Below are 54347 nucleotides of genomic sequence, written 5' to 3' on the forward strand. Positions count from 1 at the left end.
TGGCGTTTTCGGCCAACCAGCTCGTCATGTCTGCGATTTCCGCTTTCTGGGCTTCGATGATCGTTTCGGCCAACGTCCGCAACTGCTCGTCGTCACCATGCTCGAGCATCACTTCGGCCATGTCGATCGCGCCCTGGTGATGTGCGATCATCCCGCACGCGAAGGCGACGTTCGGGTTCTCGTTCATCATCCCTTCGTGCATCGCGGGCATGGTCTGCATCATCTTCTGCATGTTTTCGCGGACATGCTCGGGCATCGCGTCCATATCCATGTTGCCCATGTCCATCATCGCGCCCATCCCGCCTACGGAAGAGCCACCGGACATCTGACCCATTCCGGAATGACCCATCGATGCGCTATCCGCAGCCGAACATTGTTCGGGAAGCTTGAAGGCGTTGCCATCCTCCTGCGCGAGGGCGACGTTCGAGAGCGACACAGCGGCGACCGCGGCCGCAAGAATTGAAGCGAAGTGTTTCATCGGAATTCTCCGTAAATCTGAACTGACTGTTGAAAGGGGTTCAGATTGCGGACCGGGGCGGCGGCAGCTCGAGTTCCGGGAGAATGCCCGTTCCTTCGCGAAGAAGGCCGAAATCATGCACGTATCGCGGCTTCGAACGAGACATGGATACAGGCATCGCCGCCACGCCGGGGTGACAGACGGACATGCTGCAAAGGCGCAGGCCAGTTTCGTCCTGCGACGAATGGTGTTGGTCGCAACCGGAATGTACCGCTGATCCCATGGGTGTTGCTGACCCCGCCATCCCGACGACCGGTACCATAGTGAACGCCAGGACGATGAGGGCGCAAAATACCGCCTGCACGCCGGGAATGTGTCGGATCGCTCGTCTCAAAGGTTCACCATTCGGTCCGAGGTTCTAGAAATGACAACGGAGCCGCCGTTACCTGCGCCCACCCGGCTTGCGTCAACCGACCGCAGGATCGTCCGTTGCATATGGGTAGGGGAGGCCCAGCGACAAGTCCCGCCCGCCATTCGGTGAGGTTCGAAACGGCGCGTTAGGCAATTTCGATTAGTGGACGCAGGATGCTGCCCCGCCGATCCCTCATGCCCCATTTCGACCGATGCATCCCTTGGGCGGCGGTGCTGCTGGCGCTTCTTTCCGTCGCATTTCTGGTCGACTTTCACGCAATTGACCGCTTGCTGCTCATGGAACTCGGCACGCCGGACGGCGCGCGCGATGGGTCCGGCATCTTTTTCTGGCTGGCTTGGATGTTCACGGCTCTCGGGAGTCCGCGTTTCGTTGTCCCCATATCGGCGATGCTCGTCGCCATCCTCCTCGTTCGCAAAGAGCTGTCCCGCGCCTGGTTCGCATTTGTGGCCTTGGCAGGCGGCGCGGCCCTTGCCTACGTCATGAAGGCAGCCTTCGCGATGGCGAAGCCGCACCACCTTCCGGGGTCTGACGAGATGGCGGCCACGAGTTTCCCGAGCGGCCACGCCGTGCTGTCGCTTCTTCTCGCCTCGACGATACTCGTCTTGTGGGAGCCCCGTGACCTGAACCTTCGGCGAGTGATGCTTGCGATCGTCTTGGCCATCGTGCTCGCAATCGGCGTGAGCAGGGTCTTCCTCGGAACGCACTGGCCGTCGGACATTCTCGCGGGATGGCTGTACGCGGTGATCTGGATTTCTGCAGCCTATAGACTGGCATTCGGTTTCGGCAAAGCCGCGTCGCGCGGATAGGCGCTCTTAGCGATGTTCCCAACGCGTTCGGATTTCGATTGGCCAGGTGGAGGCGATCCAGTCGATGACGGCTTCGATCTCGCCGTCATCCAGAACATCGTCGAAGGCAGGCATGGCAGAGCGATAATCTTCGAGGTCGGCCGCTTCAGCGACGCCGTATTTCGTTATCGCCACAAGAAGCTCCCGATCATGATGCCAGGTATGGCCGTCTTCATCGTGCGGCGGGGCGGGCAGCAGGCCATCCGCGCTCCGGACCTGCCAGTTCGGTTGGCCTTCCAGATTGGTTCCGTGACAGGATGCGCAATGAGCCGCGTAGACCTCACGGCCCGTCTGGAGGTGTCGCCGTTCCAGAAGAAGCGGACCGAGGACGAGCGACGATCCGGTGGCGAAAGCCGCCATTGCCAGGATAGCGACCCGACAAAGGGCCGGGTTCACCGCTTGCCGACACTCATGTAGATGGACGTACGTCCGTCGTTATCGACCGCAACGACGTCATAGGCCGCTTCCGGATCATCGCCCATACCGAGGGAGCCGGACGGCATCCCCGGCACGGCCAATCCGCGGATGGCGGGGCGTTCCTCGAGAAGCTTCGCGACCGCTTCGAGCGGCACGTGACCTTCCACAAAGTATCCTTCGATTTCGGCCGTGTGGCAGCCCTGGAGCTCTTCGGCAACGCCCGCTTCTTCACGAACGTCGGTCAGGTCTTCCATGTCCGTCAATTGAACGTCGTAGCCGGCGGCGCGAAACGCCTCAGCCCAGGCGGTGCAGCAACCGCACCACGGCGTCTTATAGACCTCCAGGACGGCCGCCATCGCGGGGGTTCCGGCCAGCACCGCGCCGGCGGCCGCGAGGGTTAGCATGAGTTTGCGAATTGCCATGATTGTCTCCGTCTCTCTATGGGCAAGGATACGTGGGCCCGTATGGAACGCACCCCGCCCAAGGGCACTCCATTCAGGAGTGCGGCAGTCCGCCCATGAGGTCAATCCCGCTCCACCTTACATATTTGTAAGGCAGGCTCGGAGCGATGGACAGCATCGTCGCCTTGGGCTAGCGTCGTCAAATGCGCAACTGGACCAGATCCCTGCTCCTGTTTCTCGTCGTCGCGTTCGCGGCGGCGGCCTCCGTGCAGCCTGGAGCCGCAGCATCGATGTCCGTCGACATGGGCACATCGTCCATGATGGCGATGGACATGGCGGCATGCGACGACTGCAACGATGTCGCCGGAATGTCCGAACCGTCCTGCATGACGGCGTGCGCTTCGGCCTGTGCGGCCATCCTTTTCCAAGCCGCCGAAGCCGATCCCTCGCCGCGCGTTTCGCACGATCTCACCCCTGCCCCGATTTCGTTCGGCATCGCCCGTACGCCCGACCCGTTCCCTCCCCGTCGCTCTGCCTGATGGTCTGAATCGCCGAAAGTTTCCTTCGACGAAATCGCTGTTCCTTCGGGTCCGGGTTTCGCGGTTGGCATCATCCGGTTGATCGAGTGAGTTCCCTGACGCGCCGAGCCGAACGCTCGCGTCGGTGGACAAAAGCTGGGATTTGGCGCGCCGAGTGCGGCTGCGCTCCGCAAGGAACATTCACATGATGGACATGAACGGAATGGATGGCGGCATGGGCATGATGATGTGGGGAATGAGCGCCTTCTGGCTTCTCGCCTTCATCGTCCTCGTCCTCGTTGCCGCAGCACTGGTCAAGTATCTGCGCGACGGAACACGGCGCTAGACGCGCTCTCGGGAAAGAGACCCATGAAAATGATCGAATATCACCGGCCCGCGCCTGCCGCAGGCGGCCACGGTTCGCTGCGCCTGCGCCCACGGTGGCCTATGGTCGCGGGAGTTGTCGCCACCGCAACGGGCGTCGCCCTTAACTGGAATTGGCTCGCGGCCGCCGGTCTTGCCCCATTCTTGTTGGGTGCCCTGCCCTGCGCGGCGTTGTGCGCGCTGGGGCTGTGCATGAAGGTCCAGTCTCCACCGCAAACGAGCGTCGGCGAGGACACGCGATGAAAAAACCGCTCGCCCTCCTGGCTGCAAGCGCGGGCTTTGCCGGGGCAACATTCCCGATCCCGTCGCTCCTCGCCGCTGCCAGCGACTACACGTTCGAAATCGTCGAGGCCACCGCGATGGTGGGCGACACGCCGGTGACGCTGAGACTCGTCGATGCCGACGGAGAACCGGTCGAAGCTGCGGTCGTCTACGCTCTCCGGCTGGACATGGCTCCCGACGGAATGGCGGCGATGACCGCCACCCTGCAGCCGGTCGAGGAACTTGGCGACGGGCGCTACCGCTTTCGCGCCGACTTCATGATGGAAGGCAACTGGCGTCTCCCGCCTTGGATGGTGGATCCGAGGTCTGGGTCGATGGAGACCAGATGCCGGCAGAAGATCTCGATAGCCGACGGATATCCATGGATAAACCTGACCTGGCGTCGTCTGATTTCGGCAGCCATCACAGCGACATGGTCCCGTTCGAGCGGGTAAACCGCCAGCCGCAGCTCCGCCAAGGCCTTGTCCCACAAGAAAGCACGGCCTCCCTTCAAGGTGAACCCGCTCAGGACCGCCCGCGCGTCGCCCGGTCGGAAGCCTGCCTTTGACCATGCCGACGTGACGAATGCGTATTCGCGGACGCTGCGATCGGCGTCCACGAAGAACTCGAAAGGCGGCTCTCCGTTGGAACCGCTGGTCGTCGCCCTGACGAGACCGCGTCCTCCGTCAACGCAAGCGGCCCCACCGGCGGCCGAAAGCGTGTCCTTCGTCGTGATGGGAAGGTCCGCCAGGTCATCGAGGGTGAAGGCCTGAACGTTCCGATCTGTGATAACGTCCTGCCAGTAGGGGCTTCCACGCTGCGCCTTGACCAGGAGGTTGCGCAGTTGTCGCTCTGTCCGCTCGACGGCGAATGCAGGATCCTGCCAGGATCGCCGGATGTCGTCGGACCAATCGCTAAATGTCTTTCCATATTTGAGCTTGTGCGGCACGCGTGCGGCGATCGGAGCCAGCGCCCTTCGCAATCCCTCCGGGGAACCCCGATAAGCGCTTCGCGCGCGATCCCAAACACCCATGACAAACCTCTGAACTGGTAGATCGCATTCATCTCCGGCCACCGAACCGCTCTCGTCAATTTCGTCGGTAGATGCCCCCGGGGGACTAACGCAAGATCACCAGACGCCGCGCTTGAAGCCGCCCTTCAGGTATTGCGCGGGAGACGGCTGATAGCGGTGCGCTCCGGGAGGCTGGATGTCCGGGCATCTGGGGACACGGCGCTCGACGACATCCTTGACTGCCAAAACGGCCAAAGGGGCGGCGAGAAGCGCCAGTCGGGCGTGGTAGGTCAGTATGGTGTCACCCGGCAGGGGGCGTCCGCGAACCTGCCGGACGATCGTGCCCGTGTCGGCCCCGGTGTCGACGAAGTGCACTGTGCATCCGAAATTGCCGCCGTCCCCCGAGGCGAGGGCCCAGTAGCCGCCATGGTGCCCACGGTATTGCGGCAAGATCGCCGGGTGAAGGTTGAGCAAGGGCGCGGCGATCTGATCGATCGTGGACCGCGACATCAAGCGGCATCCCATGCACAGAATCACATGCGGCGAGAGCTGGGTTATCGCCGAGGTCGTTTCTAGGCTGTTTACCGTCTCGACGTCGATCACGGCGTACTCCGGGCGACGTCGGATATCCGCGCCGCCCCGCGCGAAAACCTCCGATATGCGTGGGGCAACCAAAATACGCGCGGCCGATAGCGCGCACATCGCGATGAATTGGCCCGCCGCCGCCCGCGGTCCGCACAAGCGGAGCCGCCGCCGGAGCATCAAGCGCTTCGGCTCCCTTTTTTCGACGATTACGGATACCGCCGCGCCATGATCCGCGAGGTGGTTTATGACCGACCAGGCCTCCGAACCTCCGCCGGTGACGACGCAAATGCGGATCGAGCCGAGTTCTGCCGCTGCCATGACGAGTCACCCGATCCGGACGACCGTATCCGAGATGAACTCGAACGGGGGAATGGCGAGGTTCTCGGGGGCCGGCCCCGTCCGTATGCGCCCGGCGGTGTCGTAATGCGATCCATGGCAGGGACAGAACCAGCCGCCAAAGTCCCCAGCCTGGCCGAGCGGGATACACCCTAGATGGGTGCACACCCCGATCATGATGATCCAACCGTCCCGTCCTTCCCCGGCCGACCGGGCAGCGTCCGTGGCGGGCGCATCTTCACCGAGATTGGCGTTGCGGGCCAAAGGATCCTTTAGCGAGTCGATCGGTGTCTCCAGGGACGCCTCAATTTCCGCAGACGTCCTGTTTCTGACAAAAACCGGACGCCCGCGCCATTTCGCCGTGACCGACATGCCTTGTTCGATGCCGCTGATGTCGATGTCGATCGTGGCAACGGCAAGCGTGGATGCGTCGGGACGCATTTGGTCGATGAACGGCCATGAAGCCAACGCCGCTCCGACTGCCGCCGTCATGCCTGTAGCGATGTAAAGGAAATCCCGCCGACCGGACTGCTCATCTTTTACCATGCGTCACCTTCCTTTCCGCTAACAAATCAGCCGGATCCGGCAGACGCCTCAGCGAACAGTGCCACATTCATATCGCCACTGCATGGCGACGATTCCAAGGCGGGCGGGCCGACCGCCCGCCTTGGCAGGCGCTAGAAGTAACGCTGGACGCGAAGGAAGCCGGACGTCGTCCCGCCGAGGCCATCGATCTTGCTGTAAGCGATTTCGTTGGTGATCGCGAAATTTGTCACCGGTGTCCATACGGTCGAAATCTCGGTCACGAAGGCGTCGAGATCGGTCGTGAGCAGGCCGTCGTGCAGGTTGCGGTAGTAGTGACCGCCAACGGACACCGAGAGATCCTCGGTGAACTGGTGCCTATAGGATGCAAGGGCCGACCATTCGGCGCTAATCGCGTCGAACTGCCCGGTAGCGTAGATGTTCGCGTTGTTGGAGTACGATCCCACGAGGCGGAGCGACGAGCCGGGGCTGTTCGGCATGTTCAGTTGCATGCCGAGCTTGGCGGCATATCCGTCCGTCCCCTGGAAGTGCTCGTCATAGCCGAACTGGCCCCATACGCCGCCCCAGCCTTGATTGACGCCAATCTTGGCAACCACATCGGGGGTGTAACCGCCGCCAGCCAAGGCATCGTCTTCAAGCGACAAAGTCGCAAAGTATCCAGGGCCGAACGTATGCGTGTAAGAAATCAGCGGCCGCTGCTGGTAGCCGTAGCCGAGTCCACCCCACGAATGGGTGCCGGGGAAGTTGGATACGCCGCCGGACTGGGTGGCAGTCCAGGCGGACTCCGTATAGCCCGCGCGAAAGCCGCCGAGTTCCAGGAAAGCCTGATCCATAAAGGCGGGACCATCGCTGCCGCCACCGATTCCATTGGTGCCGTTCCAGTTGGCTTCGACACGGACGTAGCCGCGGAGCGTGCCCCATTCGGTGTCGGAACGTGCGTCGAAATTGACGCGGGTGCGCACGCTCTTGTACCAGCCTTCCGTGGTGGCGCTGCCGGGGTGGAAAGTGAGGGGCGGCGTGTCACCCACGTCTCGGCTCTCGGCACCGACCTGGTACCAGACGTAGCCCCCGATCGAGAGGCAGGTTTCGGTTCCGGGGATATAGAAGAAGCCGGCACCATACATGTCGCAGACACGCACATATTCGACGGGTTCGGGCTCTGCATAGACGACCGCGTCAGCGGCTTGCGCCTGGGAGACGCCGACAAGCGCGGCAGCTGTGCCGAGCAGGAGTTTGGTATTCATGGTCCCACCTCCAGATAGGGGTTGAAAATCACGACGCAGATCGAAAAAGAACCGCGTCAAGTGGGACTTGGCCGTGTGCACTTGTCACCCGCCTTGCAGCGAATTTACATCAGTGTAAGGAACTGCCCACAGGTGCGCTGCGATCCGGGGGTGTTGCCATTCCGCAACGCACGATCAACGGTTTTGGCGTGAAATGGCGCGATATCGACCACCGTAAGGTGACGCGCGCTGAAGACACGCTAGATTTGCTTTGTTTCCAGAAATGTAAGGTTGGCGTCAAACGCCGTCAAATTCCGGCATGCAATCTGCTTTTCAACGCCGGGCGATCCGGCGTCCCAGGCGCATCCTCCCTCCGCGCCAGGCATCAAAGAAAGGCAAAAACAATGTACCGTCTCACGATCATCGCTATCGCCCTGAGCCTCAGCGCCTCGGGCATCGCCACCGCTCAGGAAGCCCCTGTCTACGGGCTCGATTACAACCCACCGGTCGTCCGCACCGGCCACGATTCCAAGCCCAAGCACTACGGCGCTCCCGGACGCCAGGTCCGCGGCGACCATGCCGGCAGCCATGCCGATATCAGCGGTGCGATCGATACCCGCACGACGGCTTCGATCGATACCGGGGTCAACAGCAATCACCAGCCGCACCGTCCGTACGGAAACTACGGTCCTCAGGTGACCGAGTGGGACCTTCGCAGCGGCCGATAGCGTCGTGGGGTGCTTCCTGCCGCGAATCCAGCTTCTGGAGAGGCCAGGCCGGGAACGCCCCCGAAACCCTTTGAAAACTGGATGTCCGCCCTCAACGGGATGAGCGCTTGCGGGATGCCGTTATCGACATTCGCATGACCAGCAACTGAGCGCTGGCGATGATCTTCCGGGCATCCTGCCGCGCAATCAATCCGCCACTCAACGGAGATAGTACCGATGAAGACAGCATATGCGACGGCAGCGATCCTGTTGCTTTCCGCCAGCCTTGCCGCCGCGTCCCCCGGACACTCCGGCGGTCATAACGACATGGCCGTCGGCGAACCTGGCGACGAGGCGAAAGTCACACGGACGATTGACGTCACGATGTTCGAGAACGACGACGGCGAGATGCTCTTCCAGCCTAACACGTTGGAGGTCGAGCAAGGGCAGACGATCCGCTTCAATATCGTGAATGACGGGGAGATCAAGCATGAGTTCGTCCTCGACGAGAAAGAGAAGAATGTCGAACACCGTGAACTCATGTTGCGGTTTCCGGAAATGGAGCATGACGACCCCAACGCCCTTCAGTTGGACGCGGGAGAAAGCGGCAGTATTGTCTGGACGTTCACCAATGCGGGTACGTTCGAGTTCGCGTGCCTGATCCCCGGCCATTACGAGTCGGGAATGTATGGAACTGTCGAAGTCTCCGCAGCGCCTGCCGTGGTCGCTGTGACGCAGGAATACACCAAGGGGACGGTCAAGGAGGTGAAGACCGGGCAGGAAAAAGTCACTGTCATCCACGAGGAACTCAAGAACCTCGACATGCCAGCTATGACCATGGTCTTCAACGTTGCCGATCCGGCAATGCTTGACACTATGAAAGAGGGCGATGTCATCGAATTCATCGCCGACCGCGTGCGCGGGAGACTGACGATCACCGACCTGAAATAGCCCACTTCTCCGTCGAAAAACGCCACCTCCGGCAACCGGAGGTGGCGCACCCCATGCCTCATCGGAACCCTATTCGAGCGCACCCTCCATGAATCAACGGCGTTTGGCGGAAGCGTACAACTTTTTCAGATCATGGCTCCGTGATCCTTTGCTCGTCGCCGCTGTCGTTCCATCGGGACGTGCACTAGCCGAGCTTATCACCTCCGAGATTTCGCCCGCCACCGGACCGGTGATAGAGCTGGGACCGGGAACTGGTGTATTCACACGCGCGTTGACTGGTCGCGGCGTCAGGCAGCAAGATCTCGCGCTCATCGAGCTCGAACCCCATTTCGCCATCGCCCTTCAAAGCGACTATCCGAATGCCCACACCTTCCAGATCGACGCCGCCCGCCTATCGAGGGTTGACCTCTTCGATGGAAGACCGGCCGGCGCTGTCATCAGTGGGCTCCCGCTTTTGACTATACCATCTCCGCAAGTTCTGGCGATCCTCATCAGCGCGTTCGGCAAAATGCGGGCGGACGGGGCCTTCTATCAGTTCACATACGGCCCGGGGTGCCCGGTTTCACCGCTGATACTGGACCGCCTCGGGCTAAGGGCGGAACGTATCGGCGGCACATTTGCCAACTTTCCTCCTGCAGCGGTCTATCGGCTTCGCCGACGGGCTGAAACGAGCCATTCGCTTCGGGGCAACTTGTAGCTGTTTCCAACGGAGAGGACAGAGCTCTTCATGTTGGAAACTCACAACACCCCTTCGCGCGGCGCGCCGTGAAGCGAGTGGAGAGCGATTCAGTTTGGTCCCGAGAACATGCAGTTTCGTCGCTTACATATTTGTAAGTTTGCCGACAAACAGCCACAAGAAATTGCCTGCATAGTTCACCTGTATCCACGTTGACGTAGCATCCCTGCCTCGTCGACCTTACTGCCCGCCTGTGTGACTGACCTCCACAGGCGGGCTTTTTTTGCCGCGGTTTTCGAGAGTTGGCGATCACGTCGAAGTACGAAAGACCAATTGCTAAACTTGTTGGCACTTCGGAAACACCACCCGAACAGCCAGACCCGGCGATCGTTCCGTCAGAACGATGTGCGCGCCGTGCAGGTCGGCCACGGCCTTAACGAGGCTAAGACCAAGGCCCGTTCCTTCAGTTGTTCTGCTTTTTTCCAAACGGTAGAATCGCTTGAAAACCTTGGCTCGTTCCGCTTCCGGAATTCCCGGGCCGTTGTCGGCGACGATGATGAACGGCCAACCTTGTTCGTGACCGCACGTGAGTCCAATTTTCGCGCCTTGCTGCGTGTGGCGGATGGCATTGGCGATCAAGTTCGCACACATCTGCCGCAAGAGGTCCTGGTCGCCGAGAATTTCGATCCGGGGGACGCCCCGTCTGGGGAGCAAGCTCAGTTGCTTGCCCGCTTCCTCGGCAATCGGTTGGTGGATTTCCAACATTTCCTCCAAAAGCTGGTCGAGGCGCACAGGGCCAAAACATCCGCGGCGCGCACCAGCCTCGATCTGAGAAATTCTCAACATGGCTTCGAAGGTGGAGGAGATTTGCAGAACTTCGCCAAGCGCGGTCTCAAGTCGCGTCTTCGCCTCAGCATCCGTCCCTGCCTGATCGATGGCTTCTTCAAGCGTTATGTAAAGTCGGCTGATCGGTGTCTTCAGATCGTGCGCAATGTCCGTCGTCACCTGCTTCATGGCGGCAACGCTCGTTTCCAACTGTTCGAGAGCCACGTTGACCTCGACGGCCAGAACGTCGAGGTCATCTTCCCGTGCCGAGACCGGTAGCCTGGTCTGCAATTGCCCAGCGCCAACGAGTTTCATTGTTTCTGAGAGAATCGCAATGCGCCTCCGGGTGCGGAACGCCAACAGGGCCCCACCTCCGAGTCCGGTGCCCAGAACGATAGCGGTTGCCCATCCGAAACTCACCAACGCGATGCGTCTCAGACGATTTGTGTCGTCGTAGCTGACGCCAACCACAAGCTGCTCTTCCCCGAGCGTCCCGCGGTAGAGCCTGTAGTTCGTGCTAGATCCGCCCTCATTCTCGCCGGTAAAGGTGGAAAACCCCGGTGGGACGGACGGTACTCTGAAGTTTCCTGCAAGGAATTCCCCCTCGATTCCGCGGAGGAGGTAAAGCGTCTCCTGACCGTTGATGGCTGGACCGTGACTGCCGATCATCGCGGCAGCGCCTTCCACTCCGCGCGCTTCATAAGCGGACTGAATCTCTCGGTAACGCTCCATAACGTGCGTGTCCAACCGCTCGTAGAGATATGTCGCCACCATGTTGTAGGCGACAATGTTGCCCCCGGACAAGGAGACGAGAAACAGTGCCACGTATAGGGCCGCCAAGCGAAAGGGCGTGCTTCGCGCCAGCTTACCGAGGCGCATGCAAGCTATATCCCGTGCTTCGAATCGTATTGATCAACTGTGTCTCGAAAGGCTTATCGATCTTGGCTCGTAGCCGGCTGACATGAGTTTCGACGACCGTGCTCTGCGGATCGAAGTTGAAATTCCAGATTCGTTCCAAGAGCATCGTCTTTGTCAGCACGCGGCCTTCGTTGCGCATGAGAAACTCCAAGAGCGCAAATTCGCGCGGCAGCAACTCCACGACTTGACCGGACCTCTTTGCAACCCGACGTGCCAGATCGAGTTCCAGATCCGCTACGCGTAGAACCGTCTTCTCCTGCGCTATAGGGGGCCGTCGGCCAAGCGCGTTCAGGCGCGCGAGCAACTCGCTGAATGCGAATGGCTTGGCGAGATAGTCGTCGGCTCCGGCGTCGAGACCTTCCACACGGTCATCGACGCCACCCATCGCGGTAAGGAGTATGATGGGCAGTTTGCCACCTGCGGCCCGAAGGCTGCGCACCAACGACAAGCCGTCCAGTCCGGGGATCATGCGGTCGACGATGGCTATGTCGTAAGGCTCACGCAGTCCCGCAGCCAACGCGTCCCTGCCGTCCGGCAGCACGTCGATGACGTGACCAGAAGATGCAAGACCGTTGGAAATGTAATCGCTTGTTCGTTTGTCATCCTCGACCAGCAATACCCTCATCATTAAACGCCCTGTTGCGGAGAAACCTTCCGCGGTGATGACCTCATGCGATTCCCAAGCCGATTACCGAGTGCTCGGGCGGGCGTATCCATCGGAAATTTTGTGATTTTTTTGGCGGCATCGCCGCATTGAATCGATTAGCGCCGCCCCGGCACGCGGAGGCGGCGCTGTTGTCTGGAACCGAAGCTACTTCACGTCGGTGATCGTCAGCTTTCCGCGCACGCGGTCGGCCACGAACTCGATCGTCGCGCCTTCCGTCATGTCGTCGAGCATTGCCGCGTCTGCCACGTTGAACACCATGGTCATGGCGGGCATGTCGAGGTTCTTCAGCTCTTCGTGGATCACGATGACCTTTTCCTGGTCCGCCTTGATCTCCTTCACGGTCCCCTTGGTGTACTCCTGCGCGACCGCGGGCGCGGCCGAAACCAGAGCGGCCATGGCCGCGGCGATGATGAGTTTGGTTTTCATGTCGGTACTCCTTCGGTTCGGGTTACTTGGCAGACACTTCGACAGCGCCGTGCATGCCGGACTCGTAGTGGCCTGGGATCAGGCACGCGAACTCGAACGTGCCCGTATTCGAAAACGTCCAGACGATGTTGCCGCGCTTGCCTGCTTCAAGACGGATCGCGTTGGGATCGTCATGCTCCATCTCTGGGAACTTCATCATCAGCTCCCGATGCTCGGCATTCTTCTCTTTTTCGTCGAGCACGAACTCGTGGTCTATCTCGCCCTTGTTCAGGATGCTGAAGCGGATCGTCTGTCCCTTCTTCACCTCGAACGCGTTCGGCTGGAAAAGCATTTTTCCGTCGTCGCTTTCGAACATCGTGACATTGATCGTCCGAGTCGCCTTGGCGGCATCGCCAGGTTCGCCGACGGCCATGTCGTGGTGGCCACCGGAATGCCCGGGAGCGGCGGCCGCGAGGCCAGCGGAAAGCAGCAGGATCGCTGCCGTCGTGTATGCTGTCTTCATCAGTACAGTCTCCGTTTGGTTGAATTTCATGAAGTGATCGACCTTCATCAGCCGTGCCCGCCGTGGCCGTTCGCCCCAGCCGGTTTGGCCGGTGCCTGCGTTCCCGTACCCGGCGCGGAAGCCGCGTCGGGCAGTTCGCCCGTCCACTCGTAAGCGACCGTGCCCGCGGGATGCTCGTAATCGCCCGGATCCGAGTAATCGTCGGACGCGATGCCTTCGCGGATCTTCACCACCGAGAACATCCCGCCCATCTCGATCGGACCGAACTGGCCCCATCCGGTCATCATCGGGATTGTGTTGTCGGGTATGGGCATAGACATCTTTCCCATCTCGCCCATGCCCGTTGTTCCCATGGGCATGTATTCGGGCTGGAGGCGGCGGATCATCGGGGTGACACGCGATTTGTCAGCGCCGATGAAGGTTGGAATGTCGTGTCCCATGGCGTTCATCGTATGGTGCGACTTGTGGCAGTGGATGGCCCAGTCGCCCTCATAGACGGCGTCGAACTCGTAGGCGCGCATCGCGCCGACCGGAATGTCGATCGAGACTTCCGGCCAGCGCGCTTCTGGCCGCACCCAGCCACCGTCCGTGCACGTGACCTCGAAATCATAGCCGTGCATATGGACCGGATGATTGGTCATGGTGAGGTTGCCGACGCGCACCCGGACCCGGTCGTTTTTCGACACGACCAGCGGATCGGTATCCGGGAAGACGCGACTGTTGAAGCACCACAGGTTGAAGTCGGTCATCTCCATCACGCGCGGAACGTAAGAGCCGGGCTCGATGTCGAACGCGTTGAGCAGAAAGACGAAGTCGCGGTCGACCCGCATAAACTGCGGGTCCTTCGGATGAATGACGAAGAAGCCCATCATGCCCATCGCCATCTGGACCATTTCGTCCCCGTGCGGGTGGTACATGAAGGTGCCGCTCTTCACGAGATCGAACTCGTAGACGAAGGTCTTTCCCGTAGGGATGCCTGGCTGCGTCAGTCCCGTCACGCCGTCCATACCGCAGGGAAGGATCATCCCGTGCCAGTGGATGGTGGTCTCCTCGGGCAGTTTGTTGGTCACGAAAATACGGACCCGGTCGCCCTCGACTGCCTCGATCGTCGGTCCTGGCGACTGGCCGTTGTAGCCCCAGAGATAGGCGGTCATGCCTTCACCGATTTCGCGCTCCACAGGTTCGGCTACGAGGTGGAACTCCTTGACGCCATTGTTCATCCGGTGCGGCAGAGTCCAGCCGTTGAGGGTAACAACGGGCTGATAGTCAGGGCCGCTCGTCGGATAGAGGGGCGGTTGCATTGTCGCGCTTTCCATGGACGGCGCGTCGGGCAGGCCCATGGCGGAGGTTTTCGTCCAGGCAGCGGCCCCGACGATGGTCGCGCCGGCACCGAGCAATTGTCTTCTATTGAGCATTGTCGTGTCCTTTCTCAATGACCGGCTGCTTCGCCTGCGTCGGCGATCGCGGCCCCACCTCCACCCCCTGACCCGCCGCCGGAGCGGCCTCCGTAAATGGTCGGCGCGAGATTGGCTTCTGCGAGCCAGAAGTCGCGCTTTGCATCGACCGACAGGAGCACGGAATTGATCCTTGCGCGTGTGTCGGCCAGCAGCTCGAAAGTGCTGGTGATCATGGCGTTATAGGTCAGCAGGGCTTCTTCATCGATCGTCGTGCGAAGCGGGAGGACGTTGTTCCGATAGTGGCGGGCAATGTCGTAGCTGGACTTATAGGTGTCGTATGCGGAGCGTGCCTCGGACCGGACGTTGACCGCCTGCTCGGCCAGCCGGTTGGCTGCCGCCATGTATTCGAGTTCTGCGCGCCGCATTCGGGCACGACCGCTGTCGAAGATCGGAATGGCGAACTCGACCTCGAGATCCACCTTCGGCGACACGGAAACGTCCCGCTTCCCATCTTCGATCTCGCCTTCGACTTCCAGGCCCGCTACCAACGCGATGTCGGTCGCGTATTTGGTGGCTTCGGTCAGGCCGTACTGTTTCGCCAGCGCCTCGAGATCCAAGGCAGCCGCCTTCAGATCGGCTCGGTGGCCCAAGGCGTCGGTTTCGATGGTCTCAACCCGGGCGAGCGATTTCGGCAGCGAGGGCAACTGGTTCGGCACCTCGTATTCGATGTCCGATCCCCAAAGCCCCATCAGGCGGGTGAGTTCGGCCTTGGCGGTTCGGGCGGCAAGTCTCGCCCGCGCCGTTTCGCCCGCCAGTTCCGCATAAAAGACGTGCTCGCGCGCCTGTCCGGATTTGTTGAGCGCACCAGTTTCGCCGAGCCTGGCCGCGAGTTCCGACGAAGCATCGGCAGCGGCCTTAGCCTGATTGAGGTAAGCGACGCGCTCCCACGCTGAGGCAGCCTCGATCCAGGCCCGCCTCGTCTCTGCGGCCAGCGACAAGGTAGCTACGGCGGCGTCGAGTTGTGCCTTCCGGAAGCGCGTGTCGGCGATGTCGATGCGCCGGTCCCGCGTCACGAGCGCGAAGATGTTGTTGACGATCATCCCTTCGAGCGCGCGGAAGGCACCGAGCTCCGGCGCGCCGATGCCGAGCACCCCGATCGAAGCCGTCGGGTTGACGAACATCGTCTCCTGCCAGGCATCGGTTGCCGACAGCCCGAGTTCCGCATAGGCGGCCTGCAGGCCCCTATTGTTCAGCAGGGCGACCTGGACCGCCGTATCAGCGCCGACGGTCTTGCCCTGCACCATGCCCCGGACCTGCGACGTCGTCCTGTCAGCGGTCTGCCTGTCCTGTATCCAGACGGCGTTCTTCCCGGTCGCCGTCCGGGTAGCAGCTTGCACCGTTCCGAAACCCGCAAGCGAATCGCCGTAAAGGGCCTCCTGCGCGGTTGCCGCACACCCGCCGATGAAGAGCGGCAAGGCAACGATCGACGCCGTTCGCGCAACGCGGTTCATTGGCCGCCTCCCGGCCCTTGGGCATCGTTCTGCTGCCGCCACGGGCGCGGCTCGACCGGGACGCGGTGCGTGTAGGCACCGATCGGGTTGTGATGATGGAGGCGGCTCGCCTCATAGGGCAGTGCGGGCGAACGCGTCGGCGTGACGTCGGCCGGCAATGTCGCCGCGCAGCCGCCCACGAATAGCGGCAGCGCGACCATCGAAACGGTCTTCTTCATATGAATTACCTGATCTTTGAATTCGACGAGCGCCGACCGCTGGCGGATTCCCGGCGGTCACGGCCTCAGGAGGCGGAATTCAGATCAGGCGTTCGGAGGACGATGCGGCAGAACCCACTCGCCGGGCGCGACGTCGGCGTCGAGCACGTCATGCGAGACACTCACCGGCTCCCGCGATGCCAATGCGTAGGTAGGAACGATGCAAGCGACGCCCATGCAGAACAGGTCACAGCACTTGTCGGCCAACTTGACCGGACCGGATCCTGCCTCTGAGTCGGTTGCGGCTTCGGCTTCGGGATGATGCTCGTGCGCGGCCGCCTCGTGGCCGCCGGCGTCCATAGACATGGCGGCATGGTGGTCTGGACTTGCGGACGGGCCGCCCGCTGATGCGGCCTGGGCGTACGGACCGACCAGAAGCACGAACGCGACCAGCAACTTCGTTGCAAGTCGCAGCACGCGTGTCGATATCCGGCGCGATTCATCCATGTTCTGATGCTATGCGCGAACCCCCGTTGATGGTCAAGTGCACGGTTCTTTACAATTTTGTAAGCTGAATGACTGCGACGGGGCCGCCGCCTCTCGCCTGCGGCAAACCAGGCCGTTGCCGCAGGGGGCTCAGTTCATGCGCCGTCTTGATCAAGCCGCCATGCGGCGGCACGATTCCGCGCAACGGCGGCAGGCTTCTACGCATTCCGCCATGTCGCCGACCCGCTCGCAATCATCCGCGCATTGGGTGCAGATTTCCGCGCATTCGGCACAAACATGTTTGTGATGCTCCGAACCGATCAACATGAAGTGGGCGGCGGTCCGGCAGATTTCGGCGCACGCCATCATGAGCGTGAAGTGCTTCTTGGCGGTGTGCTCGCCGCCCATCTCCAGGCAGTGCCCAATCGCGTTCGACAGGCAGACGCCGTAGCAGTCCAGGCACTCCTCGATGCAACGTTTCATTTCGGGGTCCATGTGATGCATGCGGTTTCTCCTTTGGATCGGTGATGGACGGGACATGCCTTCGAAGCTTGGCCCACCCGCTATCCAATAGATGGAGATACGGGTTGTTCCCCCGATCGAAGACGCAGCCGTCTTGCTCGCAAGCAGGAGACCCTCCCCGCCGTCCTGTTCGATGCCCAAACGAGAACCGCTCCAGCCACGGATGAACACCGCGCGCGGGAACATGGAGTTTATCACCGACAACCAGCCTTCCTCGCCTGGAATCGGCGTGAACCGCACGCCACGGTCTGTGGCGCGGTTCACGCTGGTTGTCCTACGTCGCCTCCCAAGTCCCAAAGGCTCAGCAGCGATCTCCCGCCGTCGGCGGGAGATCGTTCGCGTACAACCTTCGGGATTGAGATAAAGCGTCTTCTGCGCCGCCTCGCTGCTGGATGCGACCAAGACTGGTCTATGGCTGGCGGTCCAGCCGCGCAGCGATGCGATCCATCTGGTCGATCTCGGAACGTTGCGCCTCGATGATCTCCGCGCACAAATCCACCAGTTCTTGGTCGGCCAAGGCCGCTTCGCGGCACATCAGGATGGCCCCCGAATGATGGGGGATCATCGACGCGATGAATTGCCGGTCGTCGATCAGCGCCTGAGCGCGCGTCGCCCAGAACGATCCGATGGTCAGGGCAACGAACGCCCCGTACATGACCAGGTTCAGGGCTTTGCGGCGGTACATGCCGCCCATGGTGGCGAGCATGAAGACGCCCATCGGAGCCCACATCGTCACGGCCATGTAGGCCATGTTCAGGTTGTTCCGAAAGTCAGCCGGACCGTCGATCATCGTGAACATCACGACGTACATGACGACCAGGCTGAGCGCCATGTTGACCCAGAGCATCAGATAGGGCCGCGCGTGGCCGGAATGGCCCTTGGAATGCGCATGGTTGTCCATGTTTCCTGTTCTCCTTCTGTCAGTGGCCAAGGCCCATGCCCATTGGCTTCAAAAGCATCCAGACTGCCATGGCGACCATCATCAGGTTCTCCGTCAGGGAGACGAAGCCGAGCGGAACGTTGCTGTCGCCGCCGACGCAGGCGCACTTCAATTCGCGCTTGTCGACATAGACGGCCTTGAACACGGAAACCGCGCCGATCGTGCCGATAAACAAGGCGACTGGGATCGAAAGCCACATCAGGACACCGGCGATCATCAACACGCCCGCCAACCCCTCGGCGAACGGATAGACATAGGCGTAGCGGACCCAGCGTTGCGCCAGGAGGTCGTAATTAAGGAACATCGTCGCGAAGCCGTCGATGTCCTTGAGCTTCTGCAGCGCGAGAAGACACATGGCGATGGCGATGAACCACTCGCCCGCAGCGATGGTGAATGCACTCCCGAACGCCGCCCAGCTCGCCGCAAAGGCCATCAGGGCGGCCATCGCGAACAGGGCGATGACGGGCGTATAGGTGACCGCGTCCTTGTCCTTCGTCTCCTTGCCGAAATAGGCCCGCAGGTCGTCATATCCGCCGACCCGCGCGCCCTCGATGAAGGTTTGCGGCGTCGTCTCGACCCCATGCTTGGCCTTGAAGGCGTCGATCTCGTCGCGGGAGGTCAATTGATGATCCTCGACCTCGTAACCTTCGCGCTTCAGGAGGTCGAGCGCCTTCAGACCCCAAGGACAGGTGTGTTCCGGCGTGACCATCCGGTAGAGGTCAGCACTTTTGTTTCTTCTGACATCCATTGCCATTCCCTTCCCTGTGTGAAGTTGCCCGACGCTGCGACTGGCCGAAATCGGACGTCGCCGATCCCGGCCGGTATTTCGCGCCGACTGCGCCCATCATTCCGTGTCGACTGGATTGCCGGGTTGGGCGCTGCCGTGATCGTCATGTCCAGGCGCAGCGTCGGTCGCCGTAGTCGCGCCGATCTGGCTCTGGGCGTAGGCGAGGCCTGCGGCCGCAACGAGGGAGGCCGCGATGAAGATGGGGGTCAACTTGTCCATCGCGCCCTCCGTCAAAATGGTTGGGCCGGGTAACCGGCGTCGGCCAATGCGCGTTCGACCGCGGGGGCGCTGGCCGTGGTCTCGATCTTTACGGTCCTGGCCACCGTGTCGGCCTCCACCTTAGCTGCCGGATCCATCGCCGTGACGGTTGCCGTCACAGTCTTCACGCACCCGCCGCAGGCCATTTTCTCGATCTTGAACTGCATGTCGGTCTCCTTTTTTCCTCGACTAAGGAGGGCTTATGCGGCTTCCCGCCGCTGGAAGGTCAACAGACGTCCGGCAAGAAAAGTCGCCATTTGTGATGATAAGCGAATCGGCCGGAATGAAAGCTTGACCTTCCAGCGACCGGAAGCGCCATCGTCGCCCAAGATTGAACGCCCACAGAAGGAGAAGCGGCTGTGAACGCTCCGTTCCGCAACAACCAATCCTCGTCGACGACATCGCTGGCTGTGGAAGGCATGAGCTGCGCGTCCTGCGTGGGCAGGGTCGAGCACGCCTTATCGAAAGTCCCGGGCGTCGAGAATGTTTCGGTCAATCTCGCGACCGAGAAAGCAACCATCCGCGGAACGAACCTCGACCGGAACGCGCTGGCAAAGGCCGTCGAGGCCGCCGGCTACGCTGTGGCGGCCGAACATTCGGTATCCATGGCCATCGACGGCATGAGCTGTGCCTCGTGCGTCGGAGCCGTCGAGAGAGCACTGCGGCAGGTTCCGGGCGTCACGGACGCATCGGTCAATCTCGCGACGGAACGGGCGACGATCGCCGGTTCGGCGGACATGCGGGACCTGGCGGCAGCGGTCGCGGCTGCCGGCTACGAAGCGCGGGCCATCGACGATGCCGGAACGGCGGCTGAAACCGTCGACGAGAGAAAGGACGAGGAGCGCCGCGAATTACGGCGCGATCTCATGCTCGCCGCCTTGCTCACGCTGCCCGTCTTCATTCTTGAGATGGGCTCGCATCTCGTACCGGCGATCCATGAACTGATCGCCAATACGATCGGTATTCGGGGGAGCTGGTACATCCAGTATGCGCTCACCACCCTCGTCCTGTTCGTGCCGGGCATCCGCTTCTACCGGAAGGGCTTTCCCGCCCTGCTGCGCGCGACACCCGACATGAATTCGCTCGTCGCCGTGGGGACGATCGCCGCCTATGGCTATTCGCTTGTAGCCACCTTCGCGCCCGCCTTGCTGCCCGAAGGCACCGTCAACGTCTATTACGAGGCGGCCACGGTGATCGTGACGTTGATCCTTCTCGGCCGCTATCTCGAAGCGCGGGCAAAAGGCCGGACGTCGGAGGCGATCAAGAGGCTCGTCGGATTGCAGGCCAAGACCGCGCGCGTGCGCCGCGGGGAAGCGACGGTCGAACTGCCGATTGCGGAAGTGGCCACGGGAGACGTCATCGACGTTCGTCCCGGCGAGCGTATCCCGGTCGACGGCGAACTCGTCGAGGGAGAGAGCTATGTCGACGAATCCATGATCACGGGCGAACCGGTTCCGGTATCCAAGTCGCCCGGCAGCGGCGTCGTGGGCGGCACCGTCAACCAGAAGGGCGCGTTCGCTTTCCAGGCGACCGCCGTCGGCAGCCAAACCGTGCTGGCGCAGATCATCCGCATGGTCGAGGAGGCGCAGGGTTCGAAACTGCCGATCCAGGCCCTGGTTGACAGGATCACGATGTGGTTTGTTCCGGCCGTGATGGCCGTCGCGGTCCTGACCTTCGCGGTCTGGCTAGTCTTCGGTCCGTCACCCGCGCTGACCTTCGCCCTCGTCAACGCCGTCGCCGTCCTCATCATCGCCTGCCCCTGCGCCATGGGGCTTGCAACGCCGACATCGATCATGGTCGGCACCGGCCGCGGCGCGGAAATGGGCGTGCTTTTCCGCAAGGGCGAGGCCCTGCAGTCTTTGAAAGACGCCCGGGTCGTCGCTTTCGACAAGACCGGGACGTTGACCGAGGGCAAGCCGACGCTCACTGATTTTGAGACGGCGGATGGATTCGACCGCTCCATGGTTCTGGCACTGGTCGCCGCGGTGGAGTCGAAGTCGGAACATCCGATCGCGGGTGCGATCGTCGACGCGGCGCAGGCGGAGGGCATCGCGCTTCCCGAAATCGAGTCTTTCGAATCGGTGACGGGCCTGGGCGTCCGCGGTGTGTCCGACAGCGTGCGGATCGAGGTCGGTGCGGACAGGTTCATGGCAAAAATCGGCGTCGACGTTTCCCGCTTCCGCGTCAAGGCGGACCAGCTCGCCGTCGAGGGCAAGACGCCACTCTATGCCGCGGTCGGCGGCAGACCGGCTGCCGTCATCGCGGTTGCTGATCCGATCAAGCCCGCGACGCCCCACGCGATTGCCGCGCTTCACCGCCTCGGCCTCAAGGTGGCGATGATCACCGGCGACAATGCGCGTACGGCGCAGGCGATTGCCGACCGTATCGGCATCGACGACGTCGTCTCGGAAGTGCTCCCCGACGGCAAGGTCGAGGCGATCCGCCGCCTCAAGTGCGAGCATGGCGCGGTGGCGTTCGTCGGTGACGGGATCAACGACGCTCCGGCGCTCGCCGAAGCCGACGTGGGTCTGGCCATCGGAACGGGAACGGATATCGCGATCGAGGCGGCCGATGTGGTCCTGATGTCCGGAAGCCTGCAGGTAATCCCGAACGCCATCGCCCTGTCGAAAGCGACGATCGGCAACATCCGGCAGAACCTGTTCTGGGCCTTCGCCTACAACACGGCGCTGATCCCGGTCGCGGCGGGCATCCTGTACCCCGCGTTCGGAATCCTCCTGTCGCCTGTCCTCGCGGCCGGAGCGATGGCCCTCTCGAGCGTGTTCGTTCTCGCAAACGCGTTGCGCCTGAGGCGATTCACCTCAAATGTCGCTCTGGAGATCGACGATGCCTTGTACGAGCGTCATGGATAACCGTCACCGCGAGCATCATGCCCGAGTGCCCATCACGAACGCGCCTGCGGCCACGAGCCGTGAAGATCGTCGATTACGAAGACGTGGGCGTGGCGATGGCCGTTCGGCCGTCCTTCATTCCAATGCGGGTGCGACGCAGGAAGGCCATCATGCGCATGTTCTACGATTTCGGCATCGCCTGCCGGCCACACGCGTAGCGCAACAAAAACGCCCGCCGCGGCAATCACCGCCAGCAACACGGACGTGGCGGGCAGCCCCAAGCTCGCGCCTGCCCATCCCGCAAGCGGATAGGTGACCAGCCAGCAGGCGTGCGACAGGGCGAACTGGGCGGCGAACAGCGCTGGACGGTCTTCGGCATGGGACGAGCGACGCAACAGCCGTCCGGAAGGCGTCTGCGCGAGGGAATAGCCAACACCGACGACGAACCAGACGAGAAGCAGCAGCCCGTAGGAGTCGATGGCGGCCGCAGCCAGGGTTGCGACGGCCAAAATGCCCGCCCCCGCGAGCATCACCGGGCGGTCGGGCAGGCTGTCGAGGAGCCGGGGCAGCGCCAGTGCGACGACCATCGAGCCGCCACCGAAGGCAGCCAACGCTAGCGCCATCTCGCTCTGGCCAAGGCCGAAGACGGTCTGTACGTAGACGACCGTGTTGACGATGACGACCGCGCCCGCGGCGGCGACGGCCATGTTGATCGCCAGCAACCCGCGCAGGCGCGGCGTCGCGAGATAGATGCGGATGCCGCGCGTCGTGCGGTCGTAAATGCCGCGCGGGGCGCTCGGTTTCGGGTTCGGCAGGACGACCGTCAGCACCAGCGCGGCCGAAACGAGGAAGCCGACGACCGTTCCGGCGAACAGGCTATGGAAGCTGATGACCGTCAGAAGCGCGGCCGCGATGATCGGGCTGACGAGGCTCTCGAGGTCGTAGGCGAGCCGCGAAAGCGACAGCGCCCGCGTGTACTCCTTCTCGTCCGGCAGCACGTCCGGGATCGTCGCCTGGAAGGTCGGCGTGAACGCGGCCGAGGCCGATTGCAGCGCGAAGATCAGGACGTATACCTGCCAGATTTCGGTGACGAACGGCAAAAGCACCGCCACGGCCGCCCGGACGAGATCGAGCGCCACGAGCGTCGCACGCCGCGGCAGCCGCTCGGCGAAGGCCGCGGCGACCGGCGCGACGCCGACATAGGCTACCATCTTGATGGCGAGCGCCGTCCCGAGCACCGCCCCGGCGTTCTCGCCCGCCAGCTCGAACGCTAGCAGGCCGAGCGCAACCGTCGCCAGCCCGGTCCCCAGCAGCGCGATGATCTGCGCCAGGAACAGGTGACGGTAGGTGCGGTTCGCAAGGACGTTCAGCATGTCGGACCTTTGACGGATGTTTGCCGAAGCATCGTGGACAATATCGTGGCCATTCTGCGGGGCAACGGCCTTCATCTCGCCCCAGAATCACGCGAAAGGTTTCGTTAACCACCGAGGGGTATCGCTGGCATCATGATCGGCCGTCTGCAAAGCGTCGCGTTGCGCGTCGTCATCGCCTGCGCGATGGCGGTGTCGCTTTTGCTCGCGCCGACTGGCGGCTCCTCCTCGCATGACCCGCACGCGCTCGCCCAGATCGAAGCCGAGCGCCATCTGGAGCTCGCCGCCGAGATCGCCGAGCACGGTCACTCGCATGACGATGGCTGGGACAGCGAAAGCAAGCCCGGCCATCTGCATGGTCATAACGCCGCCGATCACCTGCACGACACGCCAACCTATCCGCCGTCCGTGGCCACGCTCTTCGTCCGGACAAGCGACGCCTGGCGCATTAGCGCCTTTCCCGAATCCTTGCCCGTCCGAATCTTCGAACTGGACCGTCCGCCGCGAGCGTGAGCGATCGCTGCCCCCCGATCGGGGCGACGTTCCTCTCAACACGGACACCATATTCATGAGACAACCACCATCTGTGGTGGGCAGCCGGACGCTTGTCGCGTTCGCTTCTCATCTGACGTCTGGGCTCCTCGCGCTCGGCATGATCCTCGCTTTCGCATCTTCCGCCTTCGCCCATGCGGTGACGGCGGGCGATCAGGGCTACATCCAGGAAATCAGCGGGGTGAACATCATTCCGTTCATCTATCTGGGGGCCAAGCACATGGTCACCGGATACGACCACATCCTGTTCCTGCTGGGCGTGATCTTCTTTCTCTACCGGATGCAGCACATCGCCATCTACGTGACGCTGTTCGCCATCGGTCACTCCACGACCATGCTGCTCGGCGTCTATTTCAACATCGGGATCAACAGCTACATCATCGACGCCATCATCGGCCTGTCCGTCGTCTACAAGGCGCTCGACAATATGGGGGCCTACCAGCGCTGGTTCGGCTTCCAGCCCAACACCAAGGCTGCGACCCTCATCTTCGGGCTGTTTCACGGCTTTGGCCTGTCGACCAAGATCCTCGAATACGACATCGCGCCGGACGGCCTCGTGCCGAACCTGCTGGCCTTCAATGTCGGCGTCGAAATCGGCCAGCTATTGGCCCTCGGTGCGATCCTGATCGTCATGGGCTTCTGGCGGAAAAGCTCAAGCTTCTTCCGTCATGCCTACACGGCCAACGTGGCCATGATGACCGCAGGCTTCCTCCTCTTCGGCTACCAGATGGCCGGATATCTCGTTTCCTGAATTTCCCGAAAGGACCTCACATGTACAACACCGACATGCCAACCCGCGCTGAACTTCCTTCAACCGCCAAGCTGCTGCGCTCGACCGGGATCGCGATCGTGACCGCAGGCGCTCTGCTCGTCGCCGTCGTTCTCCCGTCCGAGTACGGCGTCGATCCGACAGGCATTGGGTCGGCTCTGAACCTGACGGAGATGGGCGAGATCAAGACGCAACTCGCCGAGGAGGCCGCAGCCGACGCGGCCATGGACGCCGCCGCCAGCGCAAACCCGGCCGCGACGTCCACCAGCACGACGTCCGCGCCCGCGGCGTCCGGCACACCGGCACCGATGGTCGCTCCTGTCGCGCCGCCCACTCCTCCGGCACCGCCGGCACCCGAGCGCCAATCCAGCATATGGGGCACGATCGGCGCACTGATCGTCTCGCCCGCCGCCGCCCAGGAGCAGCGCCAGGACGAGATGACGATCACGCTTGCGCCCGGCGAGGGAGCCGAAATCAAGCTGACAATGGTCGAAGGCGAGATCGCGGCCTTCGCCTGGGCCGTCTCGGAGGGTGGTGCCGTCAACTATGACACCCACGGCGACGGTGGCGGTCAGAACATCAGCTATGAGAAGGGCCGCGGCATCTCATCCGACGAAGGCCAGTTGCAGGCTGCGTTCACCGGGCGTCACGGCTGGTTTTGGCGCAACCGCGGCGATGCACCAGTCTCGCTGACGATCCGGACAAGCGGGACATACACGGCGATCGAACGTCTGGTGTAGTTGCCACAGGCGGGGTGGCGCAAGGCGCGCCATCCTGCCTCCAACGTCCGGTTTCGAGAGAGGCTGAGGAGCCCGTCTACGTAGGCAATGGGGTCGACAGCCGACCGACGGTTCAGGGGTGGTTTCCTGCCCGACCGCTTCTGAGCGCCGGAATAGAAAAAGCGGCCATTCGAATGGCCGCCGTACTTCGACCGCTACGCGCCTCATCATTTCAGACGTTGTGACCATTGTCATGAACATCCAAAAGCGGCCGGTCGGCTATCCGCCCCAACACGCGCATCCACCGAATGTCAAAATGCAGGCGCACATGGGTTTGCGAAAGGGTCGACGGTATCGGTGATCACCCTATGATCGATAAAGATAAACGATGATGTCGTCCGAAAAAATCGCCTTTCCTACCGAAGAAATGATGTCCCTTTTCTCCAACCATTGCACTAGATCACTGTTTTCATTTGTGCTCTTTAGCGTCGGACGCGCATATCCTGTTTGAATTCTCGAGTATGGGTAAGGAAGTTGTCCCAGAACCTCACGAACCTCATTCTTGTCGAGCATTTCTTGGAGTAGATTGAGCAGCTTGATCTGCGCGTTTAAGGGGTCAGCGTTCCCAATGACTGCTTTGACGATTTCTGACGTGAGTGAAGGCAGCGCGCCATTTGTCCGCAAAAGGATCGGCCCAATAATGCCAGCCCGCTCGGGAAGGCTGGGTAGACCGTTCAAGTCCATCAAGCCGATGATCGCACGCTTCTCGTCGTCCGAGATATCGGTGGCAAGCAATCGCTCGCGGAAATCGTCGTCGATCGAGAAAGGGCTGGGGTCACGCAGATAGGAGGCGATGTTCTGGGCGACGAATACGGTTTGAAGCTCGACCTCGCCGTCGAGTGCGCCCAAATTCCCGGCATCGAACGTGACGCGCCGCTCGTCGATAAGTACCCGGCGTTTACGGGCACCTATAGATTCCGGAAATTTCTTGAATTCCTTGGGTAGGGCTCGGACATATGCACGGTATGCCTCATCTTCGAGATCTTCCGCTTCGACCAGGAACTGACGGAGAGGAAACGCTTCCTTGGTTTCCGGAATTGGCGTTCTCAGAAGAGCGTCGCGGACATCGGTATCGTGAAGGAAGGCAATGAGAGCGCCACTCTCGAAAGACTTCGAGCGAATGAAAGCGAAACAATTGGACCAAGTGGGTGCGATCTGGGCTCCACGGACCGTCATGGCCTGATAGCGCTCGGGCACTTCTTCGAGTGTCGGCAAAAGCTTCGTTTGGCGTAGAACGAAGGTTGCTATCTCTTCGGCGTCGAGCTCATCATGTGACATCACAGCTAGTATGGCGTCGATATCCTCCTCATCGTCATCGTCCGCATCCAGCAGAACGTTCGCGAAGTACGTTCCGAAATCGCTTTCCACCCGATCGAGGAGGGCTTCAGCTCCAGAGCTTCGAACCCTTGAGTAACGCCGCTTACGCAGCTCTGGACCGATTTCTTTACCGAGGATAGAGCCGAAGATATAGTCGAAGTTCGCATCGTTTAGGCGATAATGGCCAAGTTCGTACAGTTTGCGAGCGACGTTCGGATATCTATCAATCGCAGCGAGGTCCTTCGTCTCGATCCGTAACTCTTCGAGCTTGACCGGATCCACCCCCTCCAAGAGGTCAAGAATGTCGCAGAGATTGTCGGCAGCAAACGCCCGCAATCCGGGGTGCTCCTCGCGCTCGCGAGCCAGCACGGACGGCGGAAGATGTTCGATGAGGCGCGCGATATGCAAGGCTGCCGAGGAGCCTTTAATGGCCGACGGTACAAAACTGCGCCAAGCATCCAAGAGTTGTCTCAAGAACTCGCCGACGTTCGATCCCGCCGTGTAGTAGGCTTCGAAGAATTCTTGCTGGTTCGGAAATTCATTTGAGAGGTATGCGAAGAGCTTCCCGAGGCGCTCCCTATGTTCCTCGCCCTCCAGGAGCGCGTCGACAAGCCGCACGTTCAGCGCATAATCGAGGCCGAAATCGTCCTCTCTCATTCCCACGATGACTTCGCGCGGGTTGTCGATCGGGAAAAGGGGTTCGGGTGTATGGAAAGCCCTGATCTGTATCAGGAACTTGTTGTCGCTCGGTGAAAGCCGTCCCGAGTGAAACAAGGAGGTATACTGGTAGTAGCTATCATCGAGGTAGCCTTCCAAGACCAAGAACCGGGCAAGTTCACCGCCATTGCCGAGGGCATCAAAGAGGCTTTCGACCTCCTGCGTACTGGACCGCAGCAAGACATTGAACTTGCTCGTCCGGATGGCTTTAATCTCACTTCTTAGTCGGGCGATCCTCCGATGCGCAGCCTTTTTATGCGCATCCGCTTTCTGTTCTATGCTTCGAACCCTATCGGCATAGGCCGCGTTGGAGTCTACAATGCCTTGCAGAGCAGAATTGTTGTGCTGAGAGCGATAATTATGGACATCACGACAGTATAGAAGCGGTGCAGATATAAGTTCTTCGAAATGCGAATTTTCAGATAAGTTTCTGAGCGCAATGTTCTCCTGGGAGGTTCTACCCACGCTAATGACATTGGCCGGCAATGTCTCAAGAAGGGCCATCGCGTAAATGCGTCTGAGCTCGCGCACATCCTTAGGGATTTGCTGTTCGGCGGTTTCAATATCGCGTTCGATTTCGGCGATCTCTGATCGGTAGCCTCGTTCACGTGCAGAGACGAGATCGTCTTTACGCCCTAAAATTCTAGCGAGATGCCCTTCGCCGCGGTGGAGCTGTTCGAAGTCCCTGGGATAGACGTTCTTGTAGATCAGGACGGCAAGAAGCTTCGTAGCGTCGAGGACGTTCTCGCCATCGGTTTCCAGATTGGCAACGTAGATCGCGTACTCGTTGAAGATATTATGAATCAGCCGGAGATCGCCGAGGTAGCGGGACACTTCGCGCAGGAACTGCTGGTCAAGCCTCCCGTCCAGCTCTAGCCGCTTGCCCTGCGCGAGCACCATGTCAATCGAGTTCGAGCTGTTGATGATAGGAATGACGGGGATGATGAATTCGAAGAACTTGGTCCGGTCGGTGTTGACGAACATGTCGTCGCGCAGCGCGTAGAGGAACCTGACCCGCCGTTTCACGCCCACGTTGCCGTTAACGAGACTATTAATTTCGCGAAGGGTGACAAAGATGTCGGAATCCTCAAAACGATCGAGATCCTCCACGACCACGAGGTCGTAACGTGTCGACTGGAAGAAGTAGACAATCTCGTCCAGATGACGGTTAAGAATCGAATCTTGATCTTCCGAAAACGGCCGTATCTCGATGTCTTTCAGCGAAATACTTTTTAGTGAAACGCCGAAGCTGGCGACGTAAAAGTGATGGATCGCAGACCAAACAAAAATCAGCGCAAAAGCAGCTGCGGACATATTGAGCCAATTCGAGAGATCGTAAGGTTCAAAGTACGACCCCTCGAAAATTGCTGCACGTTTATGGAACACATGCCAGAGAGCAAGCAGTCCAATAAGGATGTATAGTGATCGTAGGATTGACCAGAATCCTGGCGATTGGATACGCTTGAAACGTGATAGTGGCAGTTTGTCCGCATCCGCGCCATACAGCAGTTGCTGGAGGATACTCCGCTCAATCTCCTGCTTGGTCACCGTGCGCCGCTCATCGCCAGCTTCCGGCAAGAACGCCGAGAGAGAGATTTGCAGAGCCTGCCGGGGATACGACTTCAGGAACGATCGGATGATACTGCTCTTGCCAGAGCCATAAGGCCCGGTGAGCGCGATGTTAGAAACGACCGCACTGTCGGTCGCGAACTTCAACGCGGCCGCATAAACCCCGGCTTGATCTGCCTCGTCGGTTGGGGCGAGATCGACGAATCTAGATGGCCCGCCGGTTGAAGCGGTACGTAGGCGCAGCCCTTCCAACATATCGGTGAACTTGTAGGCAATCCAATGGCCGGCCGCAGTAATTTTAATTTTCATCGAGCGATGTCTACTACCTTCAAATCTCTATCATAATGCACGGAGAAGCTTGTTGACCATGAGGTTTAAAAAGCGGTAGGTCCGCTCTCTTGTGTGTGTGTGCTGGCCTTAAGCGGACAGCCTGCTTTCGGCCCCGTATTCGCCATGCGGAAGCGCACCAGCAGATTCCGAGCGACTGTGCTGGGGAAGCTGCCATTCAAGGGATTTCTGTGCGTCTCTGCCTCACGTCTGCCACGGCATCATTCCTCGTAGCCCCAGTCGGGATCGATCGAGCCAAAATCTATCACCACACGGACGGGAGTGATTTCGATACGCTCAATGACGGGTTCCTCCTCAATTTCGCGCTGCATGGAAATCGTCAGTGGAATCGTGATGGTTTCCTCGGTTTCACGAGTGTCTGAACCAAGGCTTATGTAGTCCCGATCCACGCTGTCGTGCACGGAGTAGGAGAATGTCCCCTCGAAACTGACGGTCGCCGTTACGGAGAGGGTGAAAACAATGGTCTCCGGGGAGACATACAGAATCCTGGGATCGACTTCGGCATTCACAGCCCAGTGCTGCAGGGACGGATCGATGTTGTCGATCTCGTATTCCAAAGATGAATACGCTTCGACCTCCGGGTCGAACTGCTCGAGAAACAGCTCGATGGCTCTCTCGATTCCGTCATGCATATCAGCCGCATCGGCCTTCCGCAGCATTCCGAGAGCGCGACCGACTGTTTTCCGAAGCTCGTTGCTCACATTGAAATGGTCGAGGGCGGAACCAAGCTCCGAGACAACCACGAGACTATCCGATTGCTCCGCGAATATTCGCCAGTCTCCATCAGCACTGACCAACAGAACCAACGTCTTGTGCGCGGCTGCCCATGCCTCAAGCGACAGCAGCGCGAGAGCATCCGGGAACTCGCTCTTCTTAGCCTCCTTCTTCGAGAAGGGCGGCTCTGTGGCGAAGTAGCGCCTGATCACCTCGGCGTGGGAGACGAGGCCCTCAACGTCGACGATCTCAGGTTCGGTTTCGCCGGCAAAATCGTCGAAGAAGGCTTCCGCAAACGCCTCTGGCGACTTCTGAAGGTCAAGCAGTTCGTCAACTGCCCCTATGTCGGGGTCGCATCGCCAACCTTTTCGGACCTTGTTCAGCGCGATCCTGAGCTCGGCATGGGATTGGGTGGCCATCGCCGTTATGTGCGACTTCACCTCATTTACGACGATCTCGGACAGCAGGAACCTGGTGCCGGTGCCCTTGAATTGTGACAGGCCCCGCAATGCACGAACGTTCAGATTGCATTGGTAACGGTCGAAGGCGGTGGTATCGAGTGATATCGCACCAATCTTGCCGGAAAGCACGAGTTGGCCAAGCTGGCCTTCTTCGATCGAAGGCATTCAGGTCTCCACATCCTTGGTCAAATTCGGCTTTCTGAGCTCCCACGTCGAAACCAGAAATGTCGCCATCGTTCCTGACAGATTGACGGCGAGCTGAGCATGTCGGGCCGCAGGCTTCACCTTTCTTGGCCCCGGGCTGTGGGCGTCACCGATCTTGTTGCGCAGCGAGCCCAAGGATTCGACTACCGATTGGCAGCTTCCAAGAATCTGCTTGAACACGGGTTCCGTGTGGCCGTCCGGAGCTAGATTCAGAATCTTCGCGAGTTTCCGATAGAGGACTGGCAGGTCATCCTTCTCCTCATACGTTTCTCCGTATTCGATGATGATCCACTTGCACACGTCCTCGAGCAGCGTTCTGGCCAGTGTGATCGCTCCTGCGGGATCGGTATCTCGACGGTCTAGTGCCTGAGTCCATCTGGCATGCACCGTGTCCGGATCGAAGTCGGCGAGCGCCTGCGAGATTGCGTCATCCGCAGGACTGCCGAGGGCAGCTGGCCGCACCTCGTAAACAGGACTGCCTGAGAGCCGCCGCACAATGATCAGCCGATAGCCATCATGACGCAGGTGCTCATTGATTGCCGCCGCGAGGTCGGTTTGTACCTCGGTCGATTGCGTGAGAGGGCTGGTGACTACCTCCAGAAAGCGGAAAAGCTGTCTCTGGGAGCATGTCAGATATCCGACGGCTTCCAACGTCTCACGATTGTCCCAGTCGTTGTTCCGGACGATGGCGTTGAAGAGATCGTCATCCAACGTCGCTTCAGAAGGCGTGTTGGAGAATGAGACGAAGACCGAGGGCATTTTAGTTGTCGGCCAAACGCGGCGAATGAAGTCGATAGCTTCGAACTCGGTGCTGTACGACCGCTTATCGAAAAGCGCCATGATGCGGCGACGAGTGAGTTCGGAGACGGAGGCCTGCCCCGTTTCCTGCAGCTTGGCCAAGGCCTCGGCCAGGTCATAGGAGTCGGCTTCCTCAAGAAGGCGCTGAGCGATCGGGATCAACTCCGCTGCCGATTTCTCGATCAGTCGCCGTTCTGCATACTTGAATTTGCTCTTGAATGACTCCTCGCGATTCCCGTCTCGCAGTTGGAGACGGCTGCAGAGGGACGGCACCTCGTTGGCGCTGAAATCGGATATGGCCCCAGCCAATGCATTTCTAAGCTGCTTAACTGCCGCCGTCGGATACTGCTGCGCTGCTTGCTGTTTCAAGCTCCGATTCCTTTCTCCCTGAATTTACACGCATGCTTGGCGGTCGTGCCAGAGGCTCGCTCCAAATCCTCTACTTCTTTGTTCTATTTCCGTTCTACGCCTGACTTCGAACCGGGTCTCGTCTGCGAGCATGCCCAAGCCGATGCGGATGTCCGCAATTCAGTGACGGCCACTGACGCCCGTCTGGCTGCGGCCCCGCGCAGCAAAGGCAGCTTTCAGGAAATCGCCAGTGATCTAGAACGTCCACAATGGGGTCGAAAGCCGACGCGCAAACGAATGCGTTCACAGCATCCTTTTTCCGGCACACAATCCCGGTTGTTCAGACCACTAGTCATTATCGTGGTCTTAAACACGCACTTGGGGTACGAGGCGGAACCCTTCCCCTCTATCGCCCGTCGCGGGGAGCCATTCGATGCCTTGGAGCTCCAGCGCCGCCACGACTTTGACGTAAAGCGGGCGGCGCACCGATGACGCGTCTGCTTCCAACTTTTGCACGGTGTCCTTGGAAACACCGGCTAGGGTAGCCAAATCGTCTTGCTTCAAACCAAGAGCGACCCGGGCAGCTTTCAGTAGCTTAGCATCGTGGATAACAACCATGGCAGCCACCGGTGGGACCAGCCCTTGGTGGTGTCAAGAATCCAAGGATAAAAACCCTTGCATACCCGTTTCATGCGGGTTATTGCCTGCTTCCAGAAGGTTTTAATCCTTGCCATACGACCGCAGCCCGTCTCTTGGATAGGTGCCGAGTTCGTGGAGCCCACGCAGGCATGTGGAGTGCGATGGCCATAGTTGCTTGAGGTCGAAACATGACTACTGACTGGCGAAAAGTGGGTACTGGACGGTTCAAAGGATCCGAACGCCTGGCCGGATCAAGGAAGTGGAACCTACGAGAGCTGTTGGTCAATCTGGAGGAGGCAATCCATGAGCTTGAAGCCGAACGGATCGAATGGGCCGAACCTTCGATCGAAAAATTTCGACGCGCCAGGCAGGCAGTCTCGAACCTGATTTCGGTTGATGGCCGTATCGGTTCACTGCTGCATGAGGGGGATCAACCCCCACGACTATCCGACTGGTCTATTTTCGAGGACGAGTACGACAATCCGCGTTTGAAGGGATTGGTCTCCGGCCATCCGTTGCTCACTGGAACAGGGCGGCCGATCTATACTTCGCTACTGCTCTACGTCGATCTTGAACAAGGCTTCGCACGAACTCTTTCGCGCTTCTACATGCTTGGCGGACAATCGGGGAAAAGGCACGATGCTTGAGGCTGTCGATGTTGACCGTTGGACCTTGATCAGTTTCCGCTCAGCAAGCGAAACGCCATTTTTTGTCGTTATAGGCCTGGACTTCCAGGGCACCGGGTTGTGCTCGGAAAGGTTGGAAATGCTTACATTGCCGGTTGACGGCGAAGTTGGCCAGCAATTGGACGCCGAGCACCCTGTGCACCATGGTTCGTGCCTCACGGTCACGGACTCCCTACATGCGCGATACAGGCTTCTTGGGCGGGCCCCGAAAGGTGAGATTTCATGGCCAGCCCTCGAGGCGCTCCTGAATTGGTGTAGTGACAGGTACGGGGTTGGGGATTTCGGGATCGGGACTCTTTCGGGGTTGAAAGATGCGATCTCGCGGTCAGGAAAACTTCGCCCGGCGGATCATGCGAACCCCGTTTCACCCGGTATCGCTACCAGGCTGTTGGCCCAGCAGCACAAGCGCGGAAGCGATCGATCACTGCAAGAGGATGCAGGGCCTAATGAGATCACCTGTCTTGACTGCGGATGGATCTCCTACGCAGTAACGCGCGCCGAAGCGGAGAGGATGATCGAGTCCTTCAACAGGTATTTCGATCGCCTCCCATCTAAGGATCAACAACGCTTTTATGCTGGAAGGCGCGCCGACCTGTCATCCTACCGGTGCATAAACTGCGGGAACGGTGATGACTTACGCTTCCGTCCTGCAAGAGCATCCGACAGTCCGTATGGGGTCACGGTGAACCCTGTCGTATGTGACCGCCTCGCTGCACCGAACGCCGAATAGATGCCACAGGCTCTAATCGAAATTCCACCAGTCAAACGCCCGCACCCGCGAACTTGAGTACACGTTCCCCCAAGCTCCTCAGGACGAGGCATCACGGAGAGGCCGGCTCATGCGACTGTGGATTTGGAGTGACCTGCACTGCGAAATGCAATCCGTGCAATATCCGCTCCACGCTCCAGCAGGGGCAGACGCTATCGTCATAGCGGGCGACCTGACCCACGCCGAAAGAGTAGGGGCTGAACTGCGGTTGATTGTTGATCGCTACGGCCTGCCAGTGGTCTTCGTGCCGGGCAATCACGAGTATTATGTTCACCCTCATCGCTCAGGCTACCGCCGTGGAATCCTGAATGATCGCCTGACTATGAGCCGACTCTCCCACGACCTCCGTGACGCGGGCCAGCTCGTGTACGTTCTCGATGATAGCGAAATTGTTCTCGGAGATGTCCGATTTCTTGGTGCGACGCTTTGGACAGATTACGCTCGCCACAACAATGGAAGTGGCATTAGGAACTGTCCGAGGAGAACCATTGCTGCAAACATGAAGGACGCCGAAGAATCGATTCCGGACTATGGACGAATACCCGGTTTGGACGCGCAAGCGGTTCTCACCATGCATCGAGAATCCAAAGCGTTCCTGCGGTCATCCCTTTACGGGCAACATGCCGGAAAAACGGTGGTGGTTAGCCATCATGTTCCACATCCGGCAGGTGAGCCGCCATTCTACCGGAATTCTCGGCTGAGTTGTTGCTTTACGAGTTCGGCAGATGCATTCGGTGACATCCTGTCAGATGGACGTGGTCCCGAACTTTGGGTGTATGGTCACACACATCGAGCGCACAGTCAGACAGTTGGCCGGACATGCCTCGTTTGCAATCCCTACGGGTACAGGCATCGCTCGGACGAGCAGGACAACGGATTCTCGTGGCATATCACAATTGATCTGTAATCCGGCGAATTGGCAAAGAAACCTATGCAGAATTGATCAGCGGGCCGACGTGAAATCGAACCGAAGTATTCGTGATGGTGAGGGCCCCGGGCAAAGGTGGTCGGCGATCCGCGCGGTCGTTGCTCGGGGTCCTTCACATGTCACTGCATTCTAGTTGAGGCTGGTGCCGATCTACATGCCAAGTGCGGCCTTGTAGAGTTCCAGAATTGCCTCGGCCTCCTGGCGATCCGAAGGGTCCTGCTTTCTCAATCGGACGAGCTGACGGATGGCCGAAACTTCGAACCCGGTGCCTTTGGCCTCCGCGTAAACCTCCTTGATGTCGTCGGCCAAAGCCTTCTTCTCTTCTTCGAGACGTTCGATCCGCTCAATGAACGCGCGGAGTTGGCCGGCCGCTACCTCATGCGTGCTGTCAGAAACTTCATCTACCACTTGTCTGTGTCCATTTAAACGTCTTGGAGGACCTAAGGTCCTGATTGCTCGTAACTACAATAGCGCTGCGTACAACAGCTACATGTAGCGTGTTAAGCGCCTGAAACTAAACACGTGCTACAGATTTGGGGAGGGATCAGTAGCCGCGGCCCTTGGCCTCGGCCATCACTTCCTTGATGTCGTCCTGAAGGGCGGTCTTTTCCTCTTCGAGGCGCTCGACGCGCTCGATCAACTGGCGCAGTTCTGCCGCTGCGACCGTATCCTGCGTTGCTGTTACGTCATCCATTGTCGACCTCGTCTGCGCTGCGGCGCATCGCCCGCGCCTTTGAATGGGAACTCGCCTCGCCGGACCTGTCGAGTCGCGGGGCGAGGGATCGGGCGCTTGGTTGCCTCAGTGCCGCCAACGGGTCAATGGTCTTTCGGGCGGTTGGTCTCGAATGCGGCCAATTGTGATCCGCTCGCCTCTTTCTGGTGCTTCGCCTGCCACTCGCCATAGGGCATGCCGTAGACGATCTCGCGCGACTGTTCCTTGGAAAGCGCGACGCCGTCGGCCTCGGCCGCGTCGCGATACCAGTTGGAGAGGCAGTTGCGGCAGAAGCCGGCAAGGTTCATCAAATCGATGTTCTGGACGTCGCTGCGCTCGCGCAGATGGGAAAGCAGCCGGCGGAAGGCCGCCGCCTCGTAGGCTTCGCGTTGCTTGTCGGAAAGGTCCGTCATCGCTTTGCTCCTTCGAATACCGGTCCGGTGCGAGAACCGAACTGCTGCGCGACATGAATGTCGGGATCGGCATTGATCGCGTCAAGGATCGGCGCCAGCCGGTCGGACCACGCATCGGCCCCGGCCTGGTCCGCGATCAGGTCCTGCCGAATCTCGATCAGGAGATGGGCGTAGCCCTCGACAATGGCGTGCTTGAACATCGTATCGCCGCGCAGCGCGCCGTCATAGGGCTCGTTGTCGCCGACCGTCAGCGCCGGGTCGGCGCGAAGCGCGGCCAGCATCGGTTCGACCGCGCGCGGGTCCGAATCCCACAGAATGCCGATCTCCCACGGGCGGCGCCTGCCCTGCATGTGCGGCGTGAAGGAATGGATGGAGACGATGAAGGGCGCGGCGCCGCTCGCATGGGCGACGGAGGAAACCAGCGCGCCGACCGCATCGTGATAGGGCCGGTAGTAGCGCTCCAGCCGGCGCTCGCGCTCGGCCCCGCTCATCGGATAATTCGCCGGGACGATGGTGCCGTCATAAAGCTGGCGGATCAGCGTCGGATCGTCCTCGCCGCGATTGGGGTCGATGAGGAGGCGCGAATAGGCGGCCATAGCCGCAGGGGCGCGAAGCCGTGCGGCAAGCCCGCGCGTGACCATCTCGACGCCGATGTCGTAGGCGATGTGACGGGAAAATTCGCTCGCGGGCAGGCCGAGATCGCCATATTCGTCAGGCAGCGCGTTGCGCGCATGATCGGCCAGCAGGACGAGCCCGCGCGTGCGATCCTCCTCGACGAGTTCGACGGGATTGAAAAGGGCGTCGCGCGTCATGGAAGGGCGGGTCCTCGTGGGTCTGGGGCAGGCGTCGTGCCTGTCATGGACGAAAGACCGTGTGCGGCGCAAGGCTGGTGCAATGTCATCCATGCGACAAGATCATGGCTGACGATCGGCCTAAATCGATTTGTGCTTCGCCCTTCGCGCGTTGACAAGGTCCGGCCGATTGCCGAAAAGGTTGAAACCATGCTGATTTCACGCTTCCTGCGCGCCCCACGATCCATCGTCCGATGGTGTCGCGGCCGCGTGCCGCTTCTGGCGATCGCCGCGGGGCTCGGCCTTGGCGCGGGCGCCACCCCCGCCCTCGCCGATTTCCGCGTCTGCAACGCGACGCAAAGCCTCGTCGGCGTCGCCATCGGCTACCGCGCGCAGGTGGGCTGGGTGACCGAGGGCTGGTGGCACATCGAGGCTTCGAGCTGCAAGACGCTGATCGAGGGCGCCCTCGCCTCTCGCTACTATTATCTCTACGCCGAGGACGCCCAGCGCGGCGGGCGCTGGGAGGGCGAGGTCAACATGTGCGTGGCCGAGCGCGAGTTCAAGATTTCCGGCCCCGGCGACTGCTTCGCCCGCGGCTTCCAGCGCGCCGGCTTCCAGGAATACGACACGCGCGAGCAGTCGAGCTGGATGGTGCAATTGACCGACGAGCCTGCCGGCGACGGCATACCCTCCGTCACCGGAGGCACCCCGCCACGCAATGGCGCGACACCGAACGGCGCAACGCCGAGTGCGGCCCCCAACGGCGCAACGCCGGGTGAGACACAATGAGACGCAGCCGCAAGGTCAAGATACTCGCGACGCTCGGGCCGGCATCGTCCGACGAGCCGATGATCCGCAAGCTCTTCGATGCGGGGGCCGACGTCTTCCGCATCAATATGAGCCATTCGAGCCACGAACTGATGCGCACGCTGGTCGCAAGGCTGCGCAAGGTCGAATCCGAGGTCGGCCGCCCCATCGGCATTCTCGCCGACCTGCAGGGACCGAAGCTGCGCGTCGGCAAGTTCGCCAACGGAGCGGAGACGCTGGAAATCGGCCAGAGCTTTACGCTCGACGACGATCCCGCGCCGGGAACGAACCGCCGCGTCCAGCTCCCTCACCCCGAAATCCTGTCCTCGGTCGAGCCTGGCCACCGGCTGCTGATCGACGATGGCCGCCTGGCGCTGCGCGTCGAGAAGACGGACGGCAAGAAGGTGCGCTGCATCGTGCTTTCCGGCACGAAGATTTCCGACCGCAAGGGCGTGTCGCTGCCCGACACCGAACTGCCAGTCGGCGCGCTGACCGAAAAGGACCGCAAGGACCTCGACGCCGTTCTGGCGACCGGCGTCGACTGGGTGGCGCTGTCCTTCGTCCAGAGGCCCGAGGACATCGCCGAAGTGCGAAAGATCGCACGCGGCCGCGCATCGATCATGTCCAAGATCGAGAAGCCGCAGGCCGTCGCCCGGCTCGCGGAAATCATCGAATTGTCGGACGCGCTGATGGTCGCGCGCGGCGATCTCGGCGTCGAAATGCCGCTCGAGGCGGTGCCGGGCATTCAGAAGCAGATCACGCGCGCCGCGCGCCGCGCCGGCAAGCCCGTCGTCGTCGCGACCCAGATGCTGGAATCGATGATCTCAGCCCCGGTGCCGACGCGCGCGGAAGTCTCGGACGTGTCGATCGCCGTCTTCGAGGGCGCCGATGCCGTCATGCTCTCGGCCGAATCGGCCGCCGGCCAATATCCGGTCGAGGCCGTCTCGACGATGAACGCGATCGCCGTCCAGGTCGAACGCGATCCGCTTTATCCGGGCATCATCAATGCCCAGCGCACCGAACCCGACGCGACGGGACCGGATGCCATCGCGCTCGCCGCGCGCCAGATCGCCGACACGCTGAACCTGGCCGCCATCGTCTGCTACACCGGATCGGGCACGACCGGCCTGCGCGTCGCGCGCGAGCGCCCGCAGGTGCCGATCATCGCCCTGTCGCCGGTGATCGAGACGGCGCGGCGGCTGTCGCTCCTGTGGGGCACGCACTGCGTGGTGACGGAGGATGCGAGCGACCTCGACGACGTCGTCGACCGCGCCTGTCGCATCGCCCACCGCGAGGAATTCGGCGGACCGGGCGACCGGATCATCATCACCGCCGGCGTGCCGCTCCGCACCCCCGGCGCAACCAACATGCTGCGGATCGCCTATATAGGCTCGGACGGCAAAGGCGGGTTGTAGGCCCGCTTACCGCGACAGCGCCGCGACGCCCGGCAATTCCTTGCCTTCCATCCATTCCAGGAACGCGCCGCCGGCCGTCGATACGTAGGAAAAATCGTCGGCCGCGCCGGCAAGGTTGAGGGCGGAGACGGTGTCGCCGCCACCGGCGACGGAGACGAGATTGCCGGACTTCGTCTCGGCGGCCGCGAAGCGTGCGGCTTCCATCGTCGCCTTGTCGAAGGGCGCGATCTCGAACGCGCCGAGCGGGCCGTTCCACACGAGCGTCGCGGCCCGGCCGATCCATTCCTTGATGCGGATGACGGATTGCGGTCCGGCGTCGAGGATCATCGCATCGTCCGGCACGTCCTCGACGGGAACCGTCTCGCTCGCGGCTCCCGCCTTGAACTCGCGCGCGACGACGGCGTCGACCGGCAGGATGATGGCGCAGCCGGCCTGGGCGGCTTCCGTCATGATGGTCTTGGCAGTGGCGGCCAGATCGTGCTCGCACAGCGACTTGCCGACATCGGTGCCGCGCGCGGCGAGGAACGTGTTGGCCATGCCGCCGCCGATCACGAGCGCATCGACCTTGGTGACGAGGTTCATCAACAGGTCGATCTTGGTCGAGACCTTGGCGCCGCCGACGATCGCGACGACGGGCTTTTGCGGCCTGCCGAGGCCCTTCTCCAACGCCTCCAGCTCCTCCTGCATGGTGCGGCCGGCGAAGGAGGGGAGCAACTTTGCCAGCCCCTCGGTCGAGGCGTGGGCGCGGTGGGCGGCGGAAAACGCGTCATTGATGTAAAGATCGCCATTGGCGGCGAGCGCCTTGGCGAATTCCGGGTCGTTCTGTTCCTCGCCCTTGTGGAAACGCGTGTTCTCCAGAAGCAGGATGTCGCCATCGTCCATCTGCGCGATCGCATCGGCCGCCGTCGCACCGATGCAGTCCGGCGCGAAATGGACGGCGCGGTCGAGCACGGTTTCCGTCGCGCGCGCGATCGGCTCGAGCGACATTGCCGGATCGGCTGCGCCCTTCGGACGGCCGAAATGGGCGAGCAGGATGACCTTGGCGCCCTTGTCTGAAAGCTCGATGATCGTGGGTGCGACGCGCTCGATGCGCGTGGCGTCCGACACCGTGCCGTCCTCGTTCATCGGCACGTTGAGGTCGACACGCACGAGCACGCGCTTGCCGTGGGCGTCGATGTCGTCGAGCGTGCGGAAACCGGCCATGTTTGGTCCTTCGATGGGATGGATTTGCGCGGGACAATACCGTCTGTCGCCGCTGGCGCAAGCCTTCAGGCGCCGGCGTCCCTGTCTGCGCCTGGAGGCGGTGCCGGGCGCAGCCACGCCCTGACGAGCAGGAACATCTCGCGCAGCGACAGGAAGGCGGGGATCTGCGGCTCTCGCTGCTCAGGCTCCAGCGAGACGCCGACCGAGATGATGTCGCCGTCCTGGTCGGTGTCGCGCACGATCAGTTCGACCGGGCCGAGCGTCACCCTGTCGGCATATTCGGCACGCCCGCCGAGGCGGGCGACCATCAGTTCCCCGATCGACATCTCCTCCTCGCCCTCGCGCAGCGCAGGGCCATAGGCAGCCTCGAGATCGCGCGCGGGTCGCTTCGGATCGATCGCGAAGGCGCCGAAGAACTCGGCGTCGTCGCCATCGACGGGCGCCGGGCTGGCGAACAGGCGGTCGAGCAGACGCGGATAGCGCGAGGAGATGAAGAGATAGACGTAGTCGCCGGCACGCAGCCGGCCGGCATACTGGTAGCGCATCGACTGGCCCTCACGGATGACCAGCGAGGGACGCGCCCAGCGCGGCACCCGCTCGCCCTTGGCGACCGGCGAATTGCCGACGACGCGATAGACCAGCAATTCGTGATTGGCGGTGCCGGGCAGTTCCAGCTCGACCTTGTCGACCGGGCCGATGCGCGCCGGCACGACGAGGCCGAGCCGCTTGGCGAGCGGGTTGATGGTCCAGCCCTGGACGAGCAGCGAGACGAGCACGATGATGAAGGCGTAGTTGAAGAACATCGTGCCAGAGTCGAGCTCGCCGAGAAGTGGCACGAGCGCGAGCAGGATCGACACCGCGCCGCGCAGGCCGACCCACGAGATGAACGCGGTTTCCGCGCGCGGGAAATTGAACGGCAGGAGCGACAGCCAGACGGCGAGCGGACGCGCAATGAAGATCAGAACCAGCGCGAGCGCGACGGCGGAAACGGCGATCGTCGGAAAATCGCTCGGCGTCGCCAAAAGCCCGAGCATCAGGAACATGATGATCTGCGCCAACCAGGACATGCCGTCCTGGAAGCGCTTGAGCGTCGGCGCAGAGCGGATGTTGCGGTTGCCGGCGTAAAGCCCTGCGACATAGACGGCGAGGAAGCCCGAACCGCCAATGGCGCCGGTGACGGAGAAGACGAGCAGCGACAAGGCGAGCACGAAGATCGGCGACAGGCCACGCTCCATCTTCAGCCTGTTGACCAGGAAAACGATCATCGCGCCGCCCGCAAGTCCCGCCACGAGGCCGATACCCATCTGGGTGACGAACAGGATCAGGATCTCGACCCCGATCGCCTCCAGTCCCGCGCCCTGGGCGATCAGTTCGACGAGGGCGATGGTCAGGAAGATCGCCATCGGATCGTTCGAGCCGGATTCGACTTCGAGCGCCGAACGCACCCGGTCGCGAATCTGGATGCCGCCGATGCGCAACAGGAAGAACACCGCCGCCGCGTCCGTCGACCCGACGATGGCGCCGAGCAGCAGCGATTCGAGCAGCGGCAGGCCGATGACGTAATGCGCGAAAAGGCCGAAGAATCCGGCCGTCAGGACGACGCCGAGCGTGGCGAGCGTGATCGCCGGGCCGGCGGCCTGCCGGAACGACTGGATCGACGTGCCGAAGCCGGAGTCGAACAGGATTACGGCCAGCGCCAGGGAGCCAATGAAATAGGCGACGCCCGCATTGTCGAAGCTGATACCGAGCCCGTCGACGCCGGCTCCAAGCCCGATGCCGAGGAAAAGGAGAAGCAGGGGAGCGCCGAAGCGAAAGGCGAGCAGGCTCGAAAACGCGGCGACCAGCACGAGCAGCGTGCCGACCAGCGTGATGAGGTAAATCCCCTCGAGCATGCGCCTCTCTTTCCCCTCTGCCGATCGCCCCTGCGGGCCTGAACCGTGCTGTGCTCCCTCGCCGAATACGACCCGAACCGCACATTTCCTCCGCCCTGTCGTCACGATGCGACAAGCCGGTCATCGCCCTGGAGCTGGAAAAGCGCGAAACGCGATTGCGTCTTTTATCTAGGAAAGAAAACGCCCGGTTTTGAGGCCGGGCGTCGGTATTCGTCGAAAAAAGTCGATCGGGGTCAGATCAGCTTGCCGAAGGCGACGGCGGTGTCGCTCATCCGGTTGGAGAAGCCCCATTCATTGTCGTACCAGGTGAGAATGCGCACCATCGTGCCGTCCATCACCTTGGTCTGATCCATGTGGAAGATCGAGGAATGCGGATCGTGGTTGAAGTCGATCGAGACGAGCGACTCGTCCGTGTAGCCGAGGATGCCCTTGAGGCGGCCGTCGGCGGCAGTGCGAATGGCGTTGTTGATCTCCTCGACACTGGTCTCGCGCTTGGCGATGAAGGTCAGGTCGACCACCGAGACGTTCGGCGTGGGAACGCGGATCGCGACGCCGTCGAGCTTGCCCTTGAGTTCCGGCAGGACGAGGCCGACGGCCTTGGCCGCACCCGTCGAGGTCGGGATCATGGACAGGGCCGCAGCACGTGCCCGGTAGAGGTCTTTGTGCATAGTGTCGAGCGTCGGCTGGTCGCCCGTATAGGAGTGGATCGTCGTCATGAAGCCCTTCTCGATGCCGATGGCTTCGTTGAGGACCTGCGCGACCGGGGCGAGGCAGTTGGTGGTGCAGGACGCGTTCGAAATGACCATGTGGTCCTTCGACAGCTTGTCGTGGTTGACGCCGTAGACGACGGTCAGGTCGGCATTGTCGGCGGGCGCGGAGACGATGACGCGCTTGGCGCCGGCTTCCAGATGCGCCGAGGCCCTTTCCTTGGAGGTGAAGATGCCGGTGCATTCGAGCGCGATGTCGACGCCCTCGGCCTTCCACGGCAGCTCGGCCGGGTTGCGCACGGCATGGACCTTGATCGGGCCGCGGCCGGCGTCGATGGCGTCGCCCTTGACGGTGACTTCGCCGGGGAAGCGGCCATGCACGCTGTCATAGCGCATCAGGTGAGCGTTGGTCTCGACCGGGCCAAGATCGTTGATCGCGACGACCTCGATGTCGGTGCGGCCGGATTCGTAGATCGCGCGCAGCACGTTGCGGCCGATGCGGCCAAAACCGTTGATGGCAACTTTCACAGTCATTCGCTGTCTCCCGGGAGAAGGTAAGGCGTGGATGCGCCGTCTTTAGCGGCGCAATGTGGAGGAATCCAGCGCCAGACACGAGAAAAGGGCGGGTGCAGACCCGCCCTTCTCGACTAAATCGTTTTTATTTTCCGAGGCTTGGCATTGCCCCGCGTCGGATCGGTCCGAAAACCGGTTCCCACTTTTCGGTCCGACGCGTCAACCGCCGTTGGCGATGCGCTCCTCGACCGCCTTGACGGCCGCTTCCGCGGTGATGCCGAAATGCTTGTAGAGCTCTTCGGCGGGGCCCGACGCGCCGAAGCCCGTCATGCCGACGAAGATGCCGTTCGAGCCGATCAGGCGCTCCCAACCCATGCGGATGCCGGCCTCGATGCCGACCTTGATCGACGCGTCGCCGACGATCGCGTGGCGGTATTCGTAGCTCTGTTCGCCGAAGAGTTCGAAGCACGGCACGGAGACGACGCGCGTCGGGTGGCCCTTGGCCTCGAGGATTTCGCGCGCCTTGACCGCGATCTCGACTTCCGAGCCCGAGGCGAAGATCGTGACCTTGGCCTCATCGCTGGCGGTCTCGAGTTCGTAGGCGCCGTAGGAGGACAGGTTGTCCTCGTCATGCTCGACGCGCAGCGTCGGCAGGTTCTGGCGCGTGAGCGCGAGCGTCGAGGGCGTCGTCTCGGATTCGAGCGCGATCTGCCAGCATTCGGCCGTTTCCACCGCATCCGCCGGACGGAAGACGTAGTGGTTGGGGATCGCACGCAGCGCCGCCAGGTGCTCGACGGGCTGGTGGGTCGGGCCATCTTCGCCGAGACCGATCGAATCATGCGTCATGACGAAGATCGAGCGAATGCCCATCAGCGAGGCGAGGCGCATCGAAGGCCGCGCATAGTCGGAGAAGACGAGGAACGTGCCGCCATAGGGAATGATGCCGCCATGCAGCGCCATGCCGTTCATGGCCGCCGCCATGCCGTGCTCGCGAATGCCGAAATAGACATAGCGGCCGGAATAGTCGGACGGCGTGATCGGCTTGGTCTGCGACGTCTTGGTGTTGTTGGAGCCAGTGAGGTCGGCCGAGCCGCCGATCGTGTCGGGCAGGATGGCGTTGATGACCTCGAGCGCCATCTCCGACGATTTGCGGGTCGCGACCTTCGGCTTGTCGGCCGAAAGCTTCTTCTTGTAGTCGACGATCGCCGCATCGAGCCCTTCGGGCAGTTCGCCGCGCATGCGGCGCTCGAACTCGGCGCGCTTTTCGCCATCCGTCCCGGCAAGGCGGCCTTCCCAGGCCTTGCGCTCCTTGGCCGAGCGCAGGCCGGCGAGGCGCCAGGCATCGAGAATGTCGGAGGGAACGGCGAAGGCTTCGGCGTCCCACTTCAGCGCCTTGCGCGTGCCGGCGATCTCGTCCGCGCCGAGCGGCGAGCCATGCGCCTTGTTGGTGCCGGCGCGGGTCGGCGCGCCATAGCCGATCGTGGTCTTGAAGGCGATCATGGTCGGCCGGTCGGACTGGCGCGCGGTCTCGATCGCGTGGGCGATGGCTTCGGGATCGTGGCCGTCGGCGCGCAGAGTGTTCCAGCCCGACGCGGCAAAGCGCGCGACCTGGTCGGTGGAATCCGACAGCGAGACGGGACCGTCGATCGAGATGTTGTTGTCGTCCCACATCACGATCAGCTTGGAGAGCTTCAGGTGGCCGGCAAGCGAGATCGCCTCCTGGCTGATCCCCTCCATCAGGCAACCGTCGCCGGCGAGCGCATAGGTGTAGTGGTCGACCAGCCCGTCACCATAATGCGCGTTCAGAATGCGCTCGGCGAGCGCCATGCCGACGGCGTTGCCGAGGCCCTGGCCGAGCGGGCCGGTGGTCGTCTCGATGCCGGCCGCATGGCCGTATTCGGGATGGCCGGCGGTCTTGGAGCCGACCTGGCGGAAATTCTTGATCTCGTCGAGCGTGATGTCCTCGTAGCCCGACAGATAGAGGAGCGAATAGAGCAGCATCGAGCCGTGGCCGGCCGACAGGACGAAGCGGTCACGATCTGCCCAGTGCGGATGCTTGGGATCATGCTTCATGAAGCGGGTGTAGAGCACGGTCGCGATGTCGGCCGCGCCCATCGGCAGGCCGGGATGGCCCGAATTCGCCTTTTCGACCGCATCCATGGAAAGGAAGCGGATCGCATTGGCCATCCGGTCGTGCTTGTCGCGTGTCGTCATGATCGCTCTGGTCCTGCGAAGAATTGGAAAATTGGGAGGCGCGCTCGGCCCTTTCGGCAGGCGACACATAGCCGTTCGGGGCGGGGAGTCAACGCCGCGCGGGCGTGGCTCGCGGCCGAATGCCGGGGATAGTCGGCACGTTCGGTTGACGCCAGATTCGCCCGCCGCTTAATGTTTTCCGATTAAGACGTTCTCATGTAACAATGATTCGCGTCGGGGGCCTGAGCTGGAGCCATGACAGGGGAAACGACACTCAGGGAAGTCATCGGTCGCCTCGGTGCCGCGGTCGAAGCGCTGGAAAGCGCCGTCGCAGCACGTCTGGAAAACGACCAGGACTATCAGGAAGCCGATGCCGAGGCGCAGCGCATGAACGCCGACCGCTCGCGCCTCGCCCAGGAACTCGACGCGTCGGAAGCACGCGCCGAGCGCCTCGAAGATGCCAACAAGGAAGTCTCGCGCCGGCTCGTGACCGCAATGGAGACGATCCGCGCCGTGCTCGACAGGTAGGGGACGATGGCACAGGTTACCGTGACGATCGACGGCAAGGCCTACCGGATGGCCTGCGACGAAGGCCAGGAAGAGCACCTGATCTCGCTCGCCAGCCGGTTCGACCGCTATGTGATGCACCTGAAGGACTCGTTCGGCGAGATCGGCGACCAGCGCCTGACCGTGATGGCGGGCATCATGGTCATGGACGAACTCGCCGAACTGCAAAAGCGCACCAAGGGTTTCGAGACCGAGATCGGCACGCTGCGCAAGACGCGCGACGACGCGCTGACCAAGGCCGATAAGAACGACGCCGCGCTGACCGGCGCTCTGGCCGATTTCGCCGAGCGGATCGAAGTGGTTGCAAGCCGCCTGAGCGGGCGGCCGCGGCAGGTGTGATTCAGTATCCCTGAAACAGCATGTCGAGCGCCGCGACGATTTCGTCGTGGTGCTGGGCAAGGTTGGCAACTCGAGCCGCGACCAGCGTATCGGGCACAGCCGAGATCAGATGCGTGGCCAGAACGTGCGGCTCGCCATCGACTTCGAAGACGGGATGCAGCCGCGCGATCGAGCGCGGCGTCGACGACGCCGGCAGGAGCGGGATCACCACACGCGAGCCGACAATATCGAGAAGCGGCGACTGGACGTTGAGCAGAAGCGCATCGTCGGGCGCGCGATAGACGTCATACCGCGCCATCAGAACATGCGATATTTGGCGAGGGGCAGGCCGTTTTCGTCGACCCAGGCCTTCCAGCTTTCGAGCGCCTCGCGGTTTTCCTCAAGCCAGAGCCGTTCCTTTTCAGCGCGGACGGCTTCGGCGATGCCGGTTTCGGCGGCGCGGGAGACGTTGACGGACAGTTCCTTCGCTTCGGCCAACAACGCGGCGTCGAGCGTTAGGTTGGTCGGTTTGCGGGCGGCGGGTTTTTCGTGGCGCATGGTTCGGGCCTCGTTTCTGCGCATAGAATATGCGCATATGGAACGTGCTGCAAGGCAGGCGCCGTCCGATCGATTGACAGCCATTGATTGCAGGCGGATCATCCAATTGAGTAGCGATGTCGCTGCATGGAGCGGGCGTGGGCCGGATGAGCCATGATCATGTCGCACGCGGTGCTGCCGCGGCCGGGCGGCGCGGTCTTCCTGACCGATGGCGGCCTCGAGACCTCGCTGATCTTCCATGACGGCGTCGACCTGCCGCTTTTCGCTGCCTTTCCGCTTCTTCTCAACGCCGATGGCCGCCAGCAACTGACGGACTATTTCGCGCCATTCGTCGAGATGGCGCTTGCCCGCCATGCCGGCTTCATCATCGACACGCCGACCTGGCGGGCCAATCGCGACTGGGGCGAGAAGCTCGGCTTCGATGCGAGCGCCTTGGCCGAGATCAACCGCGAGGCGGTAGGCTGGGCGAAGTCGCTGCGCCGGGAACTCGGCGACGGCAGCGACAAGATCGTCGTCAACGGCGTGGTCGGCCCGCGCGGCGACGGCTACCGTCCGACGTCCCTGATGGACCGCGACGGCGCTGAGCACTACCACCATGCGCAGATCGAGGCATTCCACGCCACCGGCGCCGACATGGTGAGCGGCATGACGATGAACTATGTCGAGGAAGCCTGCGGCATCGCGCGGGCAGCAGCGGCCTACGGCCTGCCCTGCGTCATCTCCTTCACCGTCGAGACGGATGGCAACCTCGCCTCAGGCGCAAGCCTGCGCGCGGCGATCGAGACGGTCGACGAGGACCCGGAGGGCGCGCCGATCTACTACATGATCAACTGCGCCCACCCGACCCATTTTTCCACGTCACTCGGCAATGGCGAGGCGTGGATGCAAAGACTGGGCGGCGTCCGTGCCAATGCCTCGGCGAAGAGCCATGCTGAACTCGACGAGGCGAGCGAACTCGATCCCGGCGATCCGGACGATCTCGGCCGGCGCTATGGCGAGATGAGACGGCAGTTCGGGCAGATTTCGGTGCTGGGAGGGTGCTGCGGAACGGATCGCCGGCACATCGCGGCGATTTGCGAGGCGTGTTTGTGAGGGGGGTGGTGAAGTAGGGATTTTGCGAAGGGGACCCCCACCCTTTATCCCTCCCCACAAGGGGGAGGGAAGCCGCGAGCGTCGCATTAAACCACCAACCCGAGCACCACGTTTGAAGGTAAGAGAGGCGTGGATGGCTTCCCTCCCCCTTGTGGGAGGGATAAAGGGTGGGGGTATTGAAGCGCGGAAACGCCACTCGCTGCTTCCTACCCTTCGATCTCCTCGCGCAGCATCTCCAATTCCAGCCACTCCTCCTCCATCCGCGCAAGGTCGGCGCGCAATCCATCGAGCGTGGACGCCGACTTCGCGAACCCGGCCGGATCGCGGACGTAGGATTGCGGGTCGGCCATTTTCGTTTCCAGCGTCGCCATCTTCGCGGAGGTCGCTTCCATCTCGCCCGGCAGCTTCTCCAGAGCGAATTTCTGCTTGAAAGAGAGTTTTTTCGATGAGTTGGCGTTGCCGGCCGGCCGGGGCGCAGCGGGCTTCTCGCGCGACTCTGTCTTCGCCGGCTTCTGCGTGAACGCCTTGGTTCCGCGCTGGGTCAACATGTCGGCATAGCCGCCGGCATATTCGATCCAGCGTCCATCGCTTTCGGGTGCGATCGTGCTCGTCACCGTGCGGTCGAGGAAGTCGCGATCGTGGCTGACGAGGATGACCGTGCCGGGAAAGCCCGCGACCAGCTCCTGCAGAAGATCGAGCGTTTCCATGTCGAGGTCGTTGGTCGGCTCGTCGAGCACCAGCAGATTGGCCGGGCGCGCGAGAAGCCGCGCCAGCACGAGGCGCGCGCGCTCGCCGCCGGAGAGTTCCCGGATCGGCGTGCGCGCCTGTTCCGGCTTGAACAGAAAGTCCTTCATGTAGGAGACGACGTGGCGCTGCTCGCCATTGACGACGACGCTGTCGCCGCGCCCATCGGTCAGGTAGTGCGAAAGCGTCTCGTCGAGGTCGAGATCGCGCTTCTGGTCGAGCGTGGCGATTTCGAGGTTGACGCCGAGCCGGACCGAGCCGGCATCGGGGGCAAGTTCTCCGGTCAGCATTTTCAGGAGCGTCGTCTTGCCGGCGCCGTTGGGGCCGACGAAACCGATCCGGTCGCCGCGCTGGATGCGGGTGGAAAAATCGCGGACGATCTGCCGCTCGCCGAAGCTCTTGGCAATGCCCTTCGCCTCGATGACCAGCTTGCCGGTTTCGTTGGCGTCGCTCGCCTGCAACGTCGCCTTGCCTTCGGCGCCCTGATGCGTGCGGAATTTCTGGCGCATGGAATGGAGCTCGCCGAGCCTGCGCATGTTGCGCTTGCGCCGCGCGGTGACGCCGTAGCGCAGCCAATGCTCCTCGCGCACGATCTGGCGGCCAAGCTTGTGCTGGTCCCGCTCCTCTTCCTCCAGCACCTGGTCGCGCCATTCCTCGAAATGGGCAAAACCCTTGTCGAGGCGGCGCGTCTGGCCGCGGTCGAGCCAGACGGTCGCCTTGGAGACGCGTTCGAGAAAGCGTCGGTCGTGCGAGATGACGACGATGGCGGAGGTGGACCGGACGAGTTCGCCTTCGAGCCATTCGATGGTTGCGAGGTCGAGATGGTTGGTCGGCTCGTCGAGAAGCAGGATGTCGGGCTGCGGCGCGAGAACGCGGGCAAGCGCAGCACGGCGCGCCTCGCCGCCGGAGAGGTTTTCCGGCGCGGCCGAACCGTCGAGGCCGAGACTTTCGATGAGATAGGTCGCGCGGTGCTGGTCGTCGCTCGGCCCAAGGCCCGCCTCGACATAGGCGAGGACGGTGGAAAAGCCCTCCATGTCCGGCGTCTGGCGCAGATAGCGGATCGTGGCCGAAGGCTGGCGGAAAATCTCGCCGTCCTGCGCCTCGACGAGGCCGGCGGCGATCTTCAGCAGCGTCGACTTGCCCGAACCGTTGCGGCCGACCAGCGCGATGCGGTCGCCGGCCTGCGCGGAAAGCGCCGCGCCATCGAGCAGCGGCGTGCCGCCGAAGGTGAGCTTGATGCCGTCGAGATTGAGAAGCGGAGGCGCCATGGAATTCCTATTGGCCGGACGGATGGGCGATGAGGATCGCGCGGCCGGAGATCAGGTGAACGGTCAGGTCGCCGGTGACCTCGTTGGAGAGTGTCAGCGACGAGCCAAAGGGAACGTGCCGCTTGTCGAGCGGCCAGCGAACGCCTTCGAGCGTGAGGCCGGCAAGGTCGGTCATCGCGATGACCGAGAACACGGTGCCCGGCAGATAGTCGAGCCGCGATGCGCCTTCAAGCAGCGGCACACCTTCCTGCGTGCCGCTGGTCAGCAGGATGGAAAGCCCGCTTTCGGCCAGGCGCACGCCGAGCGCCAGATGCAGGAACGCATGGTCGGCCCGCGGGCCGCCGAAGGCGCCGACCAGGGTCAAGGTGGTCGCGCCGCGCGCCAATGCGGCCTCGACGGCTATCTCGCCATCGGTCAGATCCTTGGCGCGCGGGAAGATCTCGCGCGGAATGTCGGGATGGGCGGCATCGAGCGCCGCGTCGACGGAATCGAAATCGCCGGTCCAGAGCTCGGGCACGAGGCCGAGCGGACCCGCATGGCGCATGCCAGAATCCGCCGCGATCACGCGGCTGCCGGCGACCTGGCGGGCAAGGCGCGGCGTCGGCTCGGCATCGCCGCCAAGAAGGATGGTGAAAGGGTAAACGGGCGCGGTCATCGTGCGCCCCTTAGCAAGGCTCGGGTGAGAAGGAAACAGACGGCTTCCATCCTCCCGGCAACCGCTCTAGTTTGCGCGCCATGTTCATACCTTTCTTCCTCGAACTGAAGGCCGCGCGCATTCCCGTCTCCTTGCGGGAATATCTGTCGCTGCTCGAAGGCATGGACGTCCATCTCGTCGACTACGACGTCGAAGGCTTCTACTACCTGGCGCGCGCGGCGATGGTGAAGGACGAGCGGCACATCGACCGCTTCGACCAGGTCTTCGGCCACGTCTTCAAGGGCGTCGAGGCGGTGTCGGGCGAGAGTGCCGTCGATGTCGCCAACATTCCCGAGGAATGGCTGCGGCGGCTGGCCGAAAAGCATCTGAACGACGAGGAAAAGAAGCTTGTCGAAAGCCTCGGCGGGTTCGAAAAGCTGATGGAGACGCTGAAGAAGCGGCTGGAGGAGCAGAAGGGCCGCCACCAGGGCGGGTCGAAATGGATCGGCACCGGCGGCACGTCGCCCTTCGGCGCCTATGGCTACAATCCGGAAGGCGTGCGGATCGGCCAGGAGGGGAGCCGCCACCGCCGCGCGGTCAAGGTCTGGGACAAGCGCGAATTCAGGAACTTCGACGATTCGATCGAACTCGGCACGCGCAACATCAAGGTCGCGCTGAAGCGCCTGCGCCGCTGGGTGCGCGAAGGCGCGGACGAGGAATTCGACCTTGGCGGCACGATCAAGTCGACCGCCGAGCATGGCTATCTCGACGTCCAGACACGCCCCGAACGGCGCAATGCGGTGAAACTGTTGATGTTCTTCGACGTCGGCGGCTCGATGGACGACCATATCCGCATCGTCGAGGAACTTTTCTCGGCGGCTCGGGCCGAATTTCGTCAGCTCGAATATTTCTACTTCCACAACTGCGTCTACGAGGGCGTCTGGAAGGACAACCGCCGCCGTCATTCGGAGGTCATCCCGACCTACGACGTGCTGCACAAATACGGCGCCGACTACAAGGCGATCTTCGTCGGCGACGCCTCGATGAGCCCCTATGAGATCGCCTATCCGGGCGGCGCGGTGGAGCACTGGAACGCGGAGGCCGGCATCGTCTGGCTGCAGCGCGTGCTCCAGCACTGGCCGAAGGCCGTCTGGCTCAACCCCGTCCGCGAGAAGCACTGGGGCTACACGCACTCGATCCAGATGGTCCGCGACATCTTTTCCGAGCGCATGTTTCCGCTGACGCTGAACGGGCTGGAAAAGGCGACGCGCGAGCTTTCGCGCAGCCGCTGAGGCATCAGCGACATCGCCGAGGCTTGCGCGAAGTTTGGTCGGGCGCCACCTTCCCGCTTGCCGTCAAGCGCCTTCGCCAGTTATGATTAACAAATCATGAAGACGCTCTCGATCGACATTCGCAAGGCCGACCCGCACGACGCGGATGCGATCGCCGGCGTGCATCACGACGCCTGGGTGGGTGCCTATGCCGGGCTGATCCCGCACGGCGCGCTGAACTCGATGCTGTCGCGACGCGGCACGCAGTGGTGGGAGAAGGCGATCCGCCGCGCGGCGAGCGTCCTCGTCGTCGAGATCGACGGCAATGTCGTCGGCTACGCCACGCTCGGCCGCAACCGCGCCCGCGACCTGCCGCAGGACGGCGAAATCTACGAACTCTACCTCCTGCCCGAATATCAGGGCATCGGCCTCGGCACCCGCCTCTTCAAGGCCGCCCGTGACCGGCTGAAGGCGCACGGCCTTTCCGGCCTCGTCGTCTGGGCGCTGGAGGACAATGAAGGCGCCCGCGCCTTCTACGAGGGCGCCGGCGGCCGTGACGTCGCCGAAGGCGTCGAGATATTCGACCAGAAGGCGCTGAAGAAGGTCGCCTACGTCTGGAATTGAGGCGTTGGCGTTGGCGGCGTTGAATGGCGCGCCAGACCTCGACATCGACGACGGGCACGACCCTGCCGACCTACGCATGCCCGCTGCCGACCGCCCTGGCCTGTCAACCCTGAGACGCGACGTGACCCGCCGCTTCCTTGCAATGCAGCATGAGACGCGCTAACCGCTTGCGCACATTTTCAGAACCTTGCGAAGACAGGATCAGCGCATGCGCCTCGACGCCATTTCCATCGGCGACAATCCGCCCCACGACGTCAACGTCCTCATCGAAGTGCCGGCCGGCGGCCAGCCGATCAAGTACGAGATGGACAAGGAAGCCGGCGTGCTGGTGGTCGACCGGTTCCTCTATACGCCGATGCGCTATCCCGGCAATTACGGCTTCGTCCCGCACACCCTGTCCGAGGACGGCGACCCGATCGACGTCCTGATCTGCAACACGCGCGAACTCGTGCCCGGCTGCGTCATCAACGTGCGGCCCATCGGCGTCCTCATCATGGAAGATGATGGCGGCAAGGACGAGAAGATCATCGCCGTGCCGACCCCGCACGTCACGCGCCGCTACGAGAACGTCCACGACTACACCGACCTGCCGGAAATCACGCTGAAGCAGATCGAGCACTTCTTCGAGCACTACAAGGATCTGGAACCCGGCAAGTGGGTGAAGATCGGCGGCTGGCAGGGCGCCGAGACTGCCCGCACGATGATCGTCGAGGCGGTCGAGCGGGCGAAGAAGAAGGCCTGAACCGGAAATTGAAAGAGAGCGCCAGGGCGCTCTCTTTCTTTATGGATTGACCAGCCCGCGCACCTCGGGATCGGCGATGAGCCGCTCGTCGGTCGCGCAGTCGAAATCGCGCACGGTCTCGTCCGCAATGCGTCGGGCGTCCTCGTTGGCCTTCGCATTGCCGGATGCCATCACGAAGCCGACGAAACACGCCGACCGGTCTTCCATGGTCGCGACCTTGCTGACGGTCAGGATTTCGATGTCGCGCGCGCCTTCATCGCCGATGTTGAGGAACCAGCGATGGATCGCTGCGAAGGGCGTCTCGCTACGCTCCTGCCGGTCGATACGCCATTCGATCCGCGTTCCGGGATGGTTGAAGGGGTGAAAGCCTGGCTGGCGCGGCAGTTCGCCTTCCGGCGGAAAGCCGTAATAGGCGACATAGCGCAAGTCGGTATAGGTGAGGATCACCGGATAGCCGCGATAGCCGGCACAGGCGAGGTCCGCCCAGTCGCCCTCATCGTCCGGAGCCGTGCGATACGCGGTGCAGCCTTCGTCGGCGTCGAACTCGGTATATTCCGAGACGATTTCCGCACGGGCGGCGGTAGCGCACAGGAGTGCGGCGGCGATCGCAAAAGCACGCATCACGACAGCACCACCCCCGCTTTTTCCATTTCGTCCGTCATTACGGCAAGCGAGCCGCCGAGGTCGATCGCGCGGCACGCCTCCAGCGCGACGGTGACGGAAAAGCCGAGCCTCGCCGCATCGAGTGCCGAATAGGCGACGCAGAAATCGGTCGCGAGCCCGGCGAGGGTCAGTTTCCTGATGCCGCGTTCCTTCAAGTAGCCGCCGAGCCCGGTCGGCGTATCCCGGTCGTTCTCGAAGAAGGCCGAGTAGGAATCGAT

57 protein-coding genes and 5 pseudogenes (2 of these 62 cut by a window edge) are annotated in these 54347 nt (G+C 62.1%); 22 read left to right on the top strand and 40 right to left on the bottom strand.

Going from position 1 to position 54347, the window contains the following annotated elements:
* On the bottom strand, nt 1-595 hold the 5' portion of the coding sequence (copM, locus tag ACT6QU_RS10235) for a CopM family metallochaperone (protein WP_444836614.1). It extends 5 nt beyond the left edge of the window; the window shows 595 of its 600 coding nt (coding positions 1-595); the start codon lies at nt 593-595; its stop codon lies off the left edge, out of view.
* A gap of 468 nt (nt 596-1063) precedes the next feature.
* On the opposite strand from copM, the gene ACT6QU_RS10240 reads away from it, so the two are divergent.
* Nucleotides 1064-1696, top strand: a complete 633-nt coding sequence (locus ACT6QU_RS10240) for a phosphatase PAP2 family protein (protein WP_444836615.1) — start codon at nt 1064-1066, stop codon at nt 1694-1696.
* A gap of 6 nt (nt 1697-1702) precedes the next feature.
* Here ACT6QU_RS10240 and ACT6QU_RS10245 read toward each other — a convergent pair whose 3' ends face one another.
* The 3 genes from ACT6QU_RS10245 to ACT6QU_RS10255 all read right to left on the bottom strand — a co-directional run bounded on the left by ACT6QU_RS10245 (nt 1703) and on the right by ACT6QU_RS10255 (nt 2971).
* A complete protein-coding gene (locus ACT6QU_RS10245; RefSeq protein WP_444836616.1) occupies nt 1703-2095 on the bottom strand; it encodes a c-type cytochrome in 393 nt (130 codons plus the stop codon).
* Nucleotides 2096-2127: 32 nt separating this feature from the next.
* The gene (locus tag ACT6QU_RS10250; RefSeq protein WP_444836617.1) at nt 2128-2574 is read right to left on the bottom strand and encodes a DUF411 domain-containing protein; all 447 of its coding nucleotides are present in this window, start codon (nt 2572-2574) and stop codon (nt 2128-2130) included.
* Between the two features lie 178 nt (nt 2575-2752).
* Nucleotides 2753-2971, bottom strand: a complete 219-nt coding sequence (locus ACT6QU_RS10255; protein ID WP_444836618.1) for a hypothetical protein — start codon at nt 2969-2971, stop codon at nt 2753-2755.
* 305 nt (nt 2972-3276) lie between these two features.
* On the opposite strand from ACT6QU_RS10255, the gene ACT6QU_RS10260 reads away from it, so the two are divergent.
* The 3 genes from ACT6QU_RS10260 to ACT6QU_RS10270 are packed head-to-tail and all read left to right on the top strand — an operon-like array spanning nt 3277 to nt 4171.
* Nucleotides 3277-3417, top strand: a complete 141-nt coding sequence (locus ACT6QU_RS10260) for a hypothetical protein (protein WP_173193769.1) — start codon at nt 3277-3279, stop codon at nt 3415-3417.
* 23 nt (nt 3418-3440) lie between these two features.
* Complete coding sequence (locus tag ACT6QU_RS10265) at nt 3441-3698, top strand: hypothetical protein (protein ID WP_206680589.1); 258 nt, start codon at nt 3441-3443, stop codon at nt 3696-3698.
* Nucleotides 3695-4171, top strand: a complete 477-nt coding sequence (locus ACT6QU_RS10270; protein ID WP_444836619.1) for a FixH family protein — start codon at nt 3695-3697, stop codon at nt 4169-4171. The genes ACT6QU_RS10265 and ACT6QU_RS10270 overlap by 4 nt, the downstream gene beginning before the upstream one ends.
* Nucleotides 4172-4845: 674 nt before the next feature.
* On the opposite strand, the gene ACT6QU_RS10275 is transcribed toward ACT6QU_RS10270, so the two are convergent.
* From ACT6QU_RS10275 to ACT6QU_RS10285, 3 genes are all read right to left on the bottom strand, one after another.
* The gene (locus tag ACT6QU_RS10275; RefSeq protein ID WP_444836620.1) at nt 4846-5631 is read right to left on the bottom strand and encodes a formyl transferase; all 786 of its coding nucleotides are present in this window, start codon (nt 5629-5631) and stop codon (nt 4846-4848) included.
* Nucleotides 5632-5637: 6 nt separating this feature from the next.
* Nucleotides 5638-6195, bottom strand: a complete 558-nt coding sequence (petA, locus tag ACT6QU_RS10280) for a ubiquinol-cytochrome c reductase iron-sulfur subunit (RefSeq protein ID WP_024587384.1) — start codon at nt 6193-6195, stop codon at nt 5638-5640.
* Nucleotides 6196-6326: 131 nt separating this feature from the next.
* Complete coding sequence (locus ACT6QU_RS10285; protein WP_024587385.1) at nt 6327-7436, bottom strand: porin; 1110 nt, start codon at nt 7434-7436, stop codon at nt 6327-6329.
* A gap of 383 nt (nt 7437-7819) precedes the next feature.
* Between ACT6QU_RS10285 and ACT6QU_RS10290 the strand changes: the two genes are divergently transcribed.
* The 4 genes and pseudogenes from ACT6QU_RS10290 (at nt 7820) to ACT6QU_RS10305 (ending at nt 9770) form a co-directional block, all read left to right on the top strand.
* Nucleotides 7820-8143, top strand: coding sequence for a hypothetical protein (locus tag ACT6QU_RS10290; protein WP_024587386.1), 324 nt, complete (start codon nt 7820-7822; stop codon nt 8141-8143).
* Between the two features lie 216 nt (nt 8144-8359).
* Nucleotides 8360-8830 (top strand): annotated as a pseudogene (locus ACT6QU_RS10295) (cupredoxin domain-containing protein); the annotation flags it as partial.
* Nucleotides 8807-9073 carry a copper-binding protein gene (locus ACT6QU_RS10300; protein WP_244437424.1) on the top strand — a complete coding sequence of 89 codons (267 nt, stop codon included), beginning with the start codon at nt 8807-8809 and terminating at the stop codon, nt 9071-9073. The pseudogene ACT6QU_RS10295 and the gene ACT6QU_RS10300, both read left to right, overlap by 24 nt.
* An 88-nt stretch (nt 9074-9161) precedes the next feature.
* Nucleotides 9162-9770: a class I SAM-dependent methyltransferase gene (locus ACT6QU_RS10305; RefSeq protein ID WP_024587388.1), complete on the top strand. Its 609-nt coding sequence runs from the start codon at nt 9162-9164 to the stop codon at nt 9768-9770.
* Between the two features lie 315 nt (nt 9771-10085).
* Here the strand turns inward: ACT6QU_RS10305 and ACT6QU_RS10310 are convergent, their stop codons facing one another.
* The 13 genes from ACT6QU_RS10310 to ACT6QU_RS10370 all read right to left on the bottom strand — a co-directional run bounded on the left by ACT6QU_RS10310 (nt 10086) and on the right by ACT6QU_RS10370 (nt 19352).
* Nucleotides 10086-11399 (bottom strand): sensor histidine kinase, encoded by a 1314-nt coding sequence (locus ACT6QU_RS10310; RefSeq protein WP_444836621.1) that lies wholly within the window; start codon nt 11397-11399, stop codon nt 10086-10088.
* Between the two features lie 40 nt (nt 11400-11439).
* On the bottom strand, nt 11440-12117 hold the full coding sequence (locus tag ACT6QU_RS10315; protein WP_444836622.1) for a winged helix-turn-helix domain-containing protein: 678 nt from the start codon (nt 12115-12117) through the stop codon (nt 11440-11442).
* Between the two features lie 186 nt (nt 12118-12303).
* Nucleotides 12304-12585 (bottom strand): copper-binding protein, encoded by a 282-nt coding sequence (locus ACT6QU_RS10320; protein ID WP_444836623.1) that lies wholly within the window; start codon nt 12583-12585, stop codon nt 12304-12306.
* Between the two features lie 22 nt (nt 12586-12607).
* Entirely contained in the window at nt 12608-13087 is a 480-nt protein-coding gene (locus ACT6QU_RS10325; RefSeq protein ID WP_024587392.1) for a cupredoxin domain-containing protein, read from the bottom strand.
* 47 nt (nt 13088-13134) lie between these two features.
* Nucleotides 13135-14502 carry a multicopper oxidase family protein gene (locus ACT6QU_RS10330; RefSeq protein WP_444836624.1) on the bottom strand — a complete coding sequence of 456 codons (1368 nt, stop codon included), beginning with the start codon at nt 14500-14502 and terminating at the stop codon, nt 13135-13137.
* 14 nt (nt 14503-14516) lie between these two features.
* Nucleotides 14517-15995, bottom strand: coding sequence for a TolC family protein (locus ACT6QU_RS10335; protein WP_444836625.1), 1479 nt, complete (start codon nt 15993-15995; stop codon nt 14517-14519).
* A complete protein-coding gene (locus ACT6QU_RS10340) occupies nt 15992-16213 on the bottom strand; it encodes a hypothetical protein (protein WP_444836626.1) in 222 nt (73 codons plus the stop codon). Before ACT6QU_RS10340 ends, ACT6QU_RS10335 begins: the two co-directional genes overlap by 4 nt.
* An 84-nt stretch (nt 16214-16297) precedes the next feature.
* Entirely contained in the window at nt 16298-16699 is a 402-nt protein-coding gene (locus ACT6QU_RS10345; RefSeq protein WP_024587396.1) for a hypothetical protein, read from the bottom strand.
* 150 nt (nt 16700-16849) lie between these two features.
* Complete coding sequence (locus tag ACT6QU_RS10350; protein ID WP_024587397.1) at nt 16850-17182, bottom strand: four-helix bundle copper-binding protein; 333 nt, start codon at nt 17180-17182, stop codon at nt 16850-16852.
* A 427-nt stretch (nt 17183-17609) separates the two neighbouring features.
* Entirely contained in the window at nt 17610-18101 is a 492-nt protein-coding gene (locus tag ACT6QU_RS10355) for a DUF305 domain-containing protein (RefSeq protein WP_024587398.1), read from the bottom strand.
* A gap of 19 nt (nt 18102-18120) precedes the next feature.
* Nucleotides 18121-18888, bottom strand: a complete 768-nt coding sequence (locus ACT6QU_RS10360; RefSeq protein WP_035449712.1) for a MauE/DoxX family redox-associated membrane protein — start codon at nt 18886-18888, stop codon at nt 18121-18123.
* Between the two features lie 96 nt (nt 18889-18984).
* The gene (locus ACT6QU_RS10365; RefSeq protein WP_444836627.1) at nt 18985-19146 is read right to left on the bottom strand and encodes a hypothetical protein; all 162 of its coding nucleotides are present in this window, start codon (nt 19144-19146) and stop codon (nt 18985-18987) included.
* An 11-nt stretch (nt 19147-19157) separates the two neighbouring features.
* Entirely contained in the window at nt 19158-19352 is a 195-nt protein-coding gene (locus ACT6QU_RS10370) for a heavy-metal-associated domain-containing protein (protein WP_024587400.1), read from the bottom strand.
* A 192-nt stretch (nt 19353-19544) separates the two neighbouring features.
* Between ACT6QU_RS10370 and ACT6QU_RS10375 the strand changes: the two genes are divergently transcribed.
* The gene (locus ACT6QU_RS10375; protein ID WP_444836628.1) at nt 19545-22055 is read left to right on the top strand and encodes a heavy metal translocating P-type ATPase; all 2511 of its coding nucleotides are present in this window, start codon (nt 19545-19547) and stop codon (nt 22053-22055) included.
* A gap of 32 nt (nt 22056-22087) precedes the next feature.
* Here ACT6QU_RS10375 and ACT6QU_RS10380 read toward each other — a convergent pair whose 3' ends face one another.
* The gene (locus ACT6QU_RS10380) at nt 22088-23407 is read right to left on the bottom strand and encodes an MFS transporter (RefSeq protein WP_444836629.1); all 1320 of its coding nucleotides are present in this window, start codon (nt 23405-23407) and stop codon (nt 22088-22090) included.
* A gap of 132 nt (nt 23408-23539) precedes the next feature.
* Between ACT6QU_RS10380 and ACT6QU_RS10385 the strand changes: the two genes are divergently transcribed.
* From ACT6QU_RS10385 to ACT6QU_RS10395, 3 genes are read left to right on the top strand one after another with little or no spacing between them, the layout of a single operon-like run.
* Nucleotides 23540-23917 (top strand): hypothetical protein, encoded by a 378-nt coding sequence (locus tag ACT6QU_RS10385; protein WP_444836630.1) that lies wholly within the window; start codon nt 23540-23542, stop codon nt 23915-23917.
* Between the two features lie 55 nt (nt 23918-23972).
* Complete coding sequence (locus tag ACT6QU_RS10390; RefSeq protein ID WP_444836876.1) at nt 23973-24707, top strand: HupE/UreJ family protein; 735 nt, start codon at nt 23973-23975, stop codon at nt 24705-24707.
* Nucleotides 24708-24727: 20 nt separating this feature from the next.
* Entirely contained in the window at nt 24728-25465 is a 738-nt protein-coding gene (locus ACT6QU_RS10395; protein WP_444836632.1) for a hypothetical protein, read from the top strand.
* Between the two features lie 345 nt (nt 25466-25810).
* Here ACT6QU_RS10395 and ACT6QU_RS10400 read toward each other — a convergent pair whose 3' ends face one another.
* The 4 genes from ACT6QU_RS10400 to ACT6QU_RS10415 form a co-directional block, all read right to left on the bottom strand.
* On the bottom strand, nt 25811-29416 hold the full coding sequence (locus ACT6QU_RS10400) for a YobI family P-loop NTPase (RefSeq protein WP_444836633.1): 3606 nt from the start codon (nt 29414-29416) through the stop codon (nt 25811-25813).
* A gap of 239 nt (nt 29417-29655) precedes the next feature.
* Nucleotides 29656-30795: a PIN domain-containing protein gene (locus ACT6QU_RS10405; protein WP_444836634.1), complete on the bottom strand. Its 1140-nt coding sequence runs from the start codon at nt 30793-30795 to the stop codon at nt 29656-29658.
* Nucleotides 30796-32001 carry an abortive infection family protein gene (locus ACT6QU_RS10410; protein ID WP_444836635.1) on the bottom strand — a complete coding sequence of 402 codons (1206 nt, stop codon included), beginning with the start codon at nt 31999-32001 and terminating at the stop codon, nt 30796-30798.
* A gap of 345 nt (nt 32002-32346) precedes the next feature.
* Nucleotides 32347-32598 carry a helix-turn-helix domain-containing protein gene (locus tag ACT6QU_RS10415; RefSeq protein ID WP_444836636.1) on the bottom strand — a complete coding sequence of 84 codons (252 nt, stop codon included), beginning with the start codon at nt 32596-32598 and terminating at the stop codon, nt 32347-32349.
* 209 nt (nt 32599-32807) lie between these two features.
* Here ACT6QU_RS10415 and ACT6QU_RS10420 point away from each other — a divergent pair, with 209 nt between their 5' ends.
* Together ACT6QU_RS10420 and ACT6QU_RS10425 are read left to right on the top strand one after the other, a co-directional pair.
* Entirely contained in the window at nt 32808-33266 is a 459-nt protein-coding gene (locus ACT6QU_RS10420; RefSeq protein ID WP_444836637.1) for a DUF6634 family protein, read from the top strand.
* Nucleotides 33267-34144: 878 nt separating this feature from the next.
* Nucleotides 34145-34981 carry a metallophosphoesterase gene (locus ACT6QU_RS10425; RefSeq protein WP_444836638.1) on the top strand — a complete coding sequence of 279 codons (837 nt, stop codon included), beginning with the start codon at nt 34145-34147 and terminating at the stop codon, nt 34979-34981.
* 171 nt (nt 34982-35152) lie between these two features.
* Here ACT6QU_RS10425 and ACT6QU_RS10430 read toward each other — a convergent pair whose 3' ends face one another.
* From ACT6QU_RS10430 to ACT6QU_RS10445, 4 genes and pseudogenes are all read right to left on the bottom strand, one after another.
* Nucleotides 35153-35410, bottom strand: coding sequence for a DUF2312 domain-containing protein (locus ACT6QU_RS10430; protein WP_024587418.1), 258 nt, complete (start codon nt 35408-35410; stop codon nt 35153-35155).
* A 139-nt stretch (nt 35411-35549) separates the two neighbouring features.
* Nucleotides 35550-35696: pseudogene (locus tag ACT6QU_RS10435) on the bottom strand (DUF2312 domain-containing protein); the annotation flags it as partial.
* Nucleotides 35697-35818: 122 nt separating this feature from the next.
* Entirely contained in the window at nt 35819-36127 is a 309-nt protein-coding gene (locus tag ACT6QU_RS10440) for a DUF1244 domain-containing protein (RefSeq protein ID WP_444836639.1), read from the bottom strand.
* Nucleotides 36124-36939 carry an N-formylglutamate amidohydrolase gene (locus tag ACT6QU_RS10445; protein ID WP_444836640.1) on the bottom strand — a complete coding sequence of 272 codons (816 nt, stop codon included), beginning with the start codon at nt 36937-36939 and terminating at the stop codon, nt 36124-36126. Before ACT6QU_RS10445 ends, ACT6QU_RS10440 begins: the two co-directional genes overlap by 4 nt.
* A 189-nt stretch (nt 36940-37128) precedes the next feature.
* Between ACT6QU_RS10445 and ACT6QU_RS10450 the strand changes: the two are divergent.
* Nucleotides 37129-37620: pseudogene (locus tag ACT6QU_RS10450) on the top strand (DUF1036 domain-containing protein); the annotation flags it as partial.
* Between the two features lie 83 nt (nt 37621-37703).
* Nucleotides 37704-39140: a pyruvate kinase gene (pyk, locus tag ACT6QU_RS10455; RefSeq protein ID WP_024587422.1), complete on the top strand. Its 1437-nt coding sequence runs from the start codon at nt 37704-37706 to the stop codon at nt 39138-39140.
* A gap of 6 nt (nt 39141-39146) precedes the next feature.
* Here pyk and ACT6QU_RS10460 read toward each other — a convergent pair whose 3' ends face one another.
* The 4 genes from ACT6QU_RS10460 to tkt all read right to left on the bottom strand — a co-directional run bounded on the left by ACT6QU_RS10460 (nt 39147) and on the right by tkt (nt 45669).
* Nucleotides 39147-40343, bottom strand: a complete 1197-nt coding sequence (locus ACT6QU_RS10460; RefSeq protein ID WP_444836641.1) for a phosphoglycerate kinase — start codon at nt 40341-40343, stop codon at nt 39147-39149.
* A 65-nt stretch (nt 40344-40408) separates the two neighbouring features.
* Entirely contained in the window at nt 40409-42235 is a 1827-nt protein-coding gene (locus tag ACT6QU_RS10465; RefSeq protein WP_444836642.1) for a potassium/proton antiporter, read from the bottom strand.
* Nucleotides 42236-42468: 233 nt separating this feature from the next.
* Nucleotides 42469-43476, bottom strand: coding sequence for a type I glyceraldehyde-3-phosphate dehydrogenase (gene gap, locus ACT6QU_RS10470; RefSeq protein ID WP_444836643.1), 1008 nt, complete (start codon nt 43474-43476; stop codon nt 42469-42471).
* A 198-nt stretch (nt 43477-43674) separates the two neighbouring features.
* Nucleotides 43675-45669, bottom strand: a complete 1995-nt coding sequence (tkt, locus tag ACT6QU_RS10475; RefSeq protein ID WP_444836644.1) for a transketolase — start codon at nt 45667-45669, stop codon at nt 43675-43677.
* Nucleotides 45670-45903: 234 nt separating this feature from the next.
* Between tkt and ACT6QU_RS10480 the strand changes: the two genes are divergently transcribed.
* Complete coding sequence (locus tag ACT6QU_RS10480; protein ID WP_024587427.1) at nt 45904-46176, top strand: DUF4164 domain-containing protein; 273 nt, start codon at nt 45904-45906, stop codon at nt 46174-46176.
* Nucleotides 46177-46182: 6 nt separating this feature from the next.
* Nucleotides 46183-46554, top strand: coding sequence for a cell division protein ZapA (locus tag ACT6QU_RS10485; RefSeq protein ID WP_024587428.1), 372 nt, complete (start codon nt 46183-46185; stop codon nt 46552-46554).
* A gap of 1 nt (nt 46555) precedes the next feature.
* Here the strand turns inward: ACT6QU_RS10485 and ACT6QU_RS10490 are convergent, their stop codons facing one another.
* Together ACT6QU_RS10490 and ACT6QU_RS10495 are read right to left on the bottom strand one after the other, a co-directional pair.
* Entirely contained in the window at nt 46556-46852 is a 297-nt protein-coding gene (locus ACT6QU_RS10490) for a CcdB family protein (protein ID WP_444836645.1), read from the bottom strand.
* Nucleotides 46852-47091 carry a type II toxin-antitoxin system CcdA family antitoxin gene (locus ACT6QU_RS10495; protein ID WP_024587430.1) on the bottom strand — a complete coding sequence of 80 codons (240 nt, stop codon included), beginning with the start codon at nt 47089-47091 and terminating at the stop codon, nt 46852-46854. Before ACT6QU_RS10495 ends, ACT6QU_RS10490 begins: the two co-directional genes overlap by 1 nt.
* 153 nt (nt 47092-47244) lie before the next feature.
* Between ACT6QU_RS10495 and ACT6QU_RS10500 the strand changes: the two genes are divergently transcribed.
* Complete coding sequence (locus ACT6QU_RS10500; RefSeq protein ID WP_444836646.1) at nt 47245-48183, top strand: homocysteine S-methyltransferase family protein; 939 nt, start codon at nt 47245-47247, stop codon at nt 48181-48183.
* 206 nt (nt 48184-48389) lie between these two features.
* On the opposite strand, the pseudogene ACT6QU_RS10505 reads toward ACT6QU_RS10500, so the two are convergent.
* From ACT6QU_RS10505 to ACT6QU_RS10515, 3 genes and pseudogenes are all read right to left on the bottom strand, one after another.
* A pseudogene (locus tag ACT6QU_RS10505) lies at nt 48390-48626 on the bottom strand (ABC transporter C-terminal domain-containing protein); the annotation flags it as partial.
* Between the two features lie 89 nt (nt 48627-48715).
* Nucleotides 48716-50195 (bottom strand): annotated as a pseudogene (locus tag ACT6QU_RS10510) (ABC-F family ATP-binding cassette domain-containing protein); the annotation flags it as partial.
* Nucleotides 50196-50202: 7 nt separating this feature from the next.
* Nucleotides 50203-50850, bottom strand: coding sequence for a thiamine diphosphokinase (locus tag ACT6QU_RS10515; RefSeq protein WP_444836647.1), 648 nt, complete (start codon nt 50848-50850; stop codon nt 50203-50205).
* An 80-nt stretch (nt 50851-50930) separates the two neighbouring features.
* Here ACT6QU_RS10515 and ACT6QU_RS10520 point away from each other — a divergent pair, with 80 nt between their 5' ends.
* The 3 genes from ACT6QU_RS10520 (at nt 50931) to ppa (ending at nt 53466) form a co-directional block, all read left to right on the top strand.
* On the top strand, nt 50931-52121 hold the full coding sequence (locus ACT6QU_RS10520; protein ID WP_444836648.1) for a vWA domain-containing protein: 1191 nt from the start codon (nt 50931-50933) through the stop codon (nt 52119-52121).
* A gap of 96 nt (nt 52122-52217) precedes the next feature.
* Nucleotides 52218-52724, top strand: coding sequence for a GNAT family N-acetyltransferase (locus ACT6QU_RS10525; RefSeq protein ID WP_444836649.1), 507 nt, complete (start codon nt 52218-52220; stop codon nt 52722-52724).
* A gap of 208 nt (nt 52725-52932) precedes the next feature.
* A complete protein-coding gene (gene ppa, locus ACT6QU_RS10530) occupies nt 52933-53466 on the top strand; it encodes an inorganic diphosphatase (protein WP_444836650.1) in 534 nt (177 codons plus the stop codon).
* 39 nt (nt 53467-53505) lie between these two features.
* Here the strand turns inward: ppa and ACT6QU_RS10535 are convergent, their stop codons facing one another.
* Together ACT6QU_RS10535 and pncA are read right to left on the bottom strand one after the other, a co-directional pair.
* A complete protein-coding gene (locus tag ACT6QU_RS10535; protein ID WP_444565362.1) occupies nt 53506-54087 on the bottom strand; it encodes a hypothetical protein in 582 nt (193 codons plus the stop codon).
* Nucleotides 54087-54347 carry the end of a bifunctional nicotinamidase/pyrazinamidase gene (gene pncA / locus ACT6QU_RS10540; protein ID WP_444565363.1) on the bottom strand. 339 nt of this gene lie beyond the right edge of the window, so only the last 261 of its 600 coding nucleotides appear in the window; its start codon lies beyond the right edge, outside the window; its stop codon occupies nt 54087-54089. The genes ACT6QU_RS10535 and pncA overlap by 1 nt, the downstream gene beginning before the upstream one ends.

The organism is Aliihoeflea sp. (genome assembly GCF_052435475.1).
GTDB lineage: Bacteria > Pseudomonadota > Alphaproteobacteria > Rhizobiales > Rhizobiaceae > Aliihoeflea.

Bases quoted from the DNA above. Each gene is read 5' to 3' on its own strand.
- pyk (WP_024587422.1), top strand. From the start codon at position 37,704: ATGAGACGCAGCCGCAAGGTCAAGATACTCGCGACGCTCGGGCCGGCA.
- ACT6QU_RS10465 (WP_444836642.1), bottom strand. From the start codon at position 42,235: ATGCTCGAGGGGATTTACCTCATCACGCTGGTCGGCACGCTGCTCGTG.
- ACT6QU_RS10500 (WP_444836646.1), top strand. From the start codon at position 47,245: ATGATCATGTCGCACGCGGTGCTGCCGCGGCCGGGCGGCGCGGTCTTC.
- ACT6QU_RS10330 (WP_444836624.1), bottom strand. From the start codon at position 14,502: ATGCTCAATAGAAGACAATTGCTCGGTGCCGGCGCGACCATCGTCGGG.
- ACT6QU_RS10265 (WP_206680589.1), top strand. From the start codon at position 3,441: ATGAAAATGATCGAATATCACCGGCCCGCGCCTGCCGCAGGCGGCCAC.
- ACT6QU_RS10380 (WP_444836629.1), bottom strand. From the start codon at position 23,407: ATGCTGAACGTCCTTGCGAACCGCACCTACCGTCACCTGTTCCTGGCG.
- ACT6QU_RS10350 (WP_024587397.1), bottom strand. From the start codon at position 17,182: ATGCATCACATGGACCCCGAAATGAAACGTTGCATCGAGGAGTGCCTG.
- ACT6QU_RS10365 (WP_444836627.1), bottom strand. From the start codon at position 19,146: ATGGACAAGTTGACCCCCATCTTCATCGCGGCCTCCCTCGTTGCGGCC.
- ACT6QU_RS10525 (WP_444836649.1), top strand. From the start codon at position 52,218: ATGAAGACGCTCTCGATCGACATTCGCAAGGCCGACCCGCACGACGCG.
- ACT6QU_RS10320 (WP_444836623.1), bottom strand. From the start codon at position 12,585: ATGAAAACCAAACTCATCATCGCCGCGGCCATGGCCGCTCTGGTTTCG.
- ACT6QU_RS10240 (WP_444836615.1), top strand. From the start codon at position 1,064: ATGCCCCATTTCGACCGATGCATCCCTTGGGCGGCGGTGCTGCTGGCG.
- ACT6QU_RS10460 (WP_444836641.1), bottom strand. From the start codon at position 40,343: ATGGCCGGTTTCCGCACGCTCGACGACATCGACGCCCACGGCAAGCGC.
- ACT6QU_RS10270 (WP_444836619.1), top strand. From the start codon at position 3,695: ATGAAAAAACCGCTCGCCCTCCTGGCTGCAAGCGCGGGCTTTGCCGGG.
- ACT6QU_RS10385 (WP_444836630.1), top strand. From the start codon at position 23,540: ATGATCGGCCGTCTGCAAAGCGTCGCGTTGCGCGTCGTCATCGCCTGC.
- ACT6QU_RS10390 (WP_444836876.1), top strand. From the start codon at position 23,973: ATGAGACAACCACCATCTGTGGTGGGCAGCCGGACGCTTGTCGCGTTC.
- ACT6QU_RS10490 (WP_444836645.1), bottom strand. From the start codon at position 46,852: ATGGCGCGGTATGACGTCTATCGCGCGCCCGACGATGCGCTTCTGCTC.
- ACT6QU_RS10300 (WP_244437424.1), top strand. From the start codon at position 8,807: ATGTATGGAACTGTCGAAGTCTCCGCAGCGCCTGCCGTGGTCGCTGTG.
- ACT6QU_RS10415 (WP_444836636.1), bottom strand. From the start codon at position 32,598: ATGGTTGTTATCCACGATGCTAAGCTACTGAAAGCTGCCCGGGTCGCT.
- ppa (WP_444836650.1), top strand. From the start codon at position 52,933: ATGCGCCTCGACGCCATTTCCATCGGCGACAATCCGCCCCACGACGTC.
- ACT6QU_RS10325 (WP_024587392.1), bottom strand. From the start codon at position 13,087: ATGAAGACAGCATACACGACGGCAGCGATCCTGCTGCTTTCCGCTGGC.
- ACT6QU_RS10405 (WP_444836634.1), bottom strand. From the start codon at position 30,795: ATGCCTTCGATCGAAGAAGGCCAGCTTGGCCAACTCGTGCTTTCCGGC.
- ACT6QU_RS10480 (WP_024587427.1), top strand. From the start codon at position 45,904: ATGACAGGGGAAACGACACTCAGGGAAGTCATCGGTCGCCTCGGTGCC.
- ACT6QU_RS10305 (WP_024587388.1), top strand. From the start codon at position 9,162: ATGAATCAACGGCGTTTGGCGGAAGCGTACAACTTTTTCAGATCATGG.
- ACT6QU_RS10370 (WP_024587400.1), bottom strand. From the start codon at position 19,352: ATGCAGTTCAAGATCGAGAAAATGGCCTGCGGCGGGTGCGTGAAGACT.
- ACT6QU_RS10360 (WP_035449712.1), bottom strand. From the start codon at position 18,888: ATGGATGTCAGAAGAAACAAAAGTGCTGACCTCTACCGGATGGTCACG.
- ACT6QU_RS10335 (WP_444836625.1), bottom strand. From the start codon at position 15,995: ATGAACCGCGTTGCGCGAACGGCGTCGATCGTTGCCTTGCCGCTCTTC.
- ACT6QU_RS10440 (WP_444836639.1), bottom strand. From the start codon at position 36,127: ATGACGGACCTTTCCGACAAGCAACGCGAAGCCTACGAGGCGGCGGCC.
- ACT6QU_RS10495 (WP_024587430.1), bottom strand. From the start codon at position 47,091: ATGCGCCACGAAAAACCCGCCGCCCGCAAACCGACCAACCTAACGCTC.
- ACT6QU_RS10445 (WP_444836640.1), bottom strand. From the start codon at position 36,939: ATGACGCGCGACGCCCTTTTCAATCCCGTCGAACTCGTCGAGGAGGAT.
- petA (WP_024587384.1), bottom strand. From the start codon at position 6,195: ATGGTAAAAGATGAGCAGTCCGGTCGGCGGGATTTCCTTTACATCGCT.
- ACT6QU_RS10340 (WP_444836626.1), bottom strand. From the start codon at position 16,213: ATGAAGAAGACCGTTTCGATGGTCGCGCTGCCGCTATTCGTGGGCGGC.
- ACT6QU_RS10285 (WP_024587385.1), bottom strand. From the start codon at position 7,436: ATGAATACCAAACTCCTGCTCGGCACAGCTGCCGCGCTTGTCGGCGTC.
- ACT6QU_RS10515 (WP_444836647.1), bottom strand. From the start codon at position 50,850: ATGACCGCGCCCGTTTACCCTTTCACCATCCTTCTTGGCGGCGATGCC.
- ACT6QU_RS10250 (WP_444836617.1), bottom strand. From the start codon at position 2,574: ATGGCAATTCGCAAACTCATGCTAACCCTCGCGGCCGCCGGCGCGGTG.
- ACT6QU_RS10260 (WP_173193769.1), top strand. From the start codon at position 3,277: ATGATGGACATGAACGGAATGGATGGCGGCATGGGCATGATGATGTGG.
- ACT6QU_RS10275 (WP_444836620.1), bottom strand. From the start codon at position 5,631: ATGGCAGCGGCAGAACTCGGCTCGATCCGCATTTGCGTCGTCACCGGC.
- ACT6QU_RS10535 (WP_444565362.1), bottom strand. From the start codon at position 54,087: ATGCGTGCTTTTGCGATCGCCGCCGCACTCCTGTGCGCTACCGCCGCC.
- ACT6QU_RS10315 (WP_444836622.1), bottom strand. From the start codon at position 12,117: ATGAGGGTATTGCTGGTCGAGGATGACAAACGAACAAGCGATTACATT.
- ACT6QU_RS10355 (WP_024587398.1), bottom strand. From the start codon at position 18,101: ATGGACAACCATGCGCATTCCAAGGGCCATTCCGGCCACGCGCGGCCC.
- ACT6QU_RS10290 (WP_024587386.1), top strand. From the start codon at position 7,820: ATGTACCGTCTCACGATCATCGCTATCGCCCTGAGCCTCAGCGCCTCG.
- ACT6QU_RS10395 (WP_444836632.1), top strand. From the start codon at position 24,728: ATGTACAACACCGACATGCCAACCCGCGCTGAACTTCCTTCAACCGCC.
- ACT6QU_RS10520 (WP_444836648.1), top strand. From the start codon at position 50,931: ATGTTCATACCTTTCTTCCTCGAACTGAAGGCCGCGCGCATTCCCGTC.
- ACT6QU_RS10345 (WP_024587396.1), bottom strand. From the start codon at position 16,699: ATGGATGAATCGCGCCGGATATCGACACGCGTGCTGCGACTTGCAACG.
- ACT6QU_RS10245 (WP_444836616.1), bottom strand. From the start codon at position 2,095: ATGGCGGCTTTCGCCACCGGATCGTCGCTCGTCCTCGGTCCGCTTCTT.
- ACT6QU_RS10425 (WP_444836638.1), top strand. From the start codon at position 34,145: ATGCGACTGTGGATTTGGAGTGACCTGCACTGCGAAATGCAATCCGTG.
- ACT6QU_RS10420 (WP_444836637.1), top strand. From the start codon at position 32,808: ATGACTACTGACTGGCGAAAAGTGGGTACTGGACGGTTCAAAGGATCC.
- ACT6QU_RS10485 (WP_024587428.1), top strand. From the start codon at position 46,183: ATGGCACAGGTTACCGTGACGATCGACGGCAAGGCCTACCGGATGGCC.
- ACT6QU_RS10255 (WP_444836618.1), bottom strand. From the start codon at position 2,971: ATGGCCGCACAGGCCGAAGCGCACGCCGTCATGCAGGACGGTTCGGAC.
- tkt (WP_444836644.1), bottom strand. From the start codon at position 45,669: ATGACGACACGCGACAAGCACGACCGGATGGCCAATGCGATCCGCTTC.
- ACT6QU_RS10400 (WP_444836633.1), bottom strand. From the start codon at position 29,416: ATGAAAATTAAAATTACTGCGGCCGGCCATTGGATTGCCTACAAGTTC.
- gap (WP_444836643.1), bottom strand. From the start codon at position 43,476: ATGACTGTGAAAGTTGCCATCAACGGTTTTGGCCGCATCGGCCGCAAC.